Raw genomic sequence first — 46,876 nt, forward strand, 5'->3', positions numbered from 1 at the left:
ACTTAATGCCGACCTAATTAATACAGGATTTATATTCTTAATACCATCTACTGTGTAAGTCAGTATTGGAAAGAATGTAGCATATGCAATTAATAGTATCTTAGGAAATTCGCCAACTCCAAACCAAACAATAAACAGTGGCAAGAATGCAAAGGCTGGAATTGGACCAATTAAATTTAAGACTGGCTGAATTAAAGCTTCAAGTATCTGAAAGTGGCTTAATATAACCCCCATAAAGACAGCCACAACAGTTCCTAATCCAAAACCTATAATTATCCTTATTAAACTAACTATAAGATGCTTTGCTAGTACCCCTTTTAGATACATATGATAAGCTGTTTGAATCACCATAACTGGCGAAGGTAATAAAATAGGATTAAAGAGTTCAATACTTTGATTAGTAGAGCTGATAAGTTGCCAGATTATAAAAAAAGCAACAATTGATACAAATCTTAAAATTCTATATATGCCATCCCTATTTTGACTGACCTTCTCTCTTAATCTATCCCTAAAAATTACCTCATTATTAGCTTCCATAACCTCTACCTCCATCATCCCCCTCCTCTCATTATTTACTAACTTCTAAAAGTTCTTGTTCAGTAAATCTATCTTTGAACATTTGAACATAATCTATAAATCTTTGGTCTTTGGTATCACGGGGTCTCTCAATCTCTATCCTAACATCCATCCCTACTTTACCTTCTTCTAACAGTATTACTCTATCTGCTAAATAGACAGCTTCAGAGACACTATGAGTAATGAAAATTATGGTCTTTTTAGTCTTTTCCCAAATTTTTAGCAATTCAAGCCTCATCTTCTCCCTAGTTAGTGCATCTAATGCCCCTAAGGGCTCATCCATCAATAGTAATTTAGGATTAGTTGCAAGGGCTCGGGCAATACCAACACGTTGCTGCATACCTCCTGATAAACTGCTTGGGTAATGATCTTCATAGCCATTTAGACCAACCATATCAATAAGTCTAATAGCTATCTTATCTGCATTCTTATCTTTATTAAGCTTTGGTCCAAAGGCTATATTTTCAGTTACTGTATACCAAGGAAATAAAGCATGATCCTGAAAGACAACCCCTATCTCAGCAGAAGGTTTTTGAACTAGCTTTCCCGAAACATAGATTTCACCCTTAGTCGGCTTAATAAAACCAGCAAGTAAATTTAACAAGGTTGATTTTCCACAACCACTCTTTCCAAGAATACATATAAATTCATTATCCCCCACTTCAAAATTGATATTATCCAAAACATAATTACGATCAATATTCTGATTTTCATAAGACTTATATAAGTTTTTAACAAGAACATTCTTCATCTAAATCACCTCCATTTTTTATGAGCTAATAATTATAATTTAGCATCTCTATTACAACCTTTAGAATAGATATAAGTAAAATTTTCTCTTCCTACCCCATAAGCTCCCTGAGAGACATAAGGTCCAAACCAAATATAATCTTCTTTTTTGATCGGCATCCATTCATTATCAAGCAGATAGACACCTTCCCCTTCCAACACATAGGCTCCATGCTCTTGGACATGGGTCTCTACAAAGGGATGACACCCTCCTGGAGCAAAGGATAAGATATGCATATTCATATCAAATCCTAAATCAGTTGGTAGTAAATCTTTGATATATACATTCTCCATCTCATCATAAATTCTATATTCGATTTTATTTACATCACCATATACAACTCTTGGCTCTACTCCAGCAAGGGGAGTATATAGTTGCTTATACAATAATAAATTCAAAACTTCTTCTGAAGTATTTTTAAACTCAACTCCTTTCCCTGGCGGAGAATAAAGATAGTTTCCCTCCGAAAACCTCTTTTCTTCTCCATCAACTATTACTTCACCACAACCATCTATACAATAGATAAATGTTTCTACCTCCTCCTCTGCTCCAAACTTTTTAATCGTTTTTCCTCTAGGTTGTGCCTGTACTATATATTGCACAAAGCTAGCTCCCATTTCAGGAGATGCTACTATACTAATCTTACACCCCTCTATCCCAGGAATTACATTATTCACAAGTCCCTTTGGCGGAATCACCGCATATAATCCTGGTTTTATTACTGCTCTAGTCTCTAAAATATCATTAGGATATCCCATCAAAAATCCTCCATTCTAATTTTTATTTAAATCTAAAAGCAATTGATAAACAACATCAACAGCCTTGGCAAAATATCTATAATCAGTCCACTCCTCTTTACAGTGGCTTCTTCCACCTTGACTTGGGACAAATAGCATCGCTGTATCTACATATTTAGCCATAAACAAAGAATCATGACCAGCACCACTATTAATTTTTTGATAATTATAGCCTTTTGCTTCACAGACTTCTGACATAGCTTTAATTAAACTCTTATCAAGGTCAACAGGATACTCTGATAATTTACACTCTATCGAATACTCAGTATCATATTCTTTAGATAAATCAGTAAGTCGTTGTTCTACCTTATTCGCAATCCTTTCAATTGCCCCATTGTCTCTAGAACGGATATCGAGACTGAATTGAACCTTTTTGGGAACAATATTGATAACATTAGGATAATTTTTTATAAATCCAACTGTAGCAACAGTCCCATTTCCTTCACTTCTTGCTAGATCACCGACACCACTAATCATCCTAGAAGCTACCTCCATTGCATCAACTCTCATATCCATTGGTGTAGTACCAACATGATCTGCTCTACCATCAATCTCAATTATATATCTCTGCATCCCTACAATACCTTCAACTACCCCTATATCTTTTCTATTATTCTCAAGTACAGGCCCTTGTTCTACATGAATCTCAATAAATGATTTTATAGTCTTAGCTTCTCTAGACATACCTTTTAAACTTTCGGGGTTAAGACCATATTCATCCATTGCTTGATAGATAGATATACCATCTTCATCCTTATATTTATGCAAATCAACTAAGTCAATCCCACCTAACATCGCCTTAGAACCAAAAAAACCATTTCCAAACCTTGCTCCTTCTTCATCATTTAGCCCTATTATCTCTAAAGGATATTTGAGTTTTATATTATTCTCTTTGACCAGACGTGCTATTTCTAATCCACAGATAACTCCAGCGATACCATCAAAATTACCACCATTTTTAACTGAATCATAATGGGAGCCAATAATTATAGCTGCTTTATTATCATCTACACCATCAATTCTACCTTTTATAGAACCAGCATAATCTTCAACAGTTTCTAAGCCTATTTTTTTCATTTCATTATTAATGTAATTCACAGTCTTTCTAGCTTCTAAAGAAAATGCCAACCTCGTTATCCCTTCACCTGGGGTAGCTGTAAAGCTTGCTATCTTCTCTAAATGTTCTTTAACTTTTAATCCAATCTTCTTTAAATCCATCTCCATTTTGTATCCCCCCCAGTCATCTTATTTTACCTTAGCTTACTTTCAAAAGTTAGCACCATAATATCTAATGTTAAGTATTATGATACTTCAATAAATAATAAGTCACTATTTATTGGCTAACTGTAACCAATGATGAATCGACTTTTTCTAAAGGAGTTGGAAAACCATAGTCATAGAAATCTGGAACAGCTTTGATATTATTCATACCCTTCATAAACTCGGCCATTGTATTTGAACCTTCTATAAACTGCTCATCAAATTCCATAGAATAGCTATTTTTACCCATAATTCTCTTAGTGTCTTCCTTAGAAATATTAATCTCTTCAGCTATAATTTCAGCAGCTTGATCAGGATTTTGATTTATAAAATCTGTCGCCTTACTTAAAGCCTTTAGCAACTTAACTGTTGCCTCAGGGTGTTCTTCATAAAATTCATCAGTCACTTGCACTGTCATGTAGAAATCAATCCAATGGACTGCTCCTTGCTTTTCTGGTAAATTTGCTTCTGTACCACTAAATAAGACTCTTCCACCTGCATCTACAGCCTTACCAACCCAAGGCTCCCAAATAGCTATTGCATCAACGTCACCCCTAGTAAAAGCTGCAAGTTGATCAGAGGGTTGCATATTTATAAATTCAATCTTATCTATATCTACCCCTAATTCTTCACACATATTTCTAATAGCAATTAAGACACCTGCACCAGAAGTCATAGCAATCTTCTTACTTTCTAAATCTTTTGCAGATTCTAACTCAATATCACCACGTATTACAACAGCTTGAGTTCCTCCAGCATTGGCAAGAGGAGCTAACACCTTAACCTCTACATTATTAGCAGCTACAGCTATATTATTATAAACTGAGCCAAAAGCCACTTCTGCCACACCATTTGCAACAAGCGGTGCATTCTTGTCAGGACCAGTCATAAGATGATTCTCAACATTTAGACCCTCTTCTTCAAAATATCCCATCTTTTCAGCAATAATCTGTTGAGCTGATACTTGTGGGTCAAGTTCACCATATGCTTGAATTGTTATGATATTTTCTCCAGACTCTAGCACCTCTTCATTTGTGCTTGAACAACCTGCCATCAACAAACTCAAAGTAAGAATAGAACTAAGCAACAATATAATTCCTTTACCTTTAATTTTTCTCATTTTTTATCCCCCTCATATTTAATATAATTTTAACGTTCTACAGCATCCTTCATTCCATCCTTTTTCCACTTAAATAATACACTTTCAATCTCTAGTAAAATGTAATTAAAGACAGTATACAACAAACCAATTATTGTTACAGCCATAAACATATCCCCCATTTTAAACCAATTTCTTGCATATACTATAATAAACCCAAGACCTTCATTAGCTCCCATCATTTCAGCAACTACTAGTGCTGAAAAAGTTAGAGCTAAACTAACTCGCATACCGACAAAAATATTAGGTAGTGCTGATTTAAAGATAACCTTTGTAAATATCTGATACTCACTAGCTCCCAAACTCATCGCACTGCGAATCCAGTTCGAGTTGACACCTCTAATACCATCAACTGTATAAGTAAGCTGGGGCATAAAAGTGGCATAGGCGATTAAAGATATCTTTGATATTTCTCCAATACCAAACCAGATAATAAAGATAGGTAAAAAAGCATATACTGGAATCGGTCCTATCAAGCTTAAAATCGGATTTGTCATATCATCAATTAGCTTGGAACGACAAGTTAAAATCCCTAGTACAATTGCTAGTAAAGTACCTAGTACAAACCCTAATAATGCTCTTCTCACACTTACATAAACTTGATAAATTAAATTTCCGTTTATAATGTAATCTACAGTTGTCTTATAAACTGACATTGGAGAAGGTAAAAAAGTTGGATTAAACCATTGAAATTCTCCATTAAGCTTATAAATCAGCTGCCATATTACAAAGAATAAAACCAAAGAAAATAATTGAGTACATTTACTCTTATTTAATTTACTCAACTTGCTTTTTATTGATATAATCCTCATACTTTTCTCTGATTCATTAACATATTGCCCATTTTCAAATACATTTTCTCTCATATTCTTTCCTCCTTTTATAAATCAAGTTACACCTACAGGGTTTAAATATCTTAATTTATCACAAATACTTGCCATCTAAGCCCTTTATTAAATATAAATTACTGTAACTTGTGTTTGACACCTCAACAAAAATTCAAGGTGATGTAAACTTCATGTAAATTTGATGTTATATTTATAATAACACATTTGTCTCCCCATGTCTTCGTCCTATGTGTATAAAATATAACTATTCCTTATGTCCATATCATACAAAGAAAAATTAATAGTCATTAAAAACAAACTATTGATTCAACCTCAATAACTTCAAGGAGAATACAACATTAAACTTGTGCTTTGGATCTTGTAAATCAAAATCCAATATTTCAGAAATTCTTTTGAACCTATATTTCATTGTATTATAATGGATAAATAACTCTTTAGCAGCCTCTCTCATATTCCAATCATTTCTCACCATAGACTTTAAAGTATTTAGCAACTCAGTATCATTCTCTTTATCATACTCAATCAAATTCAATAGATAGGAATTATAAAATTCTTTCGCAGAATTACTTTGAGAAATCTCTTTTAACAACCCATATACACCTAATTCATCATAAAAAGAAGTCACATCATCTCCATATATCATCCTACCTAACTCTATAGCCTTTTGGGCTTCTATATAGCTTTTGTGTATATCCATTATTGAAGATTTATAGCTTCCAACACCTATAGAAATAGTATGTTCAATATCTTTTTTTACCTCCCTTCTTAATTTATCAGTAATAGAGTTTATTTCCACCATAGCCTCTTCCTTAGATGAATGCCCAATCAAAAAAACTATACTATCACCGAAAGTAGCATATTTAACATCCGCAAAGGAACTCTTTATCATCTTCTTTGTCTTTAGAAAAATTGTACGTTTTACTTCTCTTATTTTTCGATCTAAATTCTTTTCTGCTTCTAGATACTTATTCCTGAAATCATCAACATCAATAACCATTGTAACCAAACCATCATTAAACTCCCACTCATATAAACTCGCTCTCTTTTTTACCTCTTCTAAAGATTTAATACTATTAAAGAGTAAATCTTGTATAAACTGATCTCTGTACTTAGTCTCTATCTGATAACTGGATATCTTCTTTTGAATATCTAGCTTCAACACTGTCATAGCATGCTCTAAAGCAATTTCATTATATTCCATATCCTTTTTTTCTACTTCATTATCAGCCTTAATTAGATAACCATAAATCTTCTCATCAACTTCAATAGTGTAATAGCTATACCTCTCTAAAACCTCCTTTAAAGAAAGAGAGCTAAGCTTCTCTTTAAATCTATCTGAAGATATTTGAAAATAAACCTCATCAAAATATATATCATAAAAGGCTATATCTTCATTAATAAAATTGCTTAAAGTATCTATAATCTGCTGAGTATCCCCATTGTTAATTACCAATTTGGTAAAAGACTTATGAATTTGTTCAGAAAAAAACAATTTTGTGGCCTGTTCATTAACAATCTCTAATAATATCGGACTTATAATTTTAGCAAAGGTATAATTAAAGGGTATAGATATAATCGGAAAATTCAATTTATCTGCTACTTCTATAACCTCAATAGGTAATTCGTCTATAAATCTTTTTAACTTAATAAGCAATCCCGAAGCCCCCTGCTTGTCCATCTTAATGATTATATCTTTTAACATATTTGGTTCATCCTTTACTATATATCCAGTTGTAGCAAATATCTCTCCTCCCCTTATCCAATTATAGACATCAGGAGCATCTATTACATTTACCGCAGAAATAATTCTATCCAATCCACCTTTCCCCGCTAACACCTCTAAACCATCAAAATCAGAAATTTTTAACATTTCTTTCACTGTAAGAGCCATTTCATCCCCTCCTTTTAAGTAATTAACTCAATTCAAGAACCAGCAAAAGCTTTGAATAATAGTTTTATGTAAACTATATGTTAGATTTATGTTAATTATATTGTTCTAAGAATATTCTGTCAAGCATCATTCTAAACTTGGCAAATAAAAAACTCCCGAAAAGGGAGCTTTTTAACTAGCTAATTTTTATATTATAATCCTCTAACCAGACATTGACCTGAATCAGATAAGCAAATAATTGGGGCAGTCTCATCAACTGACCAAACCATGGAATATCAAAATCACCATCACTTTGAGCTAATTTTCTAATATAATCTACATCAATCAGGTCAAGAATTGGTGAATTATTATCATTAATAATCTCCAATAACCAATCTCTAGTCGCAGCAAAATAAGCTGGGTCAAAGGTTTTTGGATATGGGTTTTTCGGTCTGAGCCTAACATCCTCAGGTAAGATACCCTTTAGTGCTTCACGTAAAACTCCTTTTCTTCTACCACCAACATTCTTCATCTCCCAAGGGATATTCCAGACATATTCCACCAACCTATGGTCACAGAAAGGAACTCGAACCTCTAATCCAGTATACATGCTCATTCTATCCTTGCGATCAAGTAAGGTCGGCATCCAACGGGTCAAATTCAAATAAAACATCTCTCTCATTCTCTCTTCAACCCTACTCTCCCCAGTCAAGCGAGGAACCTCTGCTAAAGCCTCTTGATAACGGCTCTTCATATACTCTTGGGGACTAATTCTATCTATCAAATCAGCAGATAATATCCTAACTCTATCATCTAGCTTTCTTGACCAAGGGAAGGTGTTAGCCTCTAAAGCATCTTGGTCATGGTACCATGGATATCCACCAAAGATCTCGTCGGCACACTCTCCAGAAACCCCTACAGTAAAGTTCTTCTTAATCTCTTTACAGAAGAGATACAAAGAAACATCTATATCAGCCATCCCTGGTAGATCACGGGCATAGACCCCATCCCTTAACGCCTCTACCAGCTTATCATTACTCAGCCTGATATAATGATGAGTCGTTCCTAAATAATCACTCATCTTCTTAACCCAAACATCATCGGGATCTGGTTGGAAATCATTAGCTTCAAAATTTTCCTCATTACCTTCATAATCTACCGAATAAGTATCGATATTCCCTTTACCTTCTCTGATAAAAGCCCTACTAGCAACAGAACTAATTGCACTAGAGTCCAATCCTCCCGACAGCAAAGTACAGACAGGAACATCAGAGACCAACTGCCTCTCTACAGTATCTATAAATAACTCTCTAACTCTAGCTATAGTAGTCTCCAAATCATCTTCATGAGGCTTGCTCTCCAACTCCCAGTATTGCTCCGTTTTAACTCCATAACGGTTGACTACCAGCGAATAACCAGGCTTTAACTCCTTAATTCCCTTAATTACTCCATGGCCTGGAGTTCTTCCTGGACCTATAGTAAAGATTTCTGACAATCCTTCCTCATCAAGTTCAGCCTCTACCTCAGGGTGAGCTAAGAGCCCCTTCAACTCTGATGCAAATAAGAATCCATTCTTCTGCTCAGTATAAAAAAGTGGTTTAACACCTATCCTATCTCTAGCCAAAAACAACCTTTTTCTAGCTTTATCCCAAATAGCAAAGGCATAGATACCATTAAGCCGCTTAACACATTCACTGCCCCACTCTATGTAAGAAGTTAATAATACTTCCGTATCAGAGTGCCCTCCAAAAGAATGACCTGCCGCTTGTAAATCTCTTCTTAAATCTTCGGTATTATATAATTCACCATTATAGACTAGAACATATTGATTGTTCTGATACTTTTTAATCATCGGCTGCTTTCCACCCTCTGGATCGACAACAATCAACCTTCTATGGGCTAAAGCTACATTTTCTGAGCTCCATTCTCCTCTTTCATCAGGACCACGCCTCTGTTGACAATCAGCCATCATCCCAGCAATTGCTTGCTCTTTTCTCAAATCACGTTCCCAATTTAACCATCCTGCAATTCCACACATACAGATACTCTCCTCCTTTATATCTTCTTTATCAATCCAATCTTAATATTATGCTAGCCAATTTAATAAAATTACTAAGTAAGAAAATACTTAACGTCAAATTAACACATTACAATTCTCCTCTCGACTTTACAGTATATCTTATGTATGAAATTGATTTTCGTTCTCATTTTTTAATTTCTAATTTGGCTACTATATATCATCTATATACTTCCTATTCTAATTAAATTTCAATATTAATAGAAAAATTAGGAACAATCAAAGTAATCTTCAAATCTCTGTTATCACCAAAAATATGGAGATAAAATAATAATCAACCTGTTATTTTCTTAGGATTAAATACAAATTTCTAATATAATATTGAAAATAGGTAAAGGGAGATATAAAATCTCCCTTTACCTATAAAAAATATATTAATTATCAATTATTTAATTAACTTAGCAGCTGCTTTATCTACTACAATAGTAACATCTGGATGTAATTGTAATAGAGAAGATGGAACCTCAGTAGTAATTTTACCATTGATAGTATTTTTAATAGCCTCTGCCTTGTTCTCACCACTAGCCAATAATAATATCTTCTTAGAACCCATTATAGAGCTCATCCCCATTGAAACTGCTTGTTTGGGCACCTCTTCTTTAGAGTTAAAAAAGCGGCTATTAGCCTCAATTGTCTCTTCCGCCAAATCAACAATATGAGTTCCAGTTTTCAACTTATTGTCTGGCTCATTAAATCCAATATGTCCATTAGTCCCTATTCCTAAGACCTGTAAATCAATCCCACCTGCCCTTTCAATCTTCTTATCATATTTTAGGCAAAACTCCTGTAATTTATCTTCAGCTTCTATTGGAATATTAATATGTTCTTCTTTAAAATTGACATGATTAAATAAATTATTAAACATATAAGATGTATAACTCTGTTGATGGTTGGCATCTAAACCTATATACTCATCCAAATTAAAACTAATGACCTCACTAAAATCAATCAAATCTCTTTTATAGAGTTGGACTAAATTTCTGTACATTCCTTCAGGAGTTGAACCTGTAGCAAGCCCCAATACTGAATTTGGCTTCAAAATAACCTGACTTGATACTATACTTGCAGCTTTAGTGCTTAACTCCTCATAACTCTCTACAATATGAACTCTCATAAACTCACCTCTTATTTAATCTTAATTTTGTGACCAAAAAACTTTAGCCACTCTATATGGCTGTTTATAAAAAACTTCTAATCATAATTATAAATCTAAAATTATTAGATTTTATTCAGCTCTTCATTAATCTTTATTGCAATAGCTTCTGCACGTGTTCCAACAATCACCTGTACTGCTTCATCACTTACTTTAATAACCGCTGAAGCTCCTAAGCTTTTCAAAGCTGCTTCATTAATAGATTCAGCATCAGTAACAGTCAGCCTCAATCTGGTGATGCAAGATTCCACACTTCTTAAGTTATCAGCTCCACCTAAACTCTCTATATAAGCTCTAGCATCAATCTTACTATTCTTATTAACTTTTCCTTGCTTACTTTTTTCTATATCATCTTCTCTACCTGGAGTAGAAATATTAAATTTGCTAATCATGAATCTAAATAAGAAGTAATAAATCGCAAAAACAACTAATCCTAAAGGAATTAATAAGAAGGGTTTAGTAGCTAAGCCATAATTCAAAATATAATCGATAGCCCCTGCCGAAAATCCAAAACCATGTTTAATCCCAAAGATGTATGTGAGTGATAAGGATATTCCTGTCAATATAGAATGCATAACATATAAGATAGGAGCTAAGAACATAAAGCTAAATTCAAGGGGTTCAGTAATCCCAGTTAAAAAAGATGTAAAAGCAATACTGAATAAAGCACCTGAAACAGCCTTCTTATTTTCTGATTTAGCAGAATGATAGATAGCTAAAGCTGCTGCTGGTAATCCAAACATAAAGATAGGATAAAATCCAGCCATAAAGGTTCCAGCAGTTGGGTCACCTGCAAAGAATCTTGATAAATCTCCAGTAACAACTTTGCCAGCTTCCGTAGTATAATCACCAAATACAAACCAAATAAAACTGTTTAAAACATGATGTAATCCAATTGGGATTAGTGCTCTATTTAAGATACCATAAACGAAGACTCCAAAGGCTCCTGCACCAATAATCCAATTTCCTATTGCTTCAATTACTGTCTGAATAGGAGGCCAAACATAGCCAAATACTCCTGCTAATAAAACACAAGCTGCTCCAGTAATAATTGGCACAAACCTTTTACCACTAAAAAAACCTAACCAATCAGGCAACTCTATATCATGATACCGATTATATAAAGCACCCGCAACAGCACCAGCTATAATCCCAGCCAAAACGCCCATATTAATCTCACTATCTATCGATTGAGTACCCTTTGTCAATACAAAATAACCTACTACTCCAGCTAAGCCTGCAGCACCTGAGCCATCAAAAGCAATTCCAACGGCAACACCAATTCCAAATAATAATGCCAAGTTTTCAAAAATAGCTCCACCTGCTGCTGCAATAAATGGAATATCCAATACATCTCCAGCGCCCAATCTTAATAAGAGTGCTGCTGCTGGCAAGACAGCAATTGGTAGCATTAATGCTTTCCCAATCTTTTGTACATTAGTAAGAATTTTTTTCATAATTATACACTTCCTTTTGTAGAATTGATTTTATTACCTAGCAAATCCTTATCCATTGCTCCATTATCCTTGCCGCTTGTTTATCTTATTATCTTGTGGCACTTTGATGATTATTTAAAAGCTAATAATTTACCTATCTAACAACTATCACCTCCATTACTTAATCTTTAACCACTTACTAATTATCTTAGCCCTTATTTATCTTATTAATTGTTGCTATATTGGTTATTACTAGTATAATGATTAAAGGTTTTAGATAATTCAAATCTATTTTAATTAACTTATCACCAATTTTCACTTTACCTTATTTTTATATAAAAGATTCATATATCTTACATATAATCTAATTCACCTTTATAACTTTCTATAAAGAATCTCTCCTTCTACTATAGTAAGAGAAATATTAACTTCTTTATCAAACACTACAACATCAGCATCTTTTCCTTTCTTGATACTTCCCTTATACTTATCAATTCCTATTAATTTAGCTTGATTTAGAGTGACCATTTTAATAGCATCAATTAGACTTAGTTCTGTGTGCTCTATTATATTTTTTAATGCTTGGTTTAAAGTCAGTACACTACCGGCTAATGTATTATCTGTTAATCTAGCTGAGCCATCTTTAACTCTTACTTGTTGTCCTCCAAGATCATATACTCCATCCCGCATACAAGCAGCTCTCATTGAATCACTAATTAAGACAACTCTATCTTCACCTTTAATATCAACTAGCATCTGAAAGATACCTGGATGGACATGAATTTTATCAGCTATTAATTCACAAGTGATATTACTAGCAAATACACTTCCTACTACCCCTGGTTCTCTATGATGTAAAGGAGTCATAGCATTAAATATATGGGTAGCATGACTTATCCCTCTCTTAATAGCCTCCATTGCTTCTTCGTAAGTAGCATTAGAATGACCCATAGATAATACTATATCATGTTCTTTCATCTTACTTATAAAACCATAACCTTGATCTACCTCTGGTGCCAAAGTAATAATTTTAATAATATCTAAATAATCTTTTATAAACTCATAACTAGGCTTTTGAATATACTTAGCATCTTGAGCTCCCTTGTATTTTTTATTAATAAAAGGTCCTTCTAGATGAGCTCCTAATATCTTTGCTCCCTGTAAATTACTATCCATAGAGTCTCTGATTATATTAAGAGCTTGATAGATATTCTCTTTATCCATAGTCATAGTTGTTGGTAAGAAAGCTGTAACCCCTGTCTCTAATATTATAGAACTTATATCAGTTAGAGCTTCTATACTAGCATCCATTGTATCTCTACCACCTGCTCCATGAATATGCAAGTCAATAAAACCAGGGGCCACATACCGTCCACCTACATCTATTAGATCAAGATTTAAATCTTCTTTTAATTGCTCTTTATCGATTATATCAATTATCTTATTATCAAATACTATTGCTTGATCTTCCATTATCGACTCTTCCATAATTATCTTTCCATTAATTATAGCCTTCATGTTATATCCCCCATCCTAATCGGCAATAACTATCACCTCTTTTAAGAATTAGCCTCCATCTTTCATTCCAAGATATTTTGCTGATTTATAATTCCCTCGTTACTGGTTAAAATCTTCTTAGCCTCTACTAAATTTACACCTTTTTTTATCATTATTATTGCTAATCTACCATTATAATTGCATTGCTTTAATACTTCTTCTACTATACTTGCTTCTACCTCAGTAGCTATCTGAACAATTGTTGCTATTCTCTTTTCTAACTTTTTATTAATTGGTTTTACATCAATCATTAAATTACTATAAACCTTACCCAATTTAACCATAGAAGCTGTACTTAACATATTTAAAACCATTTTTTGAGCCGTTCCAGCTTTCATTCTAGTCGATCCCATAATGACCTCAGGTCCAACATTAACAGCAATACAGATATCTGCTATATCCTGTAATTTACCATTTTTATTACAGATAATACTTATAGTTCTAGCTCCTAAGTCCTTAGCATATTCTACAGCCTTTACTACATAAGGTGTATTACCACTAGCTGAAATCCCAACAATAATATCCTTCTTAGTAAGATCTATATTATCTAAATCTTTAATTGCTAAATCTTCATCATCTTCGGTCTCTTCAAAGGGCATACTCAAAGCCACCTTTCCCCCTGAAATAATACCTTGCACTATACCATTATCTATACCAAAAGTGGATGGACACTCTACAGCATCTAACACTCCTAATCGACCACTTGTTCCACTCCCAATATAAATTAACCTACCACCTTCATTAAGCTGTTTTACTATACAATCTACCGCTTTAGCAATATTACCTTTTTCTCTCTCAACAGCAACTGCCACTTTTTTGTCCTCATCATTTATTTTCTCAATTATCTCTATTGTTGTTAAAGTATCAATATCTACTGTATTTTGATTTCTTCCTTCAGTGATTATTTTACTTTCCATTTATACTTCCCCCTCTTTATAAGATAATTTTTAAGAAAATTATCTTATATATGATATAATGTATATACCAATTCGCTCATAAGATATTATCTATACATTTAATTATATAACTACTATTTTATACAATTATAGATTTTTGACTCTATAATTTAAATATAGGTTCATGAATCTAGAATAAAATTTAACCATGATGTTATCGAAAGAAAAAGTGATATTTAGGAGGTAGGTGGGTAGGGGGTTAGGAAAATTCAACTACCTAACCATCCAACCTCTAACTATCTAATAAAAAACTGTCGCACTATCCCCATTAAGTTTCATCTTGAATTCACATACCTATAAATTCTTTAAAAAACAGAGTATTACAATATCTAATTTCTATCTATTATTATCATGAATCACATATGTCATAATGTATATACCAATTTTATTAATTTCATTATATAAGTCGATTAGCACTTTGTCAAGACAAGTAGGAGAAAAAATCTAATTATTAACTTATACCCTTTTACTATACTAATAATTAAGGATTACTTCATGTTTATATTTATCACTTCTATAAACTGCCTTAGTATACTCAATTACTCTACCATTTTTTAAATATGTTGTTCGTCTAAATAATAAAGCTAGTGCAGATTCTTCTACTGTTAATAAATCACTCTCATATTCATTTAAAATTCTAGGTTCTATAGTCTGCTTAGCATAATCTAAATAATAACCATATTTATTCTCCAATAAACTGTAAAAGGAATTATTTTCAAGCATCTCTTGGCTCATATCTGGACATAAATCATAAGGAATCCAAACAGTTTCTATAGCAAAAGGTTCATCTTCTACAATTCTTAATCTCTTTATTTCTATTACCTGATTTTTTTCCATCTTCAAATGATTTTTAACTTTCTTCGTTGCTTCTTTTAACTCAAAATGTAGAATTTTCGTTTCTGTTTCTAGTCCTTTTTCTTCCATAACTTTAGTAAAGCCTTTAAGTTTAGATAGTTGATATTTTAATTTAGATTCAGTATCTGTAACAAAAGTACCTCTCCCTTGTTCTCTATATACCAAACCTTCATTGACCAAGTCCATAATTGCTTTTCTTACAGTCATCCTACTTATACTATGCATTTCAGATAACTCTCTCTCGGTAGGAATAGGGTCTCCTGGTTCTAATATATTATTTTCTATCATATCTTCTAAAATCTCTTTTAATTGATAGTACAATGGTAATGGACTATCCTTTGATATTCTCTTCATATTAACTCTCCTTATCTATAAAATAAGCAAAATAGTATTATATTATAGTGACTTATATCATCAATATGTTATATTGTATATACCAATATTATATACACGATAATATCTTTTTGTCAAGATAGATTTATAGAAAAAAGCCCAACTTATTAAGTTGAGCTTTTTTCTATTCAATTATGATTGTAATTCTACTTCAAGACTTTCACCTTTCCCATCAGTTACAATCTTTCTAGCCTCATCTGCCACCACAACCGCCAATACTATCAACACAATTGCAGTACCTCCTAATATATAATCAGGATTAGGTTTAACTAAGAAGTTATAACCTTGATATAATAAAGAGGCTATCGTTGTAACAACCATAAAGATGGCTGGATATAGAGTATATTTGGTAGGCTTTTTAACTCCGACCAAATAAGCTGTAATTACTAACAATGATAATGCTCCAATCAATTGGTTTGCTGCTCCAAAGATTGGCCAAATAATATTATAGGTTCCAGTATAGCCTACAAAAAAGGCAGGGATAGCAATAAAGATAGAACCAGCAAACTTATTCTTTAAAAGAGGAACTTTAGGTCCAACAAGTTCGGCACTAATCATCCTACCCAATCTAATACAGGTATCTAAAGTAGTCATCACAAAGGTCTTTAGCATAGTAATTCCAAAAAGCATTCCAAAGGTTCCAATAAAGGGCTCTACAAGGCGTCCATATCCTAAACCAAAGGCTTTGATAGGTCCACCACTATTTAACACAGTCAAAAAGCCAAACTTCTCCATCCCAACAGGTGCATCCCAGAACAGACCAGCACTTACTGCTAATAAGGCAATAACTGCTAACAATCCCTCTGTCAACATAGTTCCATAACCAATTAAACGACCATCAGACTCCTTGGCTAACTGCTTGGAGGTGGTTCCACTGGCAATTATAGAATGGAATCCTGAAATTGCCCCACAGGCTACCACAATACAGATTGTTGGCCAGATTGGTCCACTTGCTGAATTAAGGGAAGTAAGGGCTGGTGCATTAACTGTAGGATGGGTAACGAAAATCCCCATAAAACCTAGAGCCATTCCAATAACTAAAATCCAATTAGAGATATAATCTCTAGGCTGTAACAACATCCAGACTGGAAGTACTGATGCTATTAATCCATACCCCATCAATAAGACAAACCAGATTCCAAAGTTTGCTTGGCTAGGGAAGGGTAAAGAGATTGGAAATTCATACCCCAACCAGATTAAGCAGAATAACCCCGCTAAAGCAATCACAGTACCCAAGATAGTTGAAAAATCCAACTTATAAATCATAAAACCAAAAAGCATTGCTATAGGAATAATTCCAAAAGTTGGAATAACAACACTAGGAGTTGAAGCAAGAGTTTTTGCCGCTACAAAACCAAAGACCCCTACAACTAAAATTATAGTAAGTAAAACAAATACAGAGAATAAATTTCTAGCTCTCCTGCCGATAGCCTCTTGTGCTATCTCTGGTAAAGAATCACCCTTGAATCGAACCGAGAGCATCAATGATAGATAATCATGTACCCCTCCAATAAATACAGTCCCAAATAAAATCCACAGTAAGGTTCCTCCCCAGCCAAAGGCTGCAAAAGCTGCAATCGGTCCTAGAATTGGTCCTGCTCCTGCAACAGAAGAAAAATGATGTCCAAACAACATGACTGGCTTAGAGGGATAATAGTCCATCCCATCATTAAATTCGACTGCTGGAGTTGGTTGTTGATCATTGGGTTGAATCAGTCTCTTCTCTAACTTCTTACCATACCACCTATAAGCCAAGATAAACCATAAAATTGAAAAAATAAGTACTACTACTGAATTCATATACATCCTCCTCACTACTAACTTCTCTTTTGTTTTTGATTAAAGCACTACTCTTCTTCTACTCTCTAATATTATATTACTCTCAAAAGTACTTTAATCAGTCTATACTAAAAAGAAAAAAGATTTCCTTTTAGAATCGAAGATCAACCATTATCATATCCACTATTTACTTTATATTTTATTAATTTTCAATTATTCCTTATTATAGTTAGAAATTATATAATATAACCCATCTTATGTCAAACTCTTTTAAGCAAAGCAATTAATTCTATTTTATATATGCTAATATCATCTTCTTAAAATAGAGTATTGTGTTAGTTAAAATTTTAATATGAAAAGTTCCTTTTTATGGGTATATTGCGACAGTTTCATATCAGTGTACAGTTAACAGTTGACGGTTGACAGTTAAGTTCAAACCCTTCAAAGCAATAGTTTTAGTTCTTAACTGTAAACTGTTCACTGTCAACTGTCAACTCAAAAAAGTGTCGCATTATCTCTATATTGTATAAGTTTTTCTTAACATAATAGGTAATAAAAATAAAAAACACTCTACTCACCTTATCGGCTTTCGAGTGTCTTTATTCATAGTTTATGAAGTTTTTACTGTCCTCATCCATCCTTTTATCACGCTACCATACTCAGAATTAATTCTCGTAAGACCTTACAAGCTACTGCTGTAGATACACCACTATGATCATAATGAGGGGATAACTCCACTAGATCAGCAGCAACTATATTTAACTTAGTAAACTCTTTAATAGCATCCATCAACTCCTTGAAAGTAATACCACCAGCTTCAGGGGTTCCTGTGCCTGGGAAGATAGATGGATCTAAGATATCAAGATCAATTGTGATATAGACTGGTCTATCACCAATCTCTGCAACTGCTTTGTCTAATCCTTGACAGTCAAACTTTCTTAAGCTAGTATGGGATTTTGCCCATTCAAACTCTTCCTTCAATCCAGAGCGGATACCAAATTGGTAGATTCTATTATCACCTAAGAACTCCCAAGCCCCTCTAATCACTGTAGCATGGGATAGCTTATCTCCCATAAATTCCTCTCTTAAATCTGTATGGGCATCAAAATGTAATAATATCATATCATTATAATTCTGATAAACAGCCTTAATAGCTGCTAAGCTAACAAGATGCTCACCACCAATCATCATCGGTTTCTTACCATCTTTAATTACTTCATTGCTATACTCTTCGATGATATTTAAAACTTTTTGAGTATTTCCTACAGGAAATTCTAAATCTCCAGCATCACAGATATTATAGTCCTCTAAATCCCGATCTAAATAAGGGCTATAAGTCTCTAAACCGTAAGAATCAACCCTCATTGCTTGAGAAGCAAACCTTGTACCTGGTCTAAAGGATGTAGTCCCATCAAAAGGGCTACCAAACACTACAATATCAGCATCTTCATAAGATTTATCTAACCCAATAAAAGTAGTCAATAATTCAGGTTTAGTCATTCTGTATCATCTCTTTTACATAGTTTGGTAATGCAAAAGCTCCTAGATGAATATCTGTATTATAATATTTAGTCTTTAAACCTAAAGAGTTCCATCTCTTAGCATCAAAATCTTTAATTGGATGTAGCTCTTTTGAAGCAAAACCAAATAACCAATGACCTGATGGATATGTTGGCATATGATATTGGTAGACTTCAGAGATAGGGAAGATACTCTTAATCTTCTTATTAGCTCTAACCAACTCCTTAGCATTCTGGTCATAATAAGGGCTTTCATTTTGATTGACCAAAATCCCCTTATCAGTCAAGACATTATAACAATTTTGATAGAATTCAGTTGTAAACAGACCTTCCCCTGGACCAATTGGGTCTGTTGAATCTACTATAATCAAATCATATACCCTCTCTTTACCCTCAACAAACTTAACCCCATCTTCAAAATAGAGATTTACCCTCTCATCATCTAATTTAGAAGCTGTAAATTGTAGGTGTTCTATCGCAGACTTAACTACTAGCTCATCGATCTCAACCATATCGATCTGCTCTACCGATGAATATCTGCTTATCTCTCTAACAGTTCCTCCATCTCCACCACCAATGACCAAGACCTTCTTGATGTTTGGATTTGTTGCCATAGCAACATGGGTGATCATATCATGGTAGATAAACTCATCTTTTTCATTTACCATCATCAATCCATCAAGTGTTAATACTCTACCGAACTCATAACTTTCAAAGACATCGATTCTTTGAAAATCACTCTGCCCAGTATAGAGATACTCCTTTACCTTTATCCCAAATCTAACATTCTCAGTATGCTCTTCTGTATACCATAACTCCATTGCCTTACCTCCACATTTATCAACTTTATTTTTGACACTGGCTTTCATAACTCTTTATTCTTACTCTTTACTCTTCACTGATTACTCATTACTGCTAATCTACTATCTTATGTGAGAAGTTATTTAAATCCATCTCCTCACTGGCCTCTCTTTTTATCTTATCGAACATTCCTCTTGCTACTTCTGTGGTCTCTGTCTTCTCTGCCCCTAATTTCTCTGCCAAATAATCAAAGGCATTCCAAGGATTTACCTCGCCCCCACAAGTAAATAAATCAACAGCAGCATAATTATATTCTGGCCAAGTATGAATTGTTAAATGGGATTCAGAGATAACAACTGCACCACTAACCCCCCAAGGGTTGAAATGGTGAAATACACTCTCTACAATAGTAGCCTTTGCTTCGATAGCAGCCTGCTTCATATACTCTTCTATCTTCTTATGACTCTTTAAAATATCACTATCACAATTGTAAAACTCCACTAAAATATGTCTTCCTAATTGTTGTAACTGCATATAAATCACCCCTAATTTTTAGTATAAGTCAAAGTTTAAGTCTTAGTTTTGAACCTACTTAAGCTTAAACTTAGCCTTAAGCTATATATGTCCAATTCTAAAGTTAAACTTATATTTTTAATGTTTTTATCCTTTACTGATTACTGCTCACTTGTTACTCGTCACTGTCATTAAGACCTTGATCTTATCGACATAAGGATCAGCTGTACCAGTAAGTATCCCCTCTTCAGCTTTCAAAAATTCAATATAATCTATAATCTCCTTAGTTATAATCTCACCTGGAGTAACTATTGGAATTCCTGGTGGATAGACCATAATCGACTCTCCACTGATCTCACCTTCTGCATCCTTTAAAGCTAGTGTTTTGGTCTTAGCATAGAATGCCTCGCGGGGAGAAACTAGAATTTGAGGCCTCTCTAAAATATAATCCTTATATTCTATCCTCTTATCCCGACTATATTTCTGGCTAATATCCTTTAAAGCAGCTATTAACTTATCTAGATACTCTTCAGTATCCCCTACACTGATAATCCCCAAAACATTATGGATATCAGCAAGCTCCATTTGAATATTATAATCATCACGGAGAAGATCATAGACTTGAAATCCAGTTATCCCTAGCCTAGATACGTTGATACTCAGCTTAGTCTCATCAAAATCATAGATTCCATTACTTCCTATCAACTCTTTCGAGAAGGCATACATCCCATCAATTTTATTAATCTCTACTCTTGCTCTTCTAACCAACTCTAAAATTCTTGAAAATATCTCTTCACCCTTTAAGACCAAATTCTTTCTAGCAATATCAAGACTTGACATCAATAAATAAGATGCACTTGTACTTTGAGTCATATTCAATATTATCTTTACCGTATTCTTATCTATCATTCCTTCATTTAGCAATAATGCAGAGCTTTGAGTTAAAGAGCCACCTGTCTTATGTAGACTTACTGCCGCCATATCTCCACCAAAGTTCATACCACTTGAAGGTAACTCAGGATGAAATCCAAAATGGGCACCATGGGCTTCATCTAACAGCACTGCCATCCCATGTCGGTGGGCAAGATCAATTATCCCTTTAATATTTGAGGTAGTCCCATAATAGGTTGGATTGATTAAAAATATCGCTTTAGCATCGGGATGCTCTTTTATAGTATTTTTAACCTCCTCTTTAGATACACCTGTTGAGATTCCTAGCTCCCAATTTATCTCTGGGGTTAAATATACTGGTGTTGCCCCACTTAAGATGACACCATTAATTGCAGATTTATGGACATTTCGTGGTAAGATTATCTTATCTCCATGTCCACAAACGCTCATGATCATTGCTTGTACCCCAGAGGTAGTCCCATTAATTAAGAAGAAAGCATGATCTACACCATAAGCATCAGCCATCAGCTCTTCTGCCTCATTAATAACCCCGATAGGATTACTTAAGTTATCTAAATTCTTCATAGAGTTAACATCAATCTCTAAAACTCTCTTTCCTACATAATCAGCTAACTCCTTTAAACCTACCCCTTTTTTATGGCCTGGAACATCAAAGGGGATTACATTATTTTGATGATGCTCCTTTAATGCATCAAATAAAGGTGTTTTATTATGTTCTTTTGTCATTCTGTCTACTTATCTTCTCCTTTCTTTAAAGCAAATTCAAAATCGCTTAACTTTAACTACAATTATCTAAGATTAAAGATTTTTTCACTGCTTATCATTCTTCTCAATATAGTTTATCTTGTTCAGGGTCTATAAGATTTATACTGCTAATAACATGCCAGAGGTTTATAAATCAATGTATCTACTCTTATCACCATAATTATATAAGTTAGTTACCCAATGCTATCATATACTTATTAGAAGACTTCTAATAAGTATATGATAGCTTCTAAGTACCGATCAGATCTATGAACAAAGATAAATATATAATAAAAAAGACATTCGTTAATCCCAGAAATCTGCTAAGCAGAAATTTGAAAAATTGACTATCTGGGCTTTAACAAATGCAATATAATAATACCACAAAATTATTTATTTGCCTAGATATATTTTATCAAAATTTAATAGCTACTAATCAAAGGTTAAAATTCCTTAAAAAAATACCTTATTATCCAATCACTAATTCTACCATTAATAGTGAAGTTTCAATTTTACTTTGGATTTCTTTTCTTCTTCATCATTTAAGAGATCAGCAAATAATAAATAATCATCTATTATATCCTCGCTTGATAAGAAATCTACCATTTGAATCTCTTCTTTATCTTTGTCAACTCTATTACAAAGTTCTTTATTATCTTTACTCACCATCCTTTCCCTCCTTTCTTATTTTTTTATAAATCATGATAGCTGAGAAGATAAAACTAGCAATAAATCAGTGACAAGTGACAGGTAATGAGTAAAAAACTTCTCTCGTTACTGTCTTAATATCTATCTTTAATCCCATAAATAATTAAAAATTATAAAAAGACATCACTATATATTATTCCCAACATATCAAAAATAGTATTATTAAAAAGAAAAATATAACTCTTTTTTAAAAGAGTTATATTTTAATAACTGATAATACTATTCTTTAGCCAAAGATAACATCTCCTCTACCACAGCAACCCTTCTCTCTTCTATAGTATCAAAATTCATCGCTTCAATATAAGGCTCTTCTAATTTATCATGTAACATTTTAGCCTGCTTAATCGCCTCAAGGGCCTTCTGCATCGCTATACTATAGCGTTCTTCAACACCAGTAATCTTTATCGCATTCTTTTCAATTACCTCTGCAGAAACACAGTCTAACATATCGATCAGTTGGTCTCCTGTTCTAACAGGATCAACTACATGGGGAGCAGTCCCATCAATCAAAGCTACACTTAATTTAGGAACTACAATCATATCTATACTAGCTGGAGCAAAGGAACAATGAAAGTAATTAACTTCAAAACCTCTCTCTCTAACAGCTTGAGCTACTTTCTTCATCAAGGTAGATTTACCAGTACCAGGTCTGCCTTTAATGATATATCGCACCTCTATATCCTCAGTTATATTATCAAAAAAATCTACAGCTCCCTTAGGAGTAAAGGCACTACCAAAAAGATGGCGTTCTGGACCAAGTTCCTCTGCCAATTCAGTTTCTGCTAAGATATCATCAATCAACTTCTGGGCTCGTCGATTGGCCTTTTGAAAGTCCATTCCTTCTAGGTAGTAATCTTCCCATTCATCATGAATCAACTTAGCCTCAGCCAAATAAGCATAGGCTCTATTAAAGGACTTACTGATACTCTGACTTAAAAAGACTATTTGCTCTTTATTCTCTTCTAATATATCTCTATCCCAATAACGACCTAAATTGATAATCTCATCAATAGCCCCAGGATATTTAGGATCTACTATATGGGGAGCTGTTCCATCTAATAAAGCTACCTTTAAGGCAGGTACAACAACCCCATCTAAAGAGTCATTATCTGAAGAGCACCAATGAAATTCTACATCATAACCTTGCTCTAGCATATCATTCCCTATTCTCTTCATAAAGGTAGACTTTCCTGTACCAGGTCCACCCTTAATGATGAATAACCTTTCACAGTTATAAGGTAAATAATTATAAAAAGAATAAAACCCCTTACTTGTATTAGCACCAGGATAATAATTTTTGATCTTTCCTCTAGCCATAAATCATCCTCCTTTGTTAACTTTATATAATATTTATGTCATAAAAGCTGACTTTATGGCTAGAAATATGATAAATTTTAGGTATAAAAGAGAAAATTTAGAGTAGCCATTATAAATAAAAAGACTAAGCTCTTAAAAAATAAGAGCTTAGTCTTTATCCGATTATTTAATTAACCACTTCATCAGCCTTTTTGCTCATCTCCTTCATATTTTCATAAGCCTCCTTACTTTCACCATCTTGTAGAATATGAGGAGTGATATACATAACCAATTCCGTTTTAGAAGAGTCATCACTTTCTGAACGAAACAACCTTCCTAACAGAGGTATATCTCCCAAAACAGGAACTTTATTAGAGGTTTTAGAGCCATTATCCTGTAATAAACCACCTAAGACAATAGTCTGTCCATCCTTTACTCTAACAGTTGTGCTGATCTCTCTACGTCCAATATCAGGAGGACGGCTCTGGTATTGGGCCTTCATATTGCTGATACTAGGCTTTAACTCTAAAGTAATCGAGCCTGAATTACTGACCCAAGGTGTTACCTCCAAAGTAATCCCAGCATCAATACTTTGATACTTCATCTCTTCATTTCCATTTTCATCCTTATTGATAACCTCATAATATGTCACATCAGAGACCTCAATGGTGGCTTCCTGCCCATTTAATGTTGTAATATTAGGGTTCGCCCTAATAGTAGCTTGCCCCTTAGAGATCAATGCTTGGAGATTTAATCTAAAGTTATCAGAGAAATCAATAATTGATTTATAACTAAATTTACCTAAATCATTATCAAACAGGGTTATACTCTCTTTATCATCTTCTAAGTAAGAGTTTAAACTCAATGATGAGCTATCACCTTTTTTGTGGGAGATATCTATGATTAAAGCTTCCACAACAATTTGAGGAATCTTCTGGTCTATCTTTGCTATATATTCCTTGACCTTCTCAATCTCACTTTGGGTTCCAGTGACCATAATAGCATTCTGCTCATTTATTACCTTCACATTGGCAGCTGGTATATTACTAGGTAGAATCTTCAAAACCTTCTCTGCCTGCAAATACTCTAGAGGAATCAGTTCACTGCCTGTTAATACCGAGGAGGCTGGACTATTGACATTCTTCTCACCAACTAAATAGACATCACCTTTTCTAATATAGGTATAACGTCCCCCAGCCAAAATTAGATTGATTGCCTCTTCTATAGGGATATCATCCAATTTTAAATTTATCTGTTCTCTAATAGGACCAAATAAGACCATATTTACTTTACTAATTTGAGAGATACTTGACAAGATATCACCTAGGTTAGCATCTTTAGCCTCCATAGTAACCTTACCATCTATAACCCAAATATTTAGCCTCTCATTCTCAAATTGGCTGACTAAATAAGTATTGTCAGTCATTCTCTTAAATTGATAATTATATGCCTTAGTCAAGGCCTGTAAAGCCTCTCGAACCTTAACCCTCTTTAAGTTAAGGGTAACCTGCCCCTTTAAATCCTTATCAGGAACCAAATTGAGCCCACTCTGCTCTGTTAGCATTACAAGTACATCCTCTATATTAGCATTTCTGACACTTAAACTGACCAAGCTAGTCTCTGCATAAGTATATAAAGAGAATATACTAGTAAATAGACAGATTAGAAGTATAATTAAAATTCCTTTATTCTTTCTCTTCCCCATCATTATCAATCTCCTCATCTATTATATTGATCGCCTTGATTCGTAGATTCACCTTCAAATCATTATACCTGCTAGCTTGACCTTTGCGAATAATCAGCTTATCGACTATCAGGAACTTATTAGCATTATTTAAAGATTCCAATAAATTGACCAAATGCTCTAATTTACCATTTAAAGATAGAATATAATAAACGATCTTAAGGTTATCAGTCTCAGATTCTTCTACTTCAATCTTCTTATCAGTAATCTCTAAGCCACTCTCTTTCAAAAATCCATCTACAGTCTCCAATAATTTTAATTGAACCTGAATCTCTTTTCCTGAAAAGGTGAAGGATTTAAGTTCTTCTAGCTTAGCTATCTCTTCTCTTAATTTATGCTGATACTTTTGACCATTCCTTAAGAGCATCGAGGTCTTTTGCCATTGCTTCTCTTTTTTCATGTAAGTAACTGCAAAGGTTCTTTTATACCTAATAGCTGGCAATATACCCCACTTAACTATAGAGACAGTCAGCATAACTGCTAATGCAAATAATAACAGCCTTTTCTCCCGATTATTTAGTTTCATCTACTAACTCACCTACAATCTTAAACTGCTCTCCATCCCCTTGATTAATAATGTTACCGATAAACTCTAGATTATTAAAATATCCAGACTCCTCTAAGCTATTCATTACCCCAATGGCAGATGGAGCTGTACCTGTTAAGAGATTCAACTGATAATCCTTAAAGTGTATTTGGTCTATCTTAGTCCCTTTAGGTAAAACCCTACTTAGCTCCTCTAGCCAAGGTAAGTAGTTATATGTTTGGTTAATATTATCTTCTAAATCCTTTATCTGTTGATTGATTCTACTATACTCACCTTTAACCTGATCAATCTGCCTAATAATAGGGTTAAGCTTTGATAGCTTAGTATCTAAAGCAGCCAACTTATCATTATCAACCTTCCAATTCACTCCAAAAGACAAGAGGTTAATAAAAAGAATTATTACTACAATAATGGAATTAATTATGATATACTCCTGCTTCTTATCATAGAAGTATTGCATTAGACAATTACCTCTAAACCCTTCTACAGCTTCAGCTCCATAGAACCAGATATGATCATTTATCTCATAATCCTCTTCCTTCAAATTTGAAGAACCAGCAACTTTAGTACCATTAACTACAACTAAAGGAGCTTCTTCTAACTTGTATCTCCTCTGTAGATAGGAAGTGGTTTTAGTAACCTCTTCTTGTAAATCAAGGCTTCTACTAGCCCTAATATAGCAGTCCTTCTTACTAAAAAATATAAAGTTGTAGTAGTTAGTCCCTTTATCAATATAGAGAATCTCTTTATAATTATTTAAATTATTCTGGTGATAAAGATAATAGATTAAAGCAGCTGGGATTATACTACTAATTTTAACCCCTTCTTCATAGCAAGAATAATAGATAGGATTGAGAAACTCCTTAAGCACAGCAAATGCCAAAACTATCACTCCATCTTTTGACTTTTCAATAATATAATAAGAGAAGTATACCTCCTCTTCCCTGCTAGGTAGCTTATCTAAAAACTTAAATCTCAAAATATTTTTCAGCTTCTCTTTTGAAGCATTAGGCAACTCCAATATTTCTACAAATAGCTTACTAGAGGGCATAACCAATATTAGATCTTGAGGATTATATTTAAGCTCAGCCAAATAAGCAGAAATCTTCTGTAGATGGGTTAGATGAGATTGATTATAAACAATCTGATTATCCTTTATCTGAAGTATCTTCAAATAATCATCGCCAATCTCTAGATAAGTCTGTAATCTTCTGCCTCTACTTCTATAACCCTTTAAATGATTATTGACTGACGAATATATCTGTTCAGTTAATTTATTGAATTTTCCCTTTTTCATATATAAAACCTCGCTATCCTTGATATTCACGCCCAAGATAAAGGGCTATGACTATAGGTGGCAACTCTACTTTCTTGATTGTAATCTGAACTTTTATCGCAGTAGGTAACCTTTCTTCCTCTTCATAAGACCAATATCCTTTCCAGTAATCATCTTTAGGATCATAAAAATAGAAGTTCACCCCTTCAATCTCTAAATTATTAAAGAATAATAACTGCTGAGATTCCTCTTTATCTATAGAACTTATCTCTCTTTTTAAAAGCCCCTGATAAGGATCAAAAAAATAGCTTATCCTCTTTAACTGCTTATCCTCCACAGTCAAAAACTCCAAACTATGCTCTTCACCTATAAATAGATTGTCCTGATAAAGTGGGGAAAGAAAGATATTATTAAGATGCCTTTGTAGATCACTCTCCAATACCCTCCAATGCTGTTGCCAGTCACTATTAGCCCCTGATCTCTCCCAAGTAGAAAGGCTTTGTTGAAAAAAAATAAAGGTAACAGTCATGATAATTGCTGAAATCGTTACCGCAATTAAGATTTCCACTAAAGTAAATCCTTCCTCTCTCATATTTACCTACTCCCAATCATCATTAAGGGTAATCCTGCTAACAGAATAGCTATACTCCCCTTTACTTCCTAGCCATCTTACAATTAACTTCAATCCTCTAACCCCTTCATCAATATAATCCTCTTCTAAACTCCAAGAACATAGATTGCCTTTATATAAAAAATCACCATGGGTTGCTAATTCAACCCCAGATACAATCTCATTGAGCTTACTCTCAGACCAGCTAGCCATATAAGTATAATCTCTGCGACGCTCTATTCCATCATTGACTCCCATAAAACCTTGCACCAAAATAGAGAGGCTAATCCCTAGGATAAGCATCGCAATTAAGACTTCAATCAATGTAAATCCTCTATCCATCAATCTCCCTCCATAAAAGCTAGCCCAGTTATCGGGTTTATCTTGACCCTAAACTCTTGATTATTAGCAGTTACAACAATAAACTCTCCTCCAGAACTACTACCATCTGCAAAAAAACATATCTCATTATCTTCCTTTAAATCTCTAATCACCTTAATCCCTTTGCTAAATTCTATCAACTCCCCTGACCTATCCTGATAGATCAATCTATCATCAGCTAACTCTAAGGATTCAGTAGAGTACTCACTGATAGCCTTGACCCTAAGTTGAGTTAAAAGTTGTATTACTTTGCGTGATGTACTCCTTAACTCTACACTATCAAGTAACTTTCCAAAGGAAGGTAAGCTAACTCCTAAAATAATTCCTATTAAGATGACTACAACTAAGACTTCTATCAATGTAAAAGCATCTTTACCAGTTAGTAACATCAGTAGACTCCTTAGTTCCTCCTTCTTGATTATCTAATCCATAACTCCATAAATCATATTTATGCTGATTATGCTCCCCTGGATTCTTATAGTTATAAGGATTTCCCCAAGGGTCTAAAGGTACCTGTTTATCATCTAAGTAGGGTCCATTCCAATTATTTGGAGCCGGAGAGATGCTAGGCTCTTCAATTAAAGCTTCTAAACCTTGTTCAGTACTTGGATATCTACCATTATCTAAACGATAACTATCTAAAGCCAACTTAAAGACATCCAACTGATTTTGAGCTGTTGTCTGCTTTGCTTGTGAAACCTTTCCAAATAGCTCTGGACCAACAGTAGATGCCAAAAAGCCTAAAATTACAACTACTATTAAAACCTCAATCAAAGTAAATCCCGACTCTCTTTTTATAAGTTTATTCATCTAAAATCCTCCTCTAAAACGATATAGAATTGATATTAAGCATCGGTAATAACATAGAAACTACCATCATGCCAATCACCGTACCCATTACTAAGATTACCAAAGGTTCAAAGACCTTCATCATCTTCTCTAAACTTGCTTTTGACTCTTCCTCAAAGTTATCGGCTAATTGTAATAACATTGCAGATAACTTACCTGTTCGCTCTCCAATACCGATCATATGGACTGCCACTTGTGGAAAATAGCCATTATTACTTAAATTCTCTGACAAAGCCCCTCCTTTTTGTACCTTCTCTCTGGCTAGCTGTAAGGTATTTTGCAAGATAATATTAGAGCTAACTTGCAAACTGATATCTAAAGCCTTCAACAAATTAACTCCACTATCAAGCATAGTCCCTAAAGTCCTACTAATTCTAGCCACCTCTACCTTTATCATAAACTCACCTATAAAAGGAAGCTGTAACAATAGTTCATCTACCTTCCTTCTTCCAGCTTCAGTATTATAATAAGACCAAATAGCTAAGATAATTACTATAGGAATAACAAATACAAGCAACCAATAAGTTGCTAAAAAATCACTAACTTTCAATAATATCTCAGTAGATAACGGGAGCTTCTGCCTATAGTTCTCATAAATAGATAAGAATTTTGGAAGAACAAAGGTTAACATCACAATAACTGCTAATATCGAGACCACCAATAAGACCAGAGGATAGATCATACTTGTAATTATAAAAGATTTAAAACGATGGTTATCCTCTAAATTTTGGGCTAAACGCTGACAAGTTAAATCAAGAAATCCTCCTTCTTCACCAGCTTTAACCATACTTACATACCCTTTAGAGAAGTAGCTTGGGTATTTAGCTAAAGACTCAGCAAAGCCACGCCCACCTTTTAAAGCTTCATATACCTCTTTTGCTACACTCTTAAATTTTCCAGGCTTTAATAGCTCAATAATTACTTGTAAGGATTCTCCAAGCTGTACCCCTGCTACTAACAGGTTGGCTAATTGCCGAGTGAATAATATTCTCTCTTCATTTTTTTGGGCTAAATTAAAAGAAAAGTTACTAGACCTTAAACCCTCCTTAAGCTCCTCTAATTCAAAAAGATATAACCCATCTTTAGCCAATCGCCTCTTAGCATCATCACTATCAAGGGCTTCCATCTTACCTTTAACCTCTTGCCCCTTATCATTGATGGCTTTGTAGCTAAATTTGACCATCTAACATCCTCCCTAACTTCTAGTTACTCTAATCAATTCATCTATAGTAGAGCTTCCTGCTTTAACTTTACTCCAACCATTCTCTAACATAATCTCCATTCCTTCTGCTCTTGCTACCTTTTTAATCTCATCTATCCTCTTAGCTTGAGATATCATAGCTTCAATCTTATCATCAATTTTAAGTAGTTCATAAAATCCTGTCCTTCCTTTATAGCCAGTATGACCACATTCCTTACAGCCAACTGCCTTATACAACCTTTCCCCATCAGCTAAACTCTTGTCTATATTCTTTAATAACTTCTTATCTGGAAGATACTCCTTTTTACAGTGAGGACATAATACTCTGACCAGACGTTGGGCTATTACCCCCTTTAGTGTTGAAGCCAATAGATAATCCTCAATTCCCATATCAAGTAAACGGTTGACAGTACCAAGGGCATCATTGGTGTGTAGTGTAGCAAATACCAAATGCCCTGTCTGGGCTGCCTCAATTGCTATTTTGGCTGTCTCTATATCACGAATCTCTCCAACCATGATCACATCAGGGTCTTGACGTAAGATAGATCTTAAGCCTTGAGCAAAGGTGAAGTCAATCTCTGGCTTGACTTGAATCTGGTTAATACCATCTAACTGATATTCAATAGGGTCTTCAATTGTAATTATTTTAGTTTCAGCAGACTTTAAATAATTTAAGGTAGCATATAGTGTAGTGGTCTTTCCACTTCCTGTAGGGCCTGTTACCAAGATAATTCCATTTGGCTGGCCAATCAAAGCTAAATAATCTGCCAATAATTTAGGACCAAAACCGATATTTTCAAGATCTAGTAAAATAGCCGACATATCCAATAAACGTAATACAGCACTCTCCCCATAGAGAGTTGGTGTAATTGAAACTCGGATATCAATCTCTCGATTAGAGGTTCTTATCCTAATCCTACCATCCTGGGCTAGACGCTTCTCTGCAATATCGAGATTAGACATAATTTTAATTCTAGTTATAATTGCTGGCAGTAGCTTTCTTGGGGGTGACTCTGCCTCAGTTAGGACACCATCAACCCTATATCTTACCTTGATCTCATCTTCAAAGGGCTCAATATGGATATCACTAGCCCCTCTTTTAAAACCAGAATTGATAATAATATTGACCAATCTAATAATAGGTGCTTCTTGAGCCAAATCCTCTATATCCTCTACTTCTGTATCCAGCTCTACGCTAGAATAGTCATCTAATTGTATAAAATCTATATTATTTAACATCCCTTCTACAGTATCTGTCGAAATTCCTAAATACTCTTCGACGAGATTATCGACTAAATCTGTTGACTTAACCTCATATTTAATCAAGTTATTAGTATATATCTCTAAATTATCCAATGCTGGCAAAGGTGGATGCTGGTCACTGATAAATAAGATGATATCCTCTTCCTTTCTGACTGGTATCAAGCGATGCTCCTTCAAAAATTGTTGAGGAAAGAGTCTTAATAAGTTAATATCTAAATCAGAAATCATCCTCTATTCCCCCTTTGAGATAAAGCCAAGGTAAACTCTTCTCCTTGATAGCTCAAAATTACCGTCGACTCCTTAATAGCTCTAACTTCATATCCCTCTATTACCCTTCCTTCTCTTACAATATAAGTATATGATGATAACTTATTAGATAAAATAGCCATATTATCCCCCTTCTTATTAGAAAGGGATATTGCTATTAAGCTAAAAGGAAGACCTCTTTTTTTCTCCTCAATAACCTTTTTGGGTTTTAAGATATGAGATGGTATTTTAGAAGGTGATGCAACGACGACCTTCTGATCTTCAAAGAAGATATTTTCTTTTATCTTATCCTGCCACGCTCTACCTTTATACTTACTCAAATATTCATATTCTAATGGTGATAAATCAGCTAATCTCTTCTTTAAAACTGGAAGCATCGATAAGATAGGGTCTACCTTATTGTCCCCCCAAATATCTACAAAAAGCCCTCTTACTGAAAAGAAGAGGTGGACAGAACTTACAACTAACAACACCAATAACAGAATCTTGATTCTCTTTAAAACATCGATAGATTTAAAAAACATAACTGCCTCCATAAGTCATTTTTAGCTTTCAGCCCAGTTAATTATCTTTATCTTATAAGAATCCCTGTTTGTCTTTAATCTTTTTACAATAATTTTTAAATTTTTCTGAATCTTCATCTCCTTAGAAAGACTCTTGACCTTAATAGAAAAGTATTTTGAATAGGTACTGAAATAAACATTAAGCAAATCAAACTCTTCACCTCTAAAGATATTGAGATGGTTCTGTAGCTGTTTAAAGTCTTTAATCTGATAATTATCACGGTAGTTAACAATCAGGCTAGTATAACGACTGGATGATTTAGAGTCTTTATCTCTGCTTATCAGTATTCTCTCTATTAATACATCTAAGAGCTCTTTAGAAACTAAATTGATATTTATCCTGCCCTCTGTACTTAAATATGGTTTTATCTTATCAAAGCTAGTCATATCTAGACCAGCAATTAAATTAGGGAGCTCATCGACTAGCTTTATCACTTTATCCTCTCTGCGAAGCCTAGTAAGCTCTTGGATGATTATATCCCTTTGACTTTCATCAACATCTCTTAGTTCTAATAACTTCTCTAATGAGTCTAAACGGGAATAGTTAACATTAAAATTACCATAAGTAATAACCTCTTTAGGAACTAAATCAAAGCTAAATTTCTTATAATCCTTATCATAATTCTCCTCTATAATCTCCTTAGCAAAAGATAAGTTAGGAAATAAATCACTCTTCTCTATCTCCTCAGTTAAGTCTTTACTCCACCATTTTAAACTAGATAGTATTCGATAAGGATCATAATTAAGATTTAATCTACTTCCAATCTCCTCTACCTCCACTTGACAGTCTATATCACTACCAAATTCAAAATCTAGCTCTTTAACTATCATCCCTTCAATATCACTATAATCAATCTCTTCTTTTAAAGTATCTATACCATACATTAGTCCTGAGAGTGCTGCATTTCTTACTTCTCTTCTCTTTAAATCATTTCTTGTCAATAAATTATTTATATTGGTCTCATCTGCCAAATTAGCAAAGATAACCCCAACTATAACTATAATCCACAATACAATTATTAGGGCATAGCCCTTTTCATCATTCACAGATCTTCTCTCCCTAAATCATAATAAATTCAAATATTACAATATATAATCTAGTAATATATATATTTCTAGATTATAATTAAATTTCCTCCAACTTAGATAAATTAGCTGATTATCATCTAAAATTAACTTTAATCCCTGTTACTAATTAAATTCAGATATAAAATAGTGGCTGTTAATGGGTATATTGCGACAGTTTAGCTACTAGCTTCTGGCCTCTCCTACGGGTTTAAAAATCATAAACCCTCCGTGATAAATCTGCTATTAGCTAAGAACTTATAAACCTAGAGGCTAGTAGCCAGTAGCGGATTTATCACAAAGGGCTTGTTTTTAGCCCTGAAGGAGTGGCTATTAAAAAGTGTCGTAATATCATTAAATTATATCACTTTTTTTCTATCACTACACCCCAATAAAGTGAAAGATTTAAGTCTAAGTGACTTACCTCACAGAACCGATAAGATTAGTAGGGTATGATTTATATAGCAAGTGATGAATAGGGCAAATAATTTTTATTAAATATAAGGAGGAAATATAAGATGTTTGGACTTTTTAAAGGAAATGATAAGAATGAAAAGAAGGTAGAAAAGATGACTTGTGATATGTTCTGTTATCAATGTGAGCAGACACCTACAGGCGGATGTACCAAGGTTGGGGTTTGTGGTAAGAATCCTGATATCGCTAGTTTACAAGATATCATCATCTTTGGATTAAAGGGTGTAGCTGCTTATGCTACTCATGCTAGAGAGCTTGGTTATACTGATGATGAGGTTAATAATATCACTCACGAGGCTTTATACACTACTTTAACTAACTCTAACTTCAACTTAGAAGAGCATATTGGAATAGCTCTAAAGGTAGGAGAAGCTACTACTAGAGTAATGGACTTATTGGATCAAGCACATACTGATAGATTGGGAGTTCCTGCTCCAGTACAAGTCAGCCAAAATAAAGTAGAGGGTCATTCTATTGTTGTAACTGGACATAACTTATATGCTTTAGAGGAGTTATTAAAACAGACTGAAGGAAAAGGAATTAATATCTATACTCACTCTGAAATGTTACCAGCTCATGGTTACCCAGCATTAAATAAATATGATCACCTAAAAGGTAATGTCGGTAAAGCTTGGTATGACCAACGTAAGCTTTTTGCTGAATTTCCTGGTGCTATCTTGGGAACAACTAATTGTCTGATGCCTATAAGAGGAAGTTATGGAGATAGATTCTTCACTTATGGAACTGCTGGCTTAGAAGGAGCTAAGAAGATTGAAAATGACGACTTTAGTCCACTTATTGAGAAAGCATTATCTTTACCTGTAGCTAATATTGAAAGTGATGATGTATTGACTACTGGATTCCATCACCAGACTGTATTAGGTATTGCACCTGAAATTATCGAGGCTGTTAAGGCAGGAAAAATCCAAAGATTCTTCGTAATCGCTGGTTGTGATGCTCCAACTAAAGGTAGAGATTACTATAGAGAATTAGCAACTTCATTACCAAAAGACTGTGTCTTAATTACTACTTCTTGTGGTAAGTTTAGATTCAATGATGTAGACTATGGAAATGTACCAGGAACAAATATTCCTAGATATATCGATTTAGGTCAATGTAATAACTCTGGTTCTGCAGTTAAGATTGCACTTGCCTTAGCTGAAGCCTTTGATTGTGAAGTAAATGATTTACCATTGAGTATCGTCTTATCTTGGTTTGAGCAGAAGGCTGTAGCAATTCTGTTAGGATTATTCAACTTAGGAATCCAAGATATCTATGTTGGACCAAGTGTCCCAGAATTTATGAGTGAAAATGTCGTTAAAGTCTTACAAGATACCTTCAACTTACAGACTATCGGTGATGTTGAAGCAGACTTGAAGAAGATGTTAGGATAATAAAAAAGTCATCATAGCTTTAATAAAGCTATGATGACTTTTTTATTTTAGGTAATTGTATGTAAAAGCCTTGCTATATCACAGAGACCTCTACCTGTAAACCAGAATCTTCATTATAGATATCAACTATTTTATTACTTCTCAAAAGATTTGCACTGGCTTTATTTATAATTTTGTCGATATCTATACTATAATCTCTCTTTAGACGATGAATCTCTTCCTTAGATATAAATCTCTTACTCAATCTTAAGAGTTCAAGGGGAACTTCAAAATCGAATTTAGTTATTCCACCTTCTATAATCTTAATCGCCAGTATTCTACCTTCCTTAACAGTTGGAGCAGAGTTTGTTGAACTTCTACTTTGCTTCTCTGAATTCTTGATTGTATTTAATAACTGATTAACTCCATTGACCACAGCCTGACTATCCTCTAGCATCTTAAAAATATTAACACTATTATTTGACATCATAACACCTCTTTATCTAGTTATAGAGTTATTATATTTGAAGAAAAGGGATATTGTTAAAGTTTATTAAGAATATATTTGTTTAAGACTATCTGACAGTTACTAAAAACCCTCCAAAGCGCCTTGATCTATAGCTCTTATTTAATTTTTCAGATGATAGACTAAAAGCAAAAATTCTCAAAGGTTTAAACCCTTGAGAATATTTAAAAGAATATTATTCAATTTAGCCCTACAAAAATCTTACTTATATCTCTTTTATTAAAATGTGAATTTAATTCTACTCATGCTACACAGAGCCTATCTTTACCATCAATTTTAGCTTGATATAAGGCCTTGTCTGCATTGGTGATAAGCAACCTAGAGCTCTGTCCAACAGTATAAGAAGCTACTCCGATACTAACTGTCACCTTTAAGGCTAACTCCTCATAATTCACAACCATATTACGGACCAATCGGTTAATCCTTCGTCCTATTTTAATAGCATTTTCCCTACCTACTTCTGGCAAGACTACAGCAAACTCTTCACCACCATAACGAGCAACTATACCATCACCTCTTAAATTCTCCTTTAATACCTTAGCCAAGCTTCTCAATACCTCATCCCCAACTTGATGCCCGTAGGTATCATTAAAGCTTTTAAAATTATCTATATCAATCATTAATAGAGATAATTCCCTTATATTTTGACTAGACTCATCTAACTCTTTAGTCAATAAGGTTTTAAAGTAAGTTTGATTGTACAATCCTGTTAAGCCATCTTTAATAGCTCTCTCTTGAATCTCTTTCTTTTCAGTTATATCTGTTAGGATAACCATCAGTTTAAAATTATCTTTATTTTTTACCAACTTATACTCACACTCTATATGATTATTATTTATCTCCATCTCCTTTGGTAACAGATTAATCAACTCTTGACTCTTATTTAAGTTACCATTACTAGCAAACCCGAATATTCCTTTAAGTATCTTCTTGTAGTGTATCCGATCATTTTGATTTAAAAAGAGGATATCGGTAAGTTTCTTATCTGCTATATCAAACCCAAAGATATTCTTACATTCTGCACTATACTCTTTATCAACATAATAGTTACCAGAAATAGATAGAAAACCTTGACCTGCATTATCCAATAAATTCTTCATGTTAGTAACTGTAATCTCTAGATTACTACGCATATCGTTGAGATGTTCAACTAAATTTCCAATTTCATCTTGAGAGTCTACCTTTAGAGGACTGATAGATAAATTTCCACTAGCAATCTCATTGGCAAAATCAACAGCACTATTTATGGAACTGCTTATATGTTTAGCAATTAGTGATATAATAAAAGTCACAACTATCACTGTTGCAAACCCAAAGAAGAATATAATATTCCCTATTCCATTTGCAGGTGCTAAGATATCCTCCTTCTTTCCATCAACAACCAGCACCCAGTTTAATAAATTGAGCTTACTGTATGAAGCTATATACTCTTCCCCATTTCTTACATAAGTAATATAGCCATTGGACTTTATTCTAATTAAATCCTTATTAAGGGATTTATAATAATCATTCTTTACTGTCATATTTTTCTGATTATTTAAAATATCTTTTAAAAATTTCTCACCTCCATAATTATCTTTAAATTCATAGGTATCCACCTTATAATTACTCTCTGTTCCAATATCTTTACTCAAATCTTGACTATTGAATAAAACCTTCCCATTTAAATCCAATAGATATACATTTCCAGCAAAGCTGATAGTCTCTAACCCCAGCCAACGTCCATTCCAGATTATCCTCTTAATATTTTCACTGTTCAGAGAGAATATATCCTCAGAGGTTAACTTCTCTAAATCTTCCCCCACCAAAGATTGACTTATATGCCATGCAATTTCAGAAGTAGTCTGCCTTGACATTAGCATTAAATCCCTTTTTGCCATCTCCAATAATGTCTGCTTAAAATTAAAATAAGAAAAGAGGCCTAAAGTCAAAATAACCATTATAACTAAAATCAAAGATATAACAACTAACTTAGCGTAAAGACCTCTAAAGTGAAAAAAATCTTTTAATTTTGCCAACGTAAAGCTCATCTCCTTTATTATATAAACAAAATTTAATTAAAAATTATATAAATTTCAGCTAATACTATCTAGAAACTAGATTTATAATACAAATACTACAAGATCATAGGGTGCCCCAGCCCTACTATATTAAAAAATTTCACTTTAAAGATATCTCTTCTAAACCCTTAAAATCTTCGATCAACCTTACCCTTTAGTAAATTATAACTAAACAAATACCTCCTTAACTCCCCCTTTTTAAATAAAAATTAATATCACAGTAATTTAGATATTAAAACTATTGATCACTTGATAAAACAAAAGCATTAATATTACTTATATTACATTTATATACAGTTAACTGCCTATTTTATTCTATGAAAATTATTAATTCAACCTATTAAAAATTAATAACTCCTAATGTAATAAAAGGAAATTACCTCTATATTTCTACATAAAAAGATAATTTCCTTCAAGAAAAAAGGATATTTATAAGAAAAATACTAAAATTGAACATTTAATTTTTAGATATTAATTCTTATATCAAGATAAATATACCTTATATTCTCTTATTTTTAATTATATTACATTAAAAACTGGTTCTGCTAACCTTTGAAATTTAAAAACTTCAATAAGGTTTATTATCTATTTTAAAATTATAATGAACGATTATGTTTCTTTAAGTAGATCGACCTTAATTATTTCTGTATAGAATTATTTTCAATCTTTATATCTTTAATTTCTTCATAATTAGTTCCAATAATCTATTATTTGCTGCTATAATTGTTAATTTCTCTTCTTTATTAAATGTAAGTACTTTACCTTCAGCCTCCTCTATTAACAAAGCCCCTGCTGCTATATCCCAAGGTCTGAGTTCTAACTCCCAAAAACAGTCTAAAGTCCCTTCTGCTATACCACACAAGTCTAAAGCAGCACTCCCAGTCTTTCTAGTCCCCTGTACCTGTTTAACAACTTTATCAAAGTAATCAGCATTATTATCAGGATTCTCATCACGATAATAGGAAAAGTCAGTAACTAACAGAGCCTTCTCTAATCTCTCAGTAGTTGAGACCTTTATCCTTTGACCATTTAAAAAAGCCCCTTCTTCTTTAATAGCATAATATAGGTACTCTAATTTAGGAAGATAAACAAGCCCAAGGATAGTCTCATTTTGATACTGTAAGGCTATAGATATACAGAATAAAGAAAACCCATGGGTATAATTTGTTGTACCATCTAAAGGGTCTATAATCCATTGATAATCTGACCTTCTATTATCAATGCCACTCTCTTCAGAGATAATAGAATGATTAGGATACTCTGCTCTAATATAATCAATCAAAATCCTCTCAGATAATTCATCTACTTCTGTAACTAAATCATGCTCATTGCTTTTGCTTCTGACCTCAAAATTATCATGGATTCTAGCAATCTGTAATCTACCAACCTCCTTGACCCAACTTTTAACCTTTTCCAATACTTTAAACCTATCCACAGACTATCACCCTTTCATCACTGATACTTTTTTACTTATCACCATCTTAATCTTCCACCTTCTGAGTATATTGAGGCTTCTCCCCTTTTAAATCAATATATAAAGTACCATCTGTATTTAACATAGCTAACATAACTTTAGAGATATCATTAATTCCCTTATCTCTTAACTGATTATACAACCAACTAAAATCTAAATTATTCTGTTTAAGGTTCTGCTCTAAAACATCACCATCTTTGATAATCTCAGTAGCAACTCCTTTATAATTAGTGGATAGATTTAAATCCTTAAGAGTTGCAGATAGGAAAGGAGTCTTCTTTAAAACACTAAGTTGTCCAGTAGGCTCTAAGATTGCAAACTCTACCTCATTAAAATCAAATATATTCTTATTTCTTAATTGCATCTCTAATTGATCTAAATTATATCTAGCCTTGAACATATTTTCTTCTAAAATTTTACCATTCTGTATAATAACTACTGGTTCACCCTCTACTAACTTTCTAATTCTTAAACTCTTTAATGATATAAAACCCAATCCTATAGTACAGACAGTAAATATAACAGGACTTAATAAAACCCAAGCACCCTTAATAGCATTTACAATATATGCACCTGCAACAGTTCCAATAGTGACCCCTGTTACAAATTCAAAAAATGTTATCTGTTCAAGTAGCTTTCTACCGATTAATCGAGTTAAAATTGCTAATATCAAGAAAACTACCATTGTCTTCCAAATAACCTCAATATATTCTGGCATTCATCGACACTCCTATAATTTTACAATTAATAATCCCTTGCCTAGTTAAAACATAGATATATTATAGTTTCACAACAGACTTTGTTAATATAAATAATAGTTAATCTTCTACTTGCTGGGTATAAGCAGGCTTCTGCTTCTTTAAATCTAAATAGAGTGTCCCATCTGTATTTAAATGAGCTAACATTACATCAGAAATATCTGAAACCCCATTCTTTCTTAATTGATTATATAGCCAATTAAAATCTAAATTGTTCTGCCTCAAATTCTGCTCTAAAACCTCTCCATCTTTGATAATCTCTGTAGCTAATCCTTTATAAGTGGTAGATAGATTTAAATCTTTAGGAGTTACAGGTATATAGGAGCTCTTTTTTTGCACACTCAAAGTCCCATCAGATTCTAAGACAGCAAACTCCACCTCGTTTAACTTAAAAGCCCCCTTACCCCGTAATTGCCGTTCTAAATCATCTAAACTATACCTTGCTTTTAACATATTCTTCTCTAAAATCTCTCCATTTTGAATAATAACGACAGGCTCCCCTACAACTAATTTTCTAAATCTTAAACTCTTTAAAGTTAAATAACCAAGACCTACGGCACAGATTGTTAAAATGATAGGACTTAGTAACATCACATTTCCCTTTGATCTTTCAACAACATAAGTACCTGTAGCACTACCAATTGTAATGGTTGTTACAAATTCAAAGACAGATAACTGTGATAATAACTTTCTACCAATTATCCTAGCTAGGATAACCAACAATATAAAAACTACTAGAGTTCTAATTAATATCTCTATATAAGGATTCATTGTTTGATAATTCTCCTTTGATTTTCTTCTTAGTATTATCTTTAGTTAGATTTCTTATTTCTATTCTATAATAAAAAAGAAGACCAAAATAATTCTCTTAGTCTTCTTAAAAGTCATAGCTTATCTGTTATTTAGTTCCTTTAAGCCTCTTTCTAGGATTCTTCTATTTATATGCCTTCCGTTACTGACACCAATTTTATCTAAGATATCATTAACTTCATATCGATTCTTACACTCTACAACCAGTTCAAGAAATCTATTTAATAATAAATTCTTCTGCTTGAGCATTTTAAAGTCTAAAATAGAGGTCACTGTATATTCAAAATCAACTAAATTCTTGCCATCCCCAGTCTCAGCAAACCCTAATAATAAATCAGTAGCCTTGATAAAATTCACCCTTGATATGTGTGACATCTTAATAAAGGCATCTAGCCAATTAAAGGTTATATTATAATTGACCTTCTTAAAGGAAGAGATTGTAGAGAATAATCTCTCATAATCTTCTAAACTAGCTCCATCAAAATCTTGAAAGATATTGAGTAAGTTCATAGAATTTTTTATCCCTTTAGGACTTCTTTTCTTAGCTCGATATAAAAGATTACTGATAAAATCTTCAAAACCATCTAAAGCCTCCTTATTATTCCATCCCTTTAAATGGTCATAAAGCTTATCAATCGATTTACCTAAATTAGAATCAGTATTAACCTCTAAGCTCTTATATAACCACTCTTTATTATCTTTTATTGCGCTATCCTCTAATCTACTAGTAGGTAAGCTTTCTAACCTCCTTCTAAATAACCATCTATTGATTACCTTCAATTCTTTAACATTAACCCCTAGCTGAGTAAAGAAGTCATTTATACCTATTAGATTATTGATATTGATAATATTAAGAAATAACTTATTAAAAAATTCAATTTTAGTGGCTTTATCGACAGAAAGATTTAAGATAATATCAGTGGCATAGATCAATTTAGATAAATTATTAAAATTATTTTTAAACTTCTCATCTGCTTTAATAATAATTTTAGTAGCTGTAATATAATTCAACTGTTCTTCATCAGGAACTTTAACAAAGGTATCTAAAAAATCTAGAATAACTCTATCGCTTTTATCTTTTAAAACAGATATTAACTCTAATAGGCCTTCATATAAGTCTAACTTAGAATTATCACCCTCTTCTAATTTTTCAACTTGCCTTGCCTCTCCACCTTCCTCCTTATCAATTCCTTTAAAAAAATAGTCAATAAAATTATCTAATTTATCTATACTCTCTTTATCATCCTCAACCCGCAAATTATTATAGAGCTTACTAATAATTTGACCAAAATCAGATATAAATGTATGCTTCAAATAATAGCTTTTTCTGATTCTATTATAAATCAATTTATCTATATCGATTATAAAATTTTCTTTTGTTTTATTACTTTCAGAAGAGAAATTTTCCTTATCCACCCTACTCACATCTTCATCTCCCTCTCTAATTAAAATAAAAAATTTATTTTAGCTCTTTTTATAATATATTTCGAACAGATTAGATCATCAATATAACTGAGCAATGATAAAGTAAAAAGTGACAATTAATTGTCACTTTTTTTATACTTATTTAAATATGCTATTGTAATTAACGATTATGATGGGGTCTACTCTGTACCTCTTCACAAGCCTTAAGAACTACCCTATATATATCCATCTTAGTCTGTGTACTTGATAAGTCTATACTATCAACTACTACTCTCCCATTGTCACTACCTGCATATCTAGGCTTTATATTATTAAGGGCTAATGCAATTATATCATTCTTACACTGTTCACACTTACAGATATCCACTTTCTTCTCTAATACCTCGTCAACCATACTTTTAATCTCCGATTCCATCAGATTTCCAATAGCCACCTTATTTTCATCTCCCTTCTTAAGATTTAATTATAAAAAATTTCACTTATTTTAATATCTAGATCGAAAATAGATTCAAATAAAATTTATAATATTCTTAACTTAATTAATAATTCTATATCAGGTAGAAAAATTCCTTTTTATATCCTATTTATTAAAAGAACACTCTCTCCATCATAGCTATAATTAATAATTATGTTGTTAAGCTAGCTATTAAAACCCTTTAACTAAAATAATTATTAGAAGCTGTAAATCTTAAACTTTTTGCTTATAAGTAACAAGAGGATTATACACTTAAACTTAGAAGTTAATTAATGTAAGCTAAATAAGAAAGGAGAAATAGAATTATATGAAACAGCTAATCACAGCCTTAATCGCACTAGCAATTATAGTAAGTCTTCAACTTACAAGTTATGCTGAAAACTCACTTTCTCTTGAAATTTTAGAGTCTGATACCTCTTATAAATCCTTAGGAGGAGAGTTAAAATTTAAAGATAGGTGGTCTTTTAAAGGTAACTATACTTTCAGTCAAATTGACCAATATAGTATCAATTTAAATGCTAAACGCCTAGACTTGATGGTATTAAATGAGATATTCTCTACTGAAAAGATGAGTAGTCAAGTAGGAATTGGTTATAATTATGGTTCTACTCAACTATCATCTAATTACTTTCCAGATATGAATGTCTCTTCTAAAGAGCATAGTATCAGTTTAATTGGAACTGGGAAAGTAGCTTTAGATGAGAAATTATCTGGCTTTGGAGAAATCACCTATAATCCTAAAGTAAAGTTAAATGGGAGAATTAAGAATAACCAAAATGACACTCAGATCTCTGATATCACAAAAAAATATGGTGCTAAGATGGGAATAAAGATAAAATTAGCTGAGAATTTAACTACTCGTATCGGTTATAGTTTCACTAAATATCTACCAGATGATACTACCTCAAATACTGTTCAGGTAGCTAATTTTGATTTTAAAGAAAGTGATTTGAAGAAGAGCTTTAATAATAATCAATCTGCTATTTTCTTAGGTTTAGAGACTAGTTTTTAAATCATACAGACTATTAACTTAGCTTTTAATTGAATCTTCTCTGTAAAATACAAAAGCTGCTGACAAAAAAACTGTCAGCAGCTTAAATATAATCCTTAGACTATCTCTTCTCCAGAATTAAATTCAACTTTAGATACAAGACCTTTAATTTTAGCTATAATTGGATATAGCATATACAGAAAACAAGTATTTAATAAAGTAGCAGGTAATACTACAGAAATAAATAAAACCAAAAATGATTGTGGTAATGCCACTACCAAAGAGGCAGTAGTTAAAAATACAGTCCCACTTATGATAGTACCTAAAACCCCAATAATTCCCAAACTAAACTTTCTTGATAGTTTAAAATAGTCTCCCAATAAAATCAAAGTCAATACAGCTAAAGCAGTGATAGGTTTATCAAGCATATTAGCCACTTGACCACCTGGAAAAGTTGTGCTTAATGCAGAAATAATCCCAGCTAATAATCCAGATAATATTACTAATTTCTTATCTTGATAAAGTAATACAACTATAAACAGCATTAATAAACTCATATCTGGTTTCATTCCTGCTACCAAAGGAGGCATAATTTGATGTAAAACAAACCCCCCTGCCAACAATAAACTTGACTCAATAACTCTTCTCAACTCCACTCTTCTCATCTCCTCTTAAATTTCTCTTCTCATCTATTTACTAATAGTATAACTAATTATTTGTATCAAATCAATACTTAATTTCTATAATCAATCAAATTAATTTATTATATTTAACATTTAAAGTATATATATATCTTTTCTTTTATCATAATCATAGCTCCCTTAATAAATTTATTTATCTAAATTCTTTTGATAGTCTTTATATAGAAGATATATTAAATAGTTTTATCTGCACCAATCGCAAGAAATAAAGTTCTAATGAAATTATTAACAACATTATTTTAGAGACCTATAGTTTATTTTATCCAATGAACCTCAGCTCTGCTTTACTATTTAAAATTGTTATCACATTCATCGTCTCTCCTTCTAATTCACAGACAAAAATCACACCTCTATGTTCTCTTATCTCTCTTTTTCCCTTAGCAAAGCCAATCAGTCGGCTTCTTTTCACACCTTCTACTATATTATGAATAGCCTTTTGACGACTAATTGCTTTTTGACGCTGTTGATACCTTTCAATAGCATGGTCGGTTGCATAAATATAATAATCCACACCTTCACCTCCCCAAAATTAAATAAACCTATTGCTATATATATTCAACAAACTACTTGAATATAAGAATATCCTCATACCAATAATAGGAATATGATATAATTCTTTGTAATTTATTTAAATCCTTTATTTTTTTAAGTTTAATAATTAGAGGCAATATCTTAACTAGTAATTTTAATTTAACAAGCTCTATAATAAACAGGAAAAAACAAAAAATAAAAAAATCTCTATATATCATAGAGATTTAAAAATAAAAATGGTCGGAGCAGCAGGATTTGAACCTGCGACCCCCTGGTCCCAAACCAGGTGCGCTACCAAACTGCGCTATGCTCCGATGTTTTTGGAGCGGGAAACCAGATTCGAACTGGCGACACCCAGCTTGGAAGGCTGGTGCTCTAGCCAACTGAGCTACTCCCGCTTAATATTTAGTTTTGTTATTTGACTCTTGGTTGCACCTAGGGCACTCCCTATTATAAAAAGATTTTTATTTTGGTTGCACTACAAGTGCTCCGAGTGAAACGTCTTATATTTTGGTTGCGGGGGCTGGATTCGAACCAACGACCTTCGGGTTATGAGCCCGACGAGCTACCAGCTGCTCCACCCCGCGACATTATTTAGTTGACAATGTATTGTGTACAGTTTTGAAAACTAACTCTTTTTCTCTTAACTGCTCACTCTTCAGTCATTACTGCTTTTTAAATGGTGAGCCATGGAGGATTTGAACCTCCGACACCCTGATTAAAAGTCAGGTGCTCTACCGACTGAGCTAATGGCCCTAAATATGGAGCTAACTGTCGGAGTCGAACCGACGACCTGCTGATTACAAGTCAGCTGCTCTACCAGCTGAGCTAAGTTAGCACGTTTTTGCTTTTTACCTCTAGCTAATAGCTAACTACTAGAAGCTAACAAAATAAATGGCGAGGATGACGAGACTCGAACTCGCGACCTCCGGCGTGACAGGCCGGCGTGGTAACCAACTCCACCACATCCCCGTATATTAGCTAAAAGTTAATAGTGAAGAATTAATAGTTTGAAACCAAAATCTTTATAACTCTTAATTTTTAACTTTTAATTCTTAACTGAATAAAATGGTGGGCGAAACAGGACTTGAACCTGTGACCCCCTGCTTGTAAGGCAGGTGCTCTCCCAACTGAGCTATTCGCCCGCATTATTAGTTGACAGTGTATAGTGTACAGTTGACAGTTAAAATCTTAAGTTCTAAAAAGCTCTTGAACTTAACTGTTCACTGTTAATTGTAAACTGCTCTTAGTGGTACCCCCAAGGGGATTCGAACCCCTGTCGCTGGGATGAAAACCCAGTATCCTAGGCCACTAGACGATGGGGGCAAAGCAATGGCTGGGATGGCTGGATTCGAACCAACGAATGCAGGAGTCAAAGTCCTGTGCCTTACCGCTTGGCGACATCCCAACACTATAATTCTGGCAGTGACCTACTCTCCCACAAGGCTGCCCCTGCAGTACAATCGGCGCTGGAGGACTTAACTGCTGTGTTCGAAATGAGAACAGGTGTGA

At 33.3% G+C, this 46,876-nt stretch carries 42 protein-coding genes, 9 tRNA genes and 1 rRNA gene (1 of these 52 only partly in view); 2 read left to right on the plus strand and 50 right to left on the minus strand.

What is annotated here, in order from left to right:
- The 31 genes from BX659_RS07005 to BX659_RS07150 all read right to left on the minus strand — a co-directional run.
- Positions 1-552, minus strand: partial view of an ABC transporter permease gene (locus BX659_RS07005; protein WP_097017290.1) — the 5' portion only. 309 nt of this gene lie to the left of the window's left edge; 552 of the gene's 861 nt are visible here — the first part of the coding sequence; its start codon is at positions 550-552; the stop codon falls past the left edge of the window.
- Positions 553-568: 16 nt separating this feature from the next.
- Positions 569-1,327, minus strand: a complete 759-nt coding sequence (locus tag BX659_RS07010) for an ABC transporter ATP-binding protein (protein ID WP_097017291.1) — start codon at positions 1,325-1,327, stop codon at positions 569-571.
- A gap of 32 nt (positions 1,328-1,359) precedes the next feature.
- Positions 1,360-2,124 (minus strand): (S)-ureidoglycine aminohydrolase, encoded by a 765-nt coding sequence (gene allE / locus BX659_RS07015; RefSeq protein WP_097017292.1) that lies wholly within the window; start codon positions 2,122-2,124, stop codon positions 1,360-1,362.
- Positions 2,125-2,139: 15 nt separating this feature from the next.
- Positions 2,140-3,387 carry a M20 family metallo-hydrolase gene (locus BX659_RS07020; protein ID WP_097017293.1) on the minus strand — a complete coding sequence of 416 codons (1,248 nt, stop codon included), beginning with the start codon at positions 3,385-3,387 and terminating at the stop codon, positions 2,140-2,142.
- A 109-nt stretch (positions 3,388-3,496) separates the two neighbouring features.
- On the minus strand, positions 3,497-4,543 hold the full coding sequence (locus tag BX659_RS07025; protein ID WP_097017294.1) for an ABC transporter substrate-binding protein: 1,047 nt from the start codon (positions 4,541-4,543) through the stop codon (positions 3,497-3,499).
- Between the two features lie 29 nt (positions 4,544-4,572).
- On the minus strand, positions 4,573-5,448 hold the full coding sequence (locus BX659_RS07030) for an ABC transporter permease (RefSeq protein WP_097017295.1): 876 nt from the start codon (positions 5,446-5,448) through the stop codon (positions 4,573-4,575).
- Positions 5,449-5,728: 280 nt separating this feature from the next.
- Positions 5,729-7,321 carry a PucR family transcriptional regulator gene (locus BX659_RS07035; RefSeq protein WP_097017296.1) on the minus strand — a complete coding sequence of 531 codons (1,593 nt, stop codon included), beginning with the start codon at positions 7,319-7,321 and terminating at the stop codon, positions 5,729-5,731.
- A 175-nt stretch (positions 7,322-7,496) separates the two neighbouring features.
- Positions 7,497-9,338 carry an asparagine synthase (glutamine-hydrolyzing) gene (gene asnB / locus BX659_RS07040; RefSeq protein ID WP_097017297.1) on the minus strand — a complete coding sequence of 614 codons (1,842 nt, stop codon included), beginning with the start codon at positions 9,336-9,338 and terminating at the stop codon, positions 7,497-7,499.
- A gap of 424 nt (positions 9,339-9,762) precedes the next feature.
- A complete protein-coding gene (nagB, locus tag BX659_RS07045) occupies positions 9,763-10,491 on the minus strand; it encodes a glucosamine-6-phosphate deaminase (protein WP_097017298.1) in 729 nt (242 codons plus the stop codon).
- Between the two features lie 104 nt (positions 10,492-10,595).
- A complete protein-coding gene (nagE, locus tag BX659_RS07050; protein ID WP_097017299.1) occupies positions 10,596-11,987 on the minus strand; it encodes an N-acetylglucosamine-specific PTS transporter subunit IIBC in 1,392 nt (463 codons plus the stop codon).
- 354 nt (positions 11,988-12,341) lie between these two features.
- Positions 12,342-13,484: an N-acetylglucosamine-6-phosphate deacetylase gene (gene nagA / locus BX659_RS07055; protein ID WP_097017300.1), complete on the minus strand. Its 1,143-nt coding sequence runs from the start codon at positions 13,482-13,484 to the stop codon at positions 12,342-12,344.
- A gap of 62 nt (positions 13,485-13,546) precedes the next feature.
- Complete coding sequence (gene murQ / locus BX659_RS07060; protein ID WP_097017301.1) at positions 13,547-14,440, minus strand: N-acetylmuramic acid 6-phosphate etherase; 894 nt, start codon at positions 14,438-14,440, stop codon at positions 13,547-13,549.
- 513 nt (positions 14,441-14,953) lie between these two features.
- A complete protein-coding gene (locus tag BX659_RS19590) occupies positions 14,954-15,688 on the minus strand; it encodes a GntR family transcriptional regulator (RefSeq protein ID WP_097017302.1) in 735 nt (244 codons plus the stop codon).
- A gap of 171 nt (positions 15,689-15,859) precedes the next feature.
- Positions 15,860-17,527: a carbon starvation CstA family protein gene (locus BX659_RS07070; protein WP_097017303.1), complete on the minus strand. Its 1,668-nt coding sequence runs from the start codon at positions 17,525-17,527 to the stop codon at positions 15,860-15,862.
- 624 nt (positions 17,528-18,151) lie between these two features.
- Positions 18,152-19,006 (minus strand): agmatinase, encoded by an 855-nt coding sequence (speB, locus tag BX659_RS07075; protein WP_097017304.1) that lies wholly within the window; start codon positions 19,004-19,006, stop codon positions 18,152-18,154.
- Positions 18,999-19,847: a polyamine aminopropyltransferase gene (gene speE, locus BX659_RS07080; protein ID WP_097017305.1), complete on the minus strand. Its 849-nt coding sequence runs from the start codon at positions 19,845-19,847 to the stop codon at positions 18,999-19,001. Before speE ends, speB begins: the two co-directional genes overlap by 8 nt.
- A gap of 94 nt (positions 19,848-19,941) precedes the next feature.
- Positions 19,942-20,361: an adenosylmethionine decarboxylase gene (gene speD, locus BX659_RS07085; protein WP_097017306.1), complete on the minus strand. Its 420-nt coding sequence runs from the start codon at positions 20,359-20,361 to the stop codon at positions 19,942-19,944.
- Between the two features lie 147 nt (positions 20,362-20,508).
- Positions 20,509-21,978, minus strand: coding sequence for an aminotransferase class I/II-fold pyridoxal phosphate-dependent enzyme (locus BX659_RS07090; RefSeq protein ID WP_097017307.1), 1,470 nt, complete (start codon positions 21,976-21,978; stop codon positions 20,509-20,511).
- 510 nt (positions 21,979-22,488) lie between these two features.
- On the minus strand, positions 22,489-22,662 hold the full coding sequence (locus tag BX659_RS18980; RefSeq protein WP_172431854.1) for a hypothetical protein: 174 nt from the start codon (positions 22,660-22,662) through the stop codon (positions 22,489-22,491).
- Between the two features lie 261 nt (positions 22,663-22,923).
- A complete protein-coding gene (locus BX659_RS07095) occupies positions 22,924-24,021 on the minus strand; it encodes a PRK06851 family protein (protein ID WP_097017308.1) in 1,098 nt (365 codons plus the stop codon).
- A 166-nt stretch (positions 24,022-24,187) separates the two neighbouring features.
- Complete coding sequence (locus BX659_RS07100; RefSeq protein WP_172431855.1) at positions 24,188-25,705, minus strand: secretin and TonB N-terminal domain-containing protein; 1,518 nt, start codon at positions 25,703-25,705, stop codon at positions 24,188-24,190.
- The gene (locus BX659_RS07105) at positions 25,686-26,270 is read right to left on the minus strand and encodes a GspMb/PilO family protein (protein WP_097017310.1); all 585 of its coding nucleotides are present in this window, start codon (positions 26,268-26,270) and stop codon (positions 25,686-25,688) included. Before BX659_RS07105 ends, BX659_RS07100 begins: the two co-directional genes overlap by 20 nt.
- Positions 26,257-27,588: a PilN domain-containing protein gene (locus BX659_RS07110; RefSeq protein WP_097017311.1), complete on the minus strand. Its 1,332-nt coding sequence runs from the start codon at positions 27,586-27,588 to the stop codon at positions 26,257-26,259. The genes BX659_RS07105 and BX659_RS07110 overlap by 14 nt, the downstream gene beginning before the upstream one ends.
- Positions 27,589-27,601: 13 nt before the next feature.
- Positions 27,602-28,159 carry a prepilin-type N-terminal cleavage/methylation domain-containing protein gene (locus BX659_RS07115; protein WP_097017312.1) on the minus strand — a complete coding sequence of 186 codons (558 nt, stop codon included), beginning with the start codon at positions 28,157-28,159 and terminating at the stop codon, positions 27,602-27,604.
- A gap of 6 nt (positions 28,160-28,165) precedes the next feature.
- On the minus strand, positions 28,166-28,519 hold the full coding sequence (locus BX659_RS07120; protein ID WP_097017313.1) for a type II secretion system protein: 354 nt from the start codon (positions 28,517-28,519) through the stop codon (positions 28,166-28,168).
- Complete coding sequence (locus tag BX659_RS07125; RefSeq protein WP_097017314.1) at positions 28,519-28,947, minus strand: prepilin-type N-terminal cleavage/methylation domain-containing protein; 429 nt, start codon at positions 28,945-28,947, stop codon at positions 28,519-28,521. Before BX659_RS07125 ends, BX659_RS07120 begins: the two co-directional genes overlap by 1 nt.
- Entirely contained in the window at positions 28,931-29,368 is a 438-nt protein-coding gene (gspG, locus tag BX659_RS07130; RefSeq protein ID WP_097017315.1) for a type II secretion system major pseudopilin GspG, read from the minus strand. The genes BX659_RS07125 and gspG overlap by 17 nt, the downstream gene beginning before the upstream one ends.
- A 13-nt stretch (positions 29,369-29,381) precedes the next feature.
- Entirely contained in the window at positions 29,382-30,590 is a 1,209-nt protein-coding gene (locus BX659_RS07135; RefSeq protein ID WP_097017316.1) for a type II secretion system F family protein, read from the minus strand.
- A 12-nt stretch (positions 30,591-30,602) separates the two neighbouring features.
- Positions 30,603-32,099, minus strand: coding sequence for a GspE/PulE family protein (locus BX659_RS07140; RefSeq protein ID WP_097017317.1), 1,497 nt, complete (start codon positions 32,097-32,099; stop codon positions 30,603-30,605).
- Positions 32,096-32,662 (minus strand): hypothetical protein, encoded by a 567-nt coding sequence (locus tag BX659_RS07145; RefSeq protein WP_097017318.1) that lies wholly within the window; start codon positions 32,660-32,662, stop codon positions 32,096-32,098. Before BX659_RS07145 ends, BX659_RS07140 begins: the two co-directional genes overlap by 4 nt.
- A 21-nt stretch (positions 32,663-32,683) precedes the next feature.
- Positions 32,684-33,748 carry a general secretion pathway protein GspK gene (locus BX659_RS07150; protein WP_097017319.1) on the minus strand — a complete coding sequence of 355 codons (1,065 nt, stop codon included), beginning with the start codon at positions 33,746-33,748 and terminating at the stop codon, positions 32,684-32,686.
- Between the two features lie 536 nt (positions 33,749-34,284).
- On the opposite strand from BX659_RS07150, the gene hcp reads away from it, so the two are divergent.
- Entirely contained in the window at positions 34,285-35,634 is a 1,350-nt protein-coding gene (hcp, locus tag BX659_RS07155) for a hydroxylamine reductase (RefSeq protein WP_097017320.1), read from the plus strand.
- A 73-nt stretch (positions 35,635-35,707) separates the two neighbouring features.
- Here hcp and BX659_RS07160 read toward each other — a convergent pair whose 3' ends face one another.
- From BX659_RS07160 to BX659_RS07190, 7 genes are all read right to left on the minus strand, one after another.
- Positions 35,708-36,100: a hypothetical protein gene (locus tag BX659_RS07160; RefSeq protein WP_097017321.1), complete on the minus strand. Its 393-nt coding sequence runs from the start codon at positions 36,098-36,100 to the stop codon at positions 35,708-35,710.
- A 281-nt stretch (positions 36,101-36,381) separates the two neighbouring features.
- Positions 36,382-38,157, minus strand: coding sequence for a sensor domain-containing diguanylate cyclase (locus BX659_RS07165; protein ID WP_172431856.1), 1,776 nt, complete (start codon positions 38,155-38,157; stop codon positions 36,382-36,384).
- A 709-nt stretch (positions 38,158-38,866) separates the two neighbouring features.
- The gene (locus tag BX659_RS07170; protein WP_097017323.1) at positions 38,867-39,634 is read right to left on the minus strand and encodes an inositol monophosphatase family protein; all 768 of its coding nucleotides are present in this window, start codon (positions 39,632-39,634) and stop codon (positions 38,867-38,869) included.
- 46 nt (positions 39,635-39,680) lie between these two features.
- Positions 39,681-40,391: a YetF domain-containing protein gene (locus tag BX659_RS07175; protein WP_097017324.1), complete on the minus strand. Its 711-nt coding sequence runs from the start codon at positions 40,389-40,391 to the stop codon at positions 39,681-39,683.
- A 100-nt stretch (positions 40,392-40,491) separates the two neighbouring features.
- Entirely contained in the window at positions 40,492-41,202 is a 711-nt protein-coding gene (locus tag BX659_RS07180; protein ID WP_097017325.1) for a YetF domain-containing protein, read from the minus strand.
- A 120-nt stretch (positions 41,203-41,322) separates the two neighbouring features.
- Entirely contained in the window at positions 41,323-42,666 is a 1,344-nt protein-coding gene (locus tag BX659_RS07185) for a hypothetical protein (RefSeq protein ID WP_097017326.1), read from the minus strand.
- A 160-nt stretch (positions 42,667-42,826) separates the two neighbouring features.
- On the minus strand, positions 42,827-43,099 hold the full coding sequence (locus BX659_RS07190) for a late competence development ComFB family protein (protein WP_097017327.1): 273 nt from the start codon (positions 43,097-43,099) through the stop codon (positions 42,827-42,829).
- Positions 43,100-43,448: 349 nt separating this feature from the next.
- Between BX659_RS07190 and BX659_RS07195 the strand changes: the two genes are divergently transcribed.
- Positions 43,449-44,153: a hypothetical protein gene (locus BX659_RS07195; protein ID WP_097017328.1), complete on the plus strand. Its 705-nt coding sequence runs from the start codon at positions 43,449-43,451 to the stop codon at positions 44,151-44,153.
- Positions 44,154-44,248: 95 nt separating this feature from the next.
- Here BX659_RS07195 and BX659_RS07200 read toward each other — a convergent pair whose 3' ends face one another.
- The 12 genes from BX659_RS07200 to rrf form a co-directional block, all read right to left on the minus strand.
- Positions 44,249-44,788 (minus strand): tryptophan transporter, encoded by a 540-nt coding sequence (locus BX659_RS07200; RefSeq protein WP_097017329.1) that lies wholly within the window; start codon positions 44,786-44,788, stop codon positions 44,249-44,251.
- Positions 44,789-45,092: 304 nt separating this feature from the next.
- The gene (locus BX659_RS07205) at positions 45,093-45,344 is read right to left on the minus strand and encodes a hypothetical protein (protein ID WP_018249789.1); all 252 of its coding nucleotides are present in this window, start codon (positions 45,342-45,344) and stop codon (positions 45,093-45,095) included.
- Between the two features lie 257 nt (positions 45,345-45,601).
- Positions 45,602-45,678, minus strand: a tRNA-Pro gene (locus BX659_RS07210).
- 7 nt (positions 45,679-45,685) lie between these two features.
- Positions 45,686-45,762, minus strand: a tRNA-Gly gene (locus tag BX659_RS07215).
- Between the two features lie 113 nt (positions 45,763-45,875).
- Positions 45,876-45,951 (minus strand) — tRNA-Met (locus BX659_RS07220).
- 93 nt (positions 45,952-46,044) lie between these two features.
- Positions 46,045-46,120 (minus strand) — tRNA-Lys (locus BX659_RS07225).
- Between the two features lie 6 nt (positions 46,121-46,126).
- Positions 46,127-46,202, minus strand: a tRNA-Thr gene (locus BX659_RS07230).
- A 57-nt stretch (positions 46,203-46,259) separates the two neighbouring features.
- Positions 46,260-46,336, minus strand: a tRNA-Asp gene (locus BX659_RS07235).
- 97 nt (positions 46,337-46,433) lie between these two features.
- Positions 46,434-46,509 (minus strand) — tRNA-Val (locus tag BX659_RS07240).
- 105 nt (positions 46,510-46,614) lie between these two features.
- Positions 46,615-46,690, minus strand: a tRNA-Glu gene (locus tag BX659_RS07245).
- Positions 46,691-46,697: 7 nt separating this feature from the next.
- A tRNA-Gln gene (locus tag BX659_RS07250) sits at positions 46,698-46,772 on the minus strand.
- 9 nt (positions 46,773-46,781) lie between these two features.
- Positions 46,782-46,876, minus strand: a 5S ribosomal RNA gene (gene rrf, locus BX659_RS07255); the annotation flags it as partial.

This window comes from Orenia metallireducens (assembly GCF_003001995.1).
Classification (GTDB): Bacteria; Bacillota; Halanaerobiia; order Halobacteroidales; family Halobacteroidaceae; genus Orenia; species Orenia metallireducens_B.

Coding starts and splice junctions, on each gene's coding strand:
- BX659_RS07010 (WP_097017291.1), bottom strand. CDS start 1,327: ATGAAGAATGTTCTTGTTAAAAACTTATATAAGTCTTATGAAAATCAG.
- allE (WP_097017292.1), bottom strand. CDS start 2,124: ATGGGATATCCTAATGATATTTTAGAGACTAGAGCAGTAATAAAACCA.
- BX659_RS07020 (WP_097017293.1), bottom strand. CDS start 3,387: ATGGAGATGGATTTAAAGAAGATTGGATTAAAAGTTAAAGAACATTTA.
- BX659_RS07025 (WP_097017294.1), bottom strand. CDS start 4,543: ATGAGAAAAATTAAAGGTAAAGGAATTATATTGTTGCTTAGTTCTATT.
- BX659_RS07030 (WP_097017295.1), bottom strand. CDS start 5,448: ATGAGAGAAAATGTATTTGAAAATGGGCAATATGTTAATGAATCAGAG.
- BX659_RS07035 (WP_097017296.1), bottom strand. CDS start 7,321: ATGGCTCTTACAGTGAAAGAAATGTTAAAAATTTCTGATTTTGATGGT.
- asnB (WP_097017297.1), bottom strand. CDS start 9,338: ATGTGTGGAATTGCAGGATGGTTAAATTGGGAACGTGATTTGAGAAAA.
- nagB (WP_097017298.1), bottom strand. CDS start 10,491: ATGAGAGTTCATATTGTAGAGAGTTATGAGGAGTTAAGCACTAAAGCT.
- nagE (WP_097017299.1), bottom strand. CDS start 11,987: ATGAAAAAAATTCTTACTAATGTACAAAAGATTGGGAAAGCATTAATG.
- nagA (WP_097017300.1), bottom strand. CDS start 13,484: ATGAAGGCTATAATTAATGGAAAGATAATTATGGAAGAGTCGATAATG.
- murQ (WP_097017301.1), bottom strand. CDS start 14,440: ATGGAAAGTAAAATAATCACTGAAGGAAGAAATCAAAATACAGTAGAT.
- BX659_RS19590 (WP_097017302.1), bottom strand. CDS start 15,688: ATGAAGAGAATATCAAAGGATAGTCCATTACCATTGTACTATCAATTA.
- BX659_RS07070 (WP_097017303.1), bottom strand. CDS start 17,527: ATGAATTCAGTAGTAGTACTTATTTTTTCAATTTTATGGTTTATCTTG.
- speB (WP_097017304.1), bottom strand. CDS start 19,006: ATGACTAAACCTGAATTATTGACTACTTTTATTGGGTTAGATAAATCT.
- speE (WP_097017305.1), bottom strand. CDS start 19,847: ATGGAGTTATGGTATACAGAAGAGCATACTGAGAATGTTAGATTTGGG.
- speD (WP_097017306.1), bottom strand. CDS start 20,361: ATGCAGTTACAACAATTAGGAAGACATATTTTAGTGGAGTTTTACAAT.
- BX659_RS07090 (WP_097017307.1), bottom strand. CDS start 21,978: ATGACAAAAGAACATAATAAAACACCTTTATTTGATGCATTAAAGGAG.
- BX659_RS07095 (WP_097017308.1), bottom strand. CDS start 24,021: ATGGCTAGAGGAAAGATCAAAAATTATTATCCTGGTGCTAATACAAGT.
- BX659_RS07100 (WP_172431855.1), bottom strand. CDS start 25,705: ATGGGGAAGAGAAAGAATAAAGGAATTTTAATTATACTTCTAATCTGT.
- BX659_RS07105 (WP_097017310.1), bottom strand. CDS start 26,270: ATGAAACTAAATAATCGGGAGAAAAGGCTGTTATTATTTGCATTAGCA.
- BX659_RS07110 (WP_097017311.1), bottom strand. CDS start 27,588: ATGAAAAAGGGAAAATTCAATAAATTAACTGAACAGATATATTCGTCA.
- BX659_RS07115 (WP_097017312.1), bottom strand. CDS start 28,159: ATGAGAGAGGAAGGATTTACTTTAGTGGAAATCTTAATTGCGGTAACG.
- BX659_RS07120 (WP_097017313.1), bottom strand. CDS start 28,519: ATGGATAGAGGATTTACATTGATTGAAGTCTTAATTGCGATGCTTATC.
- BX659_RS07125 (WP_097017314.1), bottom strand. CDS start 28,947: ATGTTACTAACTGGTAAAGATGCTTTTACATTGATAGAAGTCTTAGTT.
- gspG (WP_097017315.1), bottom strand. CDS start 29,368: ATGAATAAACTTATAAAAAGAGAGTCGGGATTTACTTTGATTGAGGTT.
- BX659_RS07135 (WP_097017316.1), bottom strand. CDS start 30,590: ATGGTCAAATTTAGCTACAAAGCCATCAATGATAAGGGGCAAGAGGTT.
- BX659_RS07140 (WP_097017317.1), bottom strand. CDS start 32,099: ATGATTTCTGATTTAGATATTAACTTATTAAGACTCTTTCCTCAACAA.
- BX659_RS07145 (WP_097017318.1), bottom strand. CDS start 32,662: ATGTTTTTTAAATCTATCGATGTTTTAAAGAGAATCAAGATTCTGTTA.
- hcp (WP_097017320.1), top strand. CDS start 34,285: ATGTTTGGACTTTTTAAAGGAAATGATAAGAATGAAAAGAAGGTAGAA.
- BX659_RS07160 (WP_097017321.1), bottom strand. CDS start 36,100: ATGTCAAATAATAGTGTTAATATTTTTAAGATGCTAGAGGATAGTCAG.
- BX659_RS07175 (WP_097017324.1), bottom strand. CDS start 40,391: ATGCCAGAATATATTGAGGTTATTTGGAAGACAATGGTAGTTTTCTTG.
- BX659_RS07180 (WP_097017325.1), bottom strand. CDS start 41,202: ATGAATCCTTATATAGAGATATTAATTAGAACTCTAGTAGTTTTTATA.
- BX659_RS07195 (WP_097017328.1), top strand. CDS start 43,449: ATGAAACAGCTAATCACAGCCTTAATCGCACTAGCAATTATAGTAAGT.